59 protein-coding genes (1 of these 59 running past the window's edge) are annotated in these 56,084 nt (G+C 44.2%); 25 read left to right on the top strand and 34 right to left on the bottom strand.

The genetic code is table 11. The features are described from left to right. From B5D40_RS01460 to B5D40_RS01425, 8 genes are all read left to right on the top strand, one after another. Positions 1-1,112, top strand: the 3' portion of a protein-coding gene (locus tag B5D40_RS01460; RefSeq protein ID WP_078775473.1) for a hypothetical protein. The gene continues 127 nt to the left of window position 1, outside the view; the window shows 1,112 of its 1,239 coding nt (coding positions 128-1,239); its start codon lies off the left edge, out of view; it ends in the stop codon at positions 1,110-1,112. 9 nt (positions 1,113-1,121) lie between these two features. Further along, positions 1,122-2,087, top strand: a complete 966-nt coding sequence (locus tag B5D40_RS01455; RefSeq protein ID WP_073301568.1) for a helix-turn-helix transcriptional regulator — start codon at positions 1,122-1,124, stop codon at positions 2,085-2,087. Continuing rightward, positions 2,084-3,133 carry a tRNA preQ1(34) S-adenosylmethionine ribosyltransferase-isomerase QueA gene (gene queA, locus B5D40_RS01450; RefSeq protein ID WP_078775471.1) on the top strand — a complete coding sequence of 350 codons (1,050 nt, stop codon included), beginning with the start codon at positions 2,084-2,086 and terminating at the stop codon, positions 3,131-3,133. Before B5D40_RS01455 ends, queA begins: the two co-directional genes overlap by 4 nt. Before the next feature lie 15 nt (positions 3,134-3,148). Beyond that, a complete protein-coding gene (locus B5D40_RS01445; protein WP_078775470.1) occupies positions 3,149-5,590 on the top strand; it encodes a DUF3536 domain-containing protein in 2,442 nt (813 codons plus the stop codon). A gap of 6 nt (positions 5,591-5,596) precedes the next feature. After that, a complete protein-coding gene (locus B5D40_RS01440; protein ID WP_078775469.1) occupies positions 5,597-6,727 on the top strand; it encodes an N-6 DNA methylase family protein in 1,131 nt (376 codons plus the stop codon). Positions 6,728-6,731: 4 nt separating this feature from the next. Then, positions 6,732-7,505, top strand: coding sequence for a R.Pab1 family restriction endonuclease (locus B5D40_RS01435; RefSeq protein ID WP_078775467.1), 774 nt, complete (start codon positions 6,732-6,734; stop codon positions 7,503-7,505). Positions 7,506-7,573: 68 nt separating this feature from the next. Next, positions 7,574-8,989, top strand: a complete 1,416-nt coding sequence (gene cysS / locus B5D40_RS01430) for a cysteine--tRNA ligase (RefSeq protein ID WP_078775466.1) — start codon at positions 7,574-7,576, stop codon at positions 8,987-8,989. Positions 8,990-9,594: 605 nt separating this feature from the next. Next, positions 9,595-11,103 carry a T9SS type A sorting domain-containing protein gene (locus B5D40_RS01425; RefSeq protein ID WP_078775465.1) on the top strand — a complete coding sequence of 503 codons (1,509 nt, stop codon included), beginning with the start codon at positions 9,595-9,597 and terminating at the stop codon, positions 11,101-11,103. Between the two features lie 279 nt (positions 11,104-11,382). Here B5D40_RS01425 and B5D40_RS01420 read toward each other — a convergent pair whose 3' ends face one another. Next, positions 11,383-11,925 (bottom strand): hypothetical protein, encoded by a 543-nt coding sequence (locus B5D40_RS01420; RefSeq protein WP_078775464.1) that lies wholly within the window; start codon positions 11,923-11,925, stop codon positions 11,383-11,385. 156 nt (positions 11,926-12,081) lie between these two features. Between B5D40_RS01420 and B5D40_RS01410 the strand changes: the two genes are divergently transcribed. After that, positions 12,082-12,693: a penicillin-binding protein activator LpoB gene (locus B5D40_RS01410; RefSeq protein WP_073301584.1), complete on the top strand. Its 612-nt coding sequence runs from the start codon at positions 12,082-12,084 to the stop codon at positions 12,691-12,693. A gap of 104 nt (positions 12,694-12,797) precedes the next feature. Continuing rightward, positions 12,798-14,201: a COG3014 family protein gene (locus tag B5D40_RS01405; protein ID WP_143394466.1), complete on the top strand. Its 1,404-nt coding sequence runs from the start codon at positions 12,798-12,800 to the stop codon at positions 14,199-14,201. Here the strand turns inward: B5D40_RS01405 and B5D40_RS01400 are convergent. Both B5D40_RS01400 and B5D40_RS01395 read right to left on the bottom strand, forming a co-directional pair. After that, positions 14,195-14,893 (bottom strand): HAD family hydrolase, encoded by a 699-nt coding sequence (locus B5D40_RS01400; RefSeq protein WP_078775462.1) that lies wholly within the window; start codon positions 14,891-14,893, stop codon positions 14,195-14,197. The two genes, B5D40_RS01405 and B5D40_RS01400, sit on opposite strands and share 7 nt — an antisense overlap. A 21-nt stretch (positions 14,894-14,914) precedes the next feature. After that, positions 14,915-15,751, bottom strand: coding sequence for a site-specific integrase (locus B5D40_RS01395; protein ID WP_078775461.1), 837 nt, complete (start codon positions 15,749-15,751; stop codon positions 14,915-14,917). 272 nt (positions 15,752-16,023) lie between these two features. Between B5D40_RS01395 and B5D40_RS01390 the strand changes: the two genes are divergently transcribed. After that, entirely contained in the window at positions 16,024-16,476 is a 453-nt protein-coding gene (locus B5D40_RS01390; protein ID WP_078775460.1) for a type IV pilin protein, read from the top strand. Between the two features lie 141 nt (positions 16,477-16,617). On the opposite strand, the gene B5D40_RS01385 is transcribed toward B5D40_RS01390, so the two are convergent. Then, positions 16,618-17,310, bottom strand: a complete 693-nt coding sequence (locus B5D40_RS01385; protein WP_078775459.1) for a DUF3800 domain-containing protein — start codon at positions 17,308-17,310, stop codon at positions 16,618-16,620. Positions 17,311-17,505: 195 nt separating this feature from the next. On the opposite strand from B5D40_RS01385, the gene B5D40_RS01380 reads away from it, so the two are divergent. After that, positions 17,506-17,781 carry a hypothetical protein gene (locus tag B5D40_RS01380; protein WP_143394465.1) on the top strand — a complete coding sequence of 92 codons (276 nt, stop codon included), beginning with the start codon at positions 17,506-17,508 and terminating at the stop codon, positions 17,779-17,781. 80 nt (positions 17,782-17,861) lie between these two features. Here the strand turns inward: B5D40_RS01380 and B5D40_RS01375 are convergent, their stop codons facing one another. The 3 genes from B5D40_RS01375 to B5D40_RS01365 are packed head-to-tail and all read right to left on the bottom strand — an operon-like array spanning position 17,862 to position 18,765. Then, entirely contained in the window at positions 17,862-18,077 is a 216-nt protein-coding gene (locus B5D40_RS01375; protein WP_078775457.1) for a hypothetical protein, read from the bottom strand. Then, entirely contained in the window at positions 18,074-18,550 is a 477-nt protein-coding gene (locus B5D40_RS01370) for a DUF3990 domain-containing protein (protein WP_078775456.1), read from the bottom strand. The genes B5D40_RS01375 and B5D40_RS01370 overlap by 4 nt, the downstream gene beginning before the upstream one ends. Further along, the gene (locus tag B5D40_RS01365) at positions 18,547-18,765 is read right to left on the bottom strand and encodes a DUF3791 domain-containing protein (protein ID WP_073301621.1); all 219 of its coding nucleotides are present in this window, start codon (positions 18,763-18,765) and stop codon (positions 18,547-18,549) included. The genes B5D40_RS01370 and B5D40_RS01365 overlap by 4 nt, the downstream gene beginning before the upstream one ends. 43 nt (positions 18,766-18,808) lie before the next feature. On the opposite strand from B5D40_RS01365, the gene B5D40_RS01360 reads away from it, so the two are divergent. Further along, positions 18,809-19,219, top strand: a complete 411-nt coding sequence (locus B5D40_RS01360) for a hypothetical protein (RefSeq protein ID WP_078775455.1) — start codon at positions 18,809-18,811, stop codon at positions 19,217-19,219. An 84-nt stretch (positions 19,220-19,303) separates the two neighbouring features. Here the strand turns inward: B5D40_RS01360 and B5D40_RS01355 are convergent, their stop codons facing one another. Next, on the bottom strand, positions 19,304-19,669 hold the full coding sequence (locus B5D40_RS01355; protein WP_078775454.1) for a hypothetical protein: 366 nt from the start codon (positions 19,667-19,669) through the stop codon (positions 19,304-19,306). Between the two features lie 111 nt (positions 19,670-19,780). Between B5D40_RS01355 and B5D40_RS01350 the strand changes: the two genes are divergently transcribed. Both B5D40_RS01350 and B5D40_RS01345 read left to right on the top strand, forming a co-directional pair. Then, positions 19,781-21,169: an ATP-binding protein gene (locus B5D40_RS01350; RefSeq protein ID WP_078775453.1), complete on the top strand. Its 1,389-nt coding sequence runs from the start codon at positions 19,781-19,783 to the stop codon at positions 21,167-21,169. Positions 21,170-21,198: 29 nt separating this feature from the next. After that, on the top strand, positions 21,199-21,567 hold the full coding sequence (locus B5D40_RS01345) for a hypothetical protein (protein WP_078775452.1): 369 nt from the start codon (positions 21,199-21,201) through the stop codon (positions 21,565-21,567). 84 nt (positions 21,568-21,651) lie between these two features. Here the strand turns inward: B5D40_RS01345 and B5D40_RS01340 are convergent, their stop codons facing one another. Then, a complete protein-coding gene (locus B5D40_RS01340) occupies positions 21,652-22,023 on the bottom strand; it encodes a hypothetical protein (RefSeq protein ID WP_143394463.1) in 372 nt (123 codons plus the stop codon). A gap of 115 nt (positions 22,024-22,138) precedes the next feature. On the opposite strand from B5D40_RS01340, the gene B5D40_RS01335 reads away from it, so the two are divergent. From B5D40_RS01335 to B5D40_RS01325, 3 genes are all read left to right on the top strand, one after another. Further along, positions 22,139-22,744, top strand: a complete 606-nt coding sequence (locus B5D40_RS01335) for a type IV toxin-antitoxin system AbiEi family antitoxin domain-containing protein (protein WP_078775450.1) — start codon at positions 22,139-22,141, stop codon at positions 22,742-22,744. Next, the gene (locus B5D40_RS01330; RefSeq protein ID WP_078775449.1) at positions 22,731-23,462 is read left to right on the top strand and encodes a nucleotidyl transferase AbiEii/AbiGii toxin family protein; all 732 of its coding nucleotides are present in this window, start codon (positions 22,731-22,733) and stop codon (positions 23,460-23,462) included. Before B5D40_RS01335 ends, B5D40_RS01330 begins: the two co-directional genes overlap by 14 nt. Positions 23,463-23,562: 100 nt before the next feature. After that, on the top strand, positions 23,563-23,925 hold the full coding sequence (locus B5D40_RS01325) for a hypothetical protein (RefSeq protein ID WP_078775448.1): 363 nt from the start codon (positions 23,563-23,565) through the stop codon (positions 23,923-23,925). A 73-nt stretch (positions 23,926-23,998) separates the two neighbouring features. Here B5D40_RS01325 and B5D40_RS01320 read toward each other — a convergent pair whose 3' ends face one another. From B5D40_RS01320 to B5D40_RS01310, 3 genes are read right to left on the bottom strand one after another with little or no spacing between them, the layout of a single operon-like run. Continuing rightward, the gene (locus tag B5D40_RS01320; protein ID WP_144319666.1) at positions 23,999-24,397 is read right to left on the bottom strand and encodes a hypothetical protein; all 399 of its coding nucleotides are present in this window, start codon (positions 24,395-24,397) and stop codon (positions 23,999-24,001) included. Beyond that, positions 24,370-25,596: an alkaline phosphatase family protein gene (locus B5D40_RS01315; protein ID WP_233134301.1), complete on the bottom strand. Its 1,227-nt coding sequence runs from the start codon at positions 25,594-25,596 to the stop codon at positions 24,370-24,372. The genes B5D40_RS01320 and B5D40_RS01315 overlap by 28 nt, the downstream gene beginning before the upstream one ends. Then, the gene (locus tag B5D40_RS01310; RefSeq protein WP_143394461.1) at positions 25,596-27,347 is read right to left on the bottom strand and encodes a hypothetical protein; all 1,752 of its coding nucleotides are present in this window, start codon (positions 27,345-27,347) and stop codon (positions 25,596-25,598) included. The genes B5D40_RS01315 and B5D40_RS01310 overlap by 1 nt, the downstream gene beginning before the upstream one ends. Between B5D40_RS01310 and B5D40_RS01305 the strand changes: the two genes are divergently transcribed. Further along, positions 27,310-28,476 (top strand): glycosyltransferase, encoded by a 1,167-nt coding sequence (locus tag B5D40_RS01305; protein ID WP_144319665.1) that lies wholly within the window; start codon positions 27,310-27,312, stop codon positions 28,474-28,476. The genes B5D40_RS01310 and B5D40_RS01305 overlap by 38 nt on opposite strands. Here the strand turns inward: B5D40_RS01305 and B5D40_RS01300 are convergent. The 13 genes from B5D40_RS01300 to B5D40_RS01240 form a co-directional block, all read right to left on the bottom strand. Beyond that, entirely contained in the window at positions 28,456-29,178 is a 723-nt protein-coding gene (locus B5D40_RS01300) for a glycosyltransferase family 32 protein (protein ID WP_078775443.1), read from the bottom strand. The genes B5D40_RS01305 and B5D40_RS01300 overlap by 21 nt on opposite strands. Positions 29,179-29,181: 3 nt before the next feature. Next, positions 29,182-30,075, bottom strand: a complete 894-nt coding sequence (locus tag B5D40_RS01295) for a glycosyltransferase family A protein (protein ID WP_078775442.1) — start codon at positions 30,073-30,075, stop codon at positions 29,182-29,184. Between the two features lie 2 nt (positions 30,076-30,077). Continuing rightward, complete coding sequence (locus B5D40_RS01290) at positions 30,078-30,995, bottom strand: glycosyltransferase family 2 protein (protein WP_078775441.1); 918 nt, start codon at positions 30,993-30,995, stop codon at positions 30,078-30,080. A gap of 6 nt (positions 30,996-31,001) precedes the next feature. After that, positions 31,002-31,964, bottom strand: a complete 963-nt coding sequence (locus B5D40_RS01285) for a glycosyltransferase family 2 protein (RefSeq protein ID WP_078775440.1) — start codon at positions 31,962-31,964, stop codon at positions 31,002-31,004. Between the two features lies 1 nt (position 31,965). Continuing rightward, complete coding sequence (locus tag B5D40_RS01280; RefSeq protein ID WP_078775439.1) at positions 31,966-33,204, bottom strand: type II toxin-antitoxin system HipA family toxin; 1,239 nt, start codon at positions 33,202-33,204, stop codon at positions 31,966-31,968. Further along, on the bottom strand, positions 33,201-33,422 hold the full coding sequence (locus B5D40_RS01275) for a helix-turn-helix transcriptional regulator (protein ID WP_078775438.1): 222 nt from the start codon (positions 33,420-33,422) through the stop codon (positions 33,201-33,203). The genes B5D40_RS01280 and B5D40_RS01275 overlap by 4 nt, the downstream gene beginning before the upstream one ends. A gap of 92 nt (positions 33,423-33,514) precedes the next feature. Next, a complete protein-coding gene (locus B5D40_RS01270) occupies positions 33,515-34,507 on the bottom strand; it encodes a glycosyltransferase family 2 protein (protein ID WP_078775437.1) in 993 nt (330 codons plus the stop codon). A 21-nt stretch (positions 34,508-34,528) separates the two neighbouring features. After that, positions 34,529-35,557 (bottom strand): glycosyltransferase family 2 protein, encoded by a 1,029-nt coding sequence (locus B5D40_RS01265; RefSeq protein WP_078775436.1) that lies wholly within the window; start codon positions 35,555-35,557, stop codon positions 34,529-34,531. A 1-nt stretch (position 35,558) separates the two neighbouring features. Continuing rightward, entirely contained in the window at positions 35,559-36,335 is a 777-nt protein-coding gene (locus tag B5D40_RS01260; protein WP_078775435.1) for a class I SAM-dependent methyltransferase, read from the bottom strand. 56 nt (positions 36,336-36,391) lie between these two features. After that, entirely contained in the window at positions 36,392-36,712 is a 321-nt protein-coding gene (locus B5D40_RS01255) for a Fic family protein (RefSeq protein ID WP_078775434.1), read from the bottom strand. A gap of 2 nt (positions 36,713-36,714) precedes the next feature. Then, positions 36,715-37,332 carry a hypothetical protein gene (locus tag B5D40_RS01250; protein ID WP_078775433.1) on the bottom strand — a complete coding sequence of 206 codons (618 nt, stop codon included), beginning with the start codon at positions 37,330-37,332 and terminating at the stop codon, positions 36,715-36,717. Positions 37,333-37,346: 14 nt separating this feature from the next. Continuing rightward, positions 37,347-38,087 carry a hypothetical protein gene (locus tag B5D40_RS01245; RefSeq protein WP_078775432.1) on the bottom strand — a complete coding sequence of 247 codons (741 nt, stop codon included), beginning with the start codon at positions 38,085-38,087 and terminating at the stop codon, positions 37,347-37,349. Beyond that, positions 38,087-39,355 carry an ABC transporter ATP-binding protein gene (locus tag B5D40_RS01240; protein ID WP_078775431.1) on the bottom strand — a complete coding sequence of 423 codons (1,269 nt, stop codon included), beginning with the start codon at positions 39,353-39,355 and terminating at the stop codon, positions 38,087-38,089. Before B5D40_RS01240 ends, B5D40_RS01245 begins: the two co-directional genes overlap by 1 nt. Before the next feature lie 247 nt (positions 39,356-39,602). Between B5D40_RS01240 and B5D40_RS16020 the strand changes: the two genes are divergently transcribed. Together B5D40_RS16020 and B5D40_RS16015 are read left to right on the top strand one after the other, a co-directional pair. Then, positions 39,603-39,992: a HigA family addiction module antitoxin gene (locus tag B5D40_RS16020; RefSeq protein ID WP_233126439.1), complete on the top strand. Its 390-nt coding sequence runs from the start codon at positions 39,603-39,605 to the stop codon at positions 39,990-39,992. Beyond that, on the top strand, positions 39,985-40,515 hold the full coding sequence (locus B5D40_RS16015) for an ImmA/IrrE family metallo-endopeptidase (protein ID WP_233134300.1): 531 nt from the start codon (positions 39,985-39,987) through the stop codon (positions 40,513-40,515). The genes B5D40_RS16020 and B5D40_RS16015 overlap by 8 nt, the downstream gene beginning before the upstream one ends. Here B5D40_RS16015 and B5D40_RS01230 read toward each other — a convergent pair. The 7 genes from B5D40_RS01230 to B5D40_RS15505 all read right to left on the bottom strand — a co-directional run bounded on the left by B5D40_RS01230 (position 40,512) and on the right by B5D40_RS15505 (position 47,587). After that, entirely contained in the window at positions 40,512-41,261 is a 750-nt protein-coding gene (locus B5D40_RS01230) for a ribonuclease domain-containing protein (protein WP_078775430.1), read from the bottom strand. The genes B5D40_RS16015 and B5D40_RS01230 overlap by 4 nt on opposite strands. An 8-nt stretch (positions 41,262-41,269) precedes the next feature. After that, positions 41,270-42,127, bottom strand: coding sequence for an ABC transporter permease (locus tag B5D40_RS01225; protein WP_078775429.1), 858 nt, complete (start codon positions 42,125-42,127; stop codon positions 41,270-41,272). Between the two features lies 1 nt (position 42,128). Then, on the bottom strand, positions 42,129-43,067 hold the full coding sequence (locus B5D40_RS01220; RefSeq protein WP_078775428.1) for a glycosyltransferase family 2 protein: 939 nt from the start codon (positions 43,065-43,067) through the stop codon (positions 42,129-42,131). Positions 43,068-43,078: 11 nt separating this feature from the next. Next, positions 43,079-44,212 carry a Gfo/Idh/MocA family protein gene (locus B5D40_RS01215; RefSeq protein WP_095849570.1) on the bottom strand — a complete coding sequence of 378 codons (1,134 nt, stop codon included), beginning with the start codon at positions 44,210-44,212 and terminating at the stop codon, positions 43,079-43,081. 217 nt (positions 44,213-44,429) lie between these two features. Continuing rightward, on the bottom strand, positions 44,430-45,689 hold the full coding sequence (locus tag B5D40_RS01210) for an ATP-grasp domain-containing protein (protein ID WP_078775427.1): 1,260 nt from the start codon (positions 45,687-45,689) through the stop codon (positions 44,430-44,432). A gap of 18 nt (positions 45,690-45,707) precedes the next feature. Beyond that, positions 45,708-46,841 carry a dTDP-4-amino-4,6-dideoxygalactose transaminase gene (rffA, locus tag B5D40_RS01205; RefSeq protein WP_073301674.1) on the bottom strand — a complete coding sequence of 378 codons (1,134 nt, stop codon included), beginning with the start codon at positions 46,839-46,841 and terminating at the stop codon, positions 45,708-45,710. Positions 46,842-47,410: 569 nt separating this feature from the next. Then, on the bottom strand, positions 47,411-47,587 hold the full coding sequence (locus B5D40_RS15505; RefSeq protein WP_158222154.1) for a hypothetical protein: 177 nt from the start codon (positions 47,585-47,587) through the stop codon (positions 47,411-47,413). 43 nt (positions 47,588-47,630) lie between these two features. On the opposite strand from B5D40_RS15505, the gene B5D40_RS01195 reads away from it, so the two are divergent. The 4 genes from B5D40_RS01195 to B5D40_RS01180 all read left to right on the top strand — a co-directional run bounded on the left by B5D40_RS01195 (position 47,631) and on the right by B5D40_RS01180 (position 54,198). Further along, positions 47,631-48,242, top strand: a complete 612-nt coding sequence (locus tag B5D40_RS01195; RefSeq protein WP_143394460.1) for a hypothetical protein — start codon at positions 47,631-47,633, stop codon at positions 48,240-48,242. Positions 48,243-48,272: 30 nt separating this feature from the next. Beyond that, a complete protein-coding gene (locus B5D40_RS01190) occupies positions 48,273-50,192 on the top strand; it encodes a cellulase family glycosylhydrolase (RefSeq protein WP_078775424.1) in 1,920 nt (639 codons plus the stop codon). A gap of 219 nt (positions 50,193-50,411) precedes the next feature. Further along, on the top strand, positions 50,412-52,862 hold the full coding sequence (locus B5D40_RS01185; protein ID WP_143394459.1) for a hypothetical protein: 2,451 nt from the start codon (positions 50,412-50,414) through the stop codon (positions 52,860-52,862). Then, complete coding sequence (locus B5D40_RS01180) at positions 52,846-54,198, top strand: hypothetical protein (protein WP_143394458.1); 1,353 nt, start codon at positions 52,846-52,848, stop codon at positions 54,196-54,198. Before B5D40_RS01185 ends, B5D40_RS01180 begins: the two co-directional genes overlap by 17 nt. Before the next feature lie 6 nt (positions 54,199-54,204). On the opposite strand, the gene B5D40_RS01175 is transcribed toward B5D40_RS01180, so the two are convergent. Together B5D40_RS01175 and B5D40_RS01170 are read right to left on the bottom strand one after the other, a co-directional pair. After that, on the bottom strand, positions 54,205-55,701 hold the full coding sequence (locus tag B5D40_RS01175) for a B12-binding domain-containing radical SAM protein (protein ID WP_078775421.1): 1,497 nt from the start codon (positions 55,699-55,701) through the stop codon (positions 54,205-54,207). 145 nt (positions 55,702-55,846) lie between these two features. Beyond that, positions 55,847-56,084, bottom strand: a 238-nt coding sequence (locus B5D40_RS01170) for an integrase core domain-containing protein (protein ID WP_144319664.1), incomplete at its 5' end; no start/stop codon positions are given.

Below are 56,084 nucleotides of genomic sequence, written 5' to 3'. Positions count from 1 at the left end.
TTCCGTTTGTTTGTCGGTGCAATGCCTGTGGAACTTTTTTCGTGGCGTTTGCGGGTGAAATGTATTTGGGCGGCAATGAATCCAAAGACGAATATGCCAAGCTCCTTTCCCAGAATCGTCTGCTTCCCGGAGATTGGGTGTATATCGACGGAAGGCCTCGTCCGAATCAGATTTCCGGACTGTTCGTCACCAAGCAAGAAGAAACGGTGATGCTAAAATCGGTCGGCGTACAGGAAAAATTTTCTAGGCCGCTGCTGTCTCGATATAACGAACAAGCACCACAGGGATTTAAACTTTTGCCGGCGCAAATCGGTTCGGTTTTGCTCGGCGATCCGGTCTATCACGTTTTGCGAAAAGCGACGGGATTTGTTGTCGGACGGATTTTGGACAAGTCGTCTGAAAAAGTTGTCGTGCGTTTGGAAGGTGGAAAAGTACTTTTTATCACTCTTCCCGAAAAAAAACAGGCTCTTCCGGATGATGTTTTGTTGAAACGATTGACTGCAGAGATGTCTCGAAATTTTCCCGGCCTGTCTTCGGAATTTCGGTTGAACGTGGTGCGTAACATTGCCTACGTTTACGGATCGGTCGCCGATTTGCCAACAAAGGAAAACGCTCTTGCATTTGTAAAGTCCTTTTCAGATTTTCGCGGCGTAGTCGATATGCTTTCGGTGAAATATGCAGGAACTCCGATTTCCGATGCCGATATTTGCCGCGACGCGTTTCGCATCTTGGAAAAAGAAAAATCGCCGCTGTTTTACTACGATCTCCATGCGGAAAATGGTGAATTGACGCTAAATGCTTACTACTTTGCCGGTTCGGATTTGGATGGGGTCACAAAGGAATTGCAGAACATTGCTGGCATTCGCCGGTTAAAATTGGAACTGGAAAAAGTGGAAGAATCGCCGGCTGCGCTTTGGCGCAAAGCGAACGCTTTAGAAAAATTGTTGAAAACGCAATTCATCAAATTCTGCCTGCGGGTCATTCCGCTTTCGGAAGGGCTTCTGGTAGAAGGCCGTGTAAAAAATCACCTGCAAAAAAAAACGCTGGAATTTTTTGCAAACAGGATTACAAACAAAATCAAAATCGTTACCCGTTTGCGGGTGAGCGACTGAGGAGAAATCATGCCTAAATCGACTTATGAAAAATTGAACCAGGTGAAACTGCGATTGAGCTTGCCGAATAAGCCCGCTTCGATTGCAGAACTTGCGGATTATATGGGATGCGACGCGAGAACGATTTATCGTTATCTGGAAACTCTCAAGGCGGAAAATTGCGGGCTTCGGCAAGACAAGTCTTCAAAAAAGTTTTCCATTCAGCCTGTGGCGAGTCGGCGTCCCGAAGCGATTATTCGTGGACTCAAATCGGTGCAGAAAGTGCTGAATGAAATTGGAATCTCCGCTCACAGCAAAAGTGTCAAAAAGGCCATTGATTTTCTTTGCGGGGATGATTCCGCTGAAAATGCGCTGAATCAAGTCATCAATGTGGACTCGGATTTTATTGTCGATTTGGGACCTTTTTCGGAATACAGCGAACATTTGGAATTTAGGGAAACGGAAATTGAAAAATTTTTGGCGGCAATCAAGGAGCGGGCGAAAATTTTGCTGACATATGTGCCGGTAAGGGAAAACGGTAAAGAGGAACAATACGAAGTGTGTCCGTTGAAATTGGTGTTGCGCATCGACACTCTTTATCTGGTCGCCGATCTCCATTCAGAAATCCGTTTGTTTGCTTTGAGCCGAATCCGGAATTTCCGCAGAACGGGAGCTTTCTTCCCCGAAATTCCGTTCGACTATAAAAAATTGTACAGTCATTGCTTTGGCAAATTCACCGGTTCGTCTTACCCTAAAATCAAAGTGCTTATGGAAGTGAAAGCCTTTTGGTTGCAAACGCAATTCCGCGAGGCGCACTTCAATCCGGCGGTTAAAATCCGTAAGCAGCAGCCGTTCACCGTAGAAATGCACATTTGCGACACGCCGGATTTTGAAGGCTGGCTGTTGAGCATCTTGCCGCAGGTGAAAATTTTGGAACCGTCCAGCTTAAAAGAAAATCTTCGGAAACAATTAAAGGAATCGAGCAAGGCTTTATGATCTCTGATCGTTTATCCGATTACGCTTTTGATTTTCCCAAGGAATTGATTGCCAGTCGTTCGCCGGGAAAAGGAAAAACGCAAATTTTGCATTGTCCCAAAGATGGAAAAGGTCCGTTGGAAATTGTTCCCGCGCCTCGGATTGTCGAATTTTTCCGTCCGGGCGATTGCATTGTGGTCAATAATACAAAAGTGATTCCTGCGCGTCTTTTCGGACGGACTCTGCATGGTGGGCAAGTTGAAATTCTGCTGGTGCAAACCCTTTTTCCCGATGAAGCGGGAAATGCTCGATGGGAAGCCTGGGTGCGTCCAGGCAAAGCGTTTCCGGTGGGACGGGAACTGGAAATCGCGGGCATTAAAACGCATGTAGAACAAATTAATCCTGATGGTGCTCGTGTTCTTCGCTTTGAAGCGACCCCTGTGGAACTCGAAAAGGTGATGAATGAGCAGGGGCACGTTCCTTTGCCGCCATACATCGCTCGCCCCGACGACGAAGAAGATAAAAAAGCGTATCAGACGATTTTTGCAAAATACAACGGCGCGGTTGCGGCACCGACGGCGAGTCTGCATTTTAACAGCCAGATGCTGGAAGACTTGAAAGCGAAAGGCGTCAAAATCGCCGAAGTAACCCTTCATGTGGGACCTGGCACGTTCCAGAATATCGCAACTGAAAATTTCCGCGAGCATAAAATGCACGGCGAACATTACGAACTCACGCAGGAAAACGCGGACATCATCAACGGCGCACGTCAAAACGGAGGCCGAATTGTTCCCATCGGAACGACCAGCACTCGGGTTATCGAAACCATTGCGCAAGAAGACGGCACGCTTTCGGCGCAGACGGGCGTGACCCATGCTTTTTTCTATCCCGGCTATCGTTACAAAATCGCTGACGGTCTCCTCACCAATTTTCATTGGCCCAAAAGTTCTTTAATCCTTTTAGTCGCCGCGTTCTATGGACGCGAGAACACGCTTGCTGCATACAAATATGCTGTGGAACATCGGCTGCATTTGTTCAGCTATGGCGACGGAATGTTAATCCTCTAATTCATACGGTAAAAAATGGCAACGCAACCTCTTTACTTTGCAATTCACGGACACTTTTATCAGCCTCCTCGCGAAAATCCGTGGACGGGGGAAATTGAAAACCAGCCGAGTGCGGCTCCTTTCCACGATTGGAACGATCGCATTGCTGCTCAGTGTTACAGCCCGAATGCTGCAAGCCGAATCCTTTCGGGTTCCGGTCGCATTCAGGACATTGTGAACAACTACGAATACATGAGTTTCAATATGGGCCCGACTCTGATGGGCTGGATTCGGACGCATTTGCCGGACACTTACCGCCGCATTCAGGAAGCCGATGCCAAAACGCTGAAACGCTTGGGACATGGAAATGCGATTGCGCAGGTTTACAATCACATCATCATGCCGCTGGCTTCTCCGGAAGATCGCATTACGCAAATCCGCTGGGGCATTCGGGATTTTGAAACGCATTTTGGCAGAAAGCCCGAAGCGATGTGGCTTGCGGAAACCGCCATCAATATGGACGTCGTTGTCGATTTGATTCGTGAAGGAATCCGCTTTACCATCCTTTCCCCAACGCAGGCGGAATGCTTCCGTCCGCTGGACGTCAAAAATGCGGAATGGAAAGGCTGCGAAAATACGGACATCGATACGACTCGCCCTTATCGCATTTACCCTGTGGATGCAGAAGGGAAAAAAATTTGCGACGGTTATTTGGACGTTTTCTTTTATAATCCCTGGCTTTCAAGCGCCGTGGGCTTTGAACATCTTTTGCGAGATGCGAATGTTTTCGGCAAGCGAATTCAAGACGGCTTTGACCCGAACCGGGATGAACCGCAACTGGTGAGCATTGGAACGGACGGCGAATCTTACGGCCATCATGAACCCTTTGGCGATATGTGCGCGGCGTGGCTTTTTCAGCATTATGCGCCCGAGCACAATATGGTGCCGGTGAATTTCGGATGGTTTTTGGAAAAATTCCCGCCGAAGTTCGAAGTGCGCTTGAAAAACTCCCATGCCGAAGGATGCGCTTGGAGTTGCGCTCATGGAGTCGGTCGCTGGTATCGGGATTGCGGCTGCTCGACAGGCGGCGGTGCGGATTGGAACCAAAAATGGCGAACGCCGTTGCGTGACGCGATGAATTTCCTCAAAAAATTTGCCGACGATGTTTTTGTTCGAGAAATGGAAAAAATTTCGGCGGTGTCGCCGTGGGACGCTCGGAATTTATACATAGACGCTCTGGTCAAGCCCGAAGAAAAAGAGCGCAAGGAAAAATTCCTGAATAAAATTTTAAAAGACCCTAAAGATAAAAAGGCGAGAACGACGGCGATTCGTCTGCTGGAAGTGGAAAAATTCAGCATGTTCTCGTTCACCAGTTGCGGCTGGTTCTTCAATGATATTGAGGGCTTGGAACCAGTGCAGAATATGCGCTATGCGGAAAGGGCTTTGGAACTTTTGCGCCCGTTCTTGCCCATCAATCATCCGCTGCGGGATCAGTTCTTGAGCATTTTGGGTCGCGCGACTTCCAATGAACATCGTTGGAGCGGAACAGAGGTTTTTGTCCGCTATGCCATGCCCGATATGCCTGTTGCGTTCAAGCTACTTGCAGAGCGTGCTGTCGTGCTGCATCTGGGACTGGAAAAATTTGAAGAAAAATCCCAGCTGGATTCTCGATTGACAGCTTCTGTTGTATGCTCCCGAAAGTTTGAAACAATTGTCCACGCTTCTTTTGACGACGCCGACATTGGTGAAACGACCGAAGCGACAATTCTGGCTTTGAACGATACCATGGGGCGGGTCACTGCGGTTGTGTTTGGTGGCGTGCGTCCCGAAGAGGTTTCGTTTATTCCGAATTTCAATGCGACAGTGAAGGATTTGCAGATGCAATTCCCGACAGCTTATATTGTCCGGATGCGAAATTTGATGAGCGATTCCTTGCGGCACATTAACCAGCTTCTGACCAATTCCCGGTTGGAAAAGGTGACGCAGGCGTTTGACGGCTTTGCCATTCAGAACGGACTTTCCATCGATTCTTTGGCGGACCGGGATCACACGCTGACGGACACCATGCGCAAAGCTTTATCGTTGGAGATCAATGCCAAAATTCACGAAATGGCGCTGCGCTATTTGAAAGCGCACGATGAAACGCTTTTGAATGAAGTGCACGAACTGGTGGACGAAGCAAAATCCTTGAATACGAATTTTTCGTTCGGCGGAACAGGGCGAATGTTCCACAAAAAACTGTCGGAACTGATTGCCGCCGCTTCAGAGAAAAACGACGAGCTGGTCATCAAGCATATCACGGGACTTATCTCGATGGCCGGCTGGCTAAATTTGTATATCGACAAGACGTCGCTCGAAAATCAGGCGTTTGAAAGTTATAAACGCTATGTCGCCGATTCGGAAAATCCGCAGAGCCGTGCGCTTTTGCCGATGTTCGACTGGCTGAATTTTGAAAGGCGAACGTCGGAAAGGAACTGACGGGAAATGATGGACATTCACACGCAGTCCCACCTCGATGGTGCGGAACGGATCAACTTGGGCAGTTTTTACACGCCGAAAAAATACGTTTCGCTTGTCGGGGAATGGCTTGTTCGATACGGGCTTTCTTCCGGGCGCGCGGTGCTCGACAGCTCCTGCGGATACGGCGCGTTCTTCGAATTGCGGGAATCCCTACCTGGAAACCGTTATTTGGGAAACGATACGGACGAAGTGGCGCTGCGGACCGTCCAACGTTTTTTTCCCGAGGTCGAAACGTTTTGCGAAAACGCGCTGTTCGACGTGTCCCGGAAAAAGTTCGGCGTTCGGAATGGGGAATCCCTTGTCGTCGTCGGCAATCCGCCGTATAACGATGTGACGTCGCAGATCAATCGTGGTGTCAAACGAAGCGAACTTCCCGTCGACGCGGACCTGAAATCCCGCGACCTCGGAATTTCCTTTTTGAAATCATACGACAAGTTGGAAGCGGATTACGCGGCGATTCTGCATCCGCTTTCCTATCTGATCAAAAAGGCGAACTTCAAGGCGGTGGGCGCTTTTTTCGAAAATTATTCACTCTTGGAGCATATCGTGTTCGATAGCCGCGAATTTGCGGGAACGTCCAAGACGAGCGGATTTCCCGTCGTCGTCGCGCTTTACAAGAGAACGCCTGGACGCGGAATCCGGTTCGACGATGTTTGGAAAATCCGGTTTCGAACGGTCGAGGGAAACGCGTTTTCGCTTTCCGACTGGGATTACGTTTCCGATTTCGTGGAAAAATATCCCGGGAAAAAGCGTTATTGTCCGGAGATTCTTTTTTACACGTTGCGGGACATCAACGCGTTGAAGCGCTGCCGGACTTTTATCGCGGACCGCATCGCGAACGCCGTCGACGTGGACCCCGAAAAATTTCCCTATTACTGCTACGTCGATTGCTTTAAGCGTTATGCCGAAGTTCCCTATTGGATGGGAAACTTCGATGTGCCTTTCGACAAGGAAACGTTCGGAAACGTCGCGGACGATGTCGTACGCGTCTCCAAGAGCCTCCATCCGGATATTTTCAATGAACAAATTGAAATTCGTAGTGGGGAAGAAGAAAGGGTCAGGAATTATATTGATCGAATATTAAAAAGGAAGTGAGCAAATGCCTCAAGAAGCAAAAGTAATTTTCTCGGGAAATTTGGAAGTCCCTCTATCAGTGAAAATCCCTTTGACCCAACCAACAGGGAAAATTCGCGTAAAACAGAGAAATTCATTTTTGGAATATGGGAATCCGATAGCTGTTCGCAAGACGAATATTCAAAAGAATATGTATGTAGAATGGCAAATTGGCTATGATCTTTTGGCAACCAAAGAAAATGAGGACAAAACTTCTATATGTCAAACATTTTGCAACAACAAAGGCGAATGTAAATATGCCTATGAGTTGAGCGAGCTTTTGTTTTATTCCGTTAAACTTGGTTTGTGTGACGAGAAAACCATTAAATGTTTATATGATGAAATTCGCGAATTTAGCGAAGAAAGTTTATTTGATTCGGTTTATTCAATAGCTCGTACAAAGCCTTTGTCGAAAAGAATTAATGATTTGGATTTTTCTGAAATGAATGTATCGTATCCGCTTGTTGTGCGGGAGTTTTCTGATGGATGTGCTGTTGAAATTGTAATTCGGGAAAAACAGCGTGCTGTTGGTGTTCAGCCGATGCTTTATGTCTGCATTCCAATAGTCTCTTTAAAGGCTGATCTAATGCCTGTTGTGGGAAGGACATTGAAGTGCAAAGAATTTGGGCTGTGGGAAATTGGGGAAAAAGAATCTCGGCTTGTCGTGGAATTGTTTAAGATTTTTGGAATGCTTTCCAAGAAGCATCAATTTGATGTTTTAGCAATTTTAAAGATGCTTTTCCCGAAGGTTGAGTGTTGATAAGATAGGCGCTGATTGGATACCGCATTCTTTCCCCTTTCCCTTCGATTTTCTACATTTACCGCACTATGTCACTTCAATTCTACAACACCGCATCTCGAAAAAAAGAACCGTTCAGCCTTCTTCCCGACGAAGATACCGTCAAGATGTATTGCTGCGGTCCGACCGTTTACCATTTTGCGCACATCGGCAATCTGCGCACCTATATTTTCGAAGACACGCTCTGTAGAACGCTGGAGTATTACGGCTATAAATTGAACCACATCGTAAACATTACCGATGTCGGGCATTTGACAAGCGACGGCGATACCGGCGACGACAAAATGGAGAAGGGTGCCGCCCGCGAGGGAAAATCCGTCTGGGACATTGCGAAATTTTATACTGACGCTTTTATGGCGGATTGGCACGCCTTGAATATTCAAGAGCCGACCCGTTGGACGCGCGCGACGGATCACATTCAGGAACAAATTGAACTGGTGAAAAACCTAGAAGAAAAAGGATTCACATACAGAACTTCCGACGGCATTTATTTTGACAGCCTCAAGTTTCCGCGTTATGCGGATTTTGCAAAACTGGATGTGGAAAATTTGAAAAAGGGTTCCCGCATCGACATGGGAGAAAAACGCCACGCGACGGATTTCGCCCTGTGGAAGTTCAGCCCCAAAGACAAAAAGCGCCTGATGGAATGGGACAGCCCTTGGGGCGTCGGATTTCCGGGCTGGCATATCGAATGCTCGGCGATGGCGATGAAATACAACGGTCCGACTCTCGACATCCATTGCGGAGGAACGGATCATGTCCGCGTGCACCACACCAATGAAATTGCCCAAAGCGAGTGCGCCACGGGAAAGCCTTTTAGCCGCTTCTGGATGCACGGGGAATTTTTGCGCTTGGACGGTGCAAAAATGAGCAAAAGCTCAGGCGAATTTTTAACGGTCTCCGTCCTCGTCGATAAAGGTTACAACCCGCTGGACTATCGTTTGTTCGCCTTGACAAGCCATTACCGCAATTATTTGAACTTCAGCTTTGAATCGCTGGACAGTGCTCGGGAAGCGTTGAAAAGTCTGCACAAAAAAACGGATCCGCTGATGGGTAAAGCGACGGCTATTGAAAGCGAAGAAGCGAAAAAATGGCAGCAGAAATTTAAAGAAGCGATTGGCGACGACTTGAATATGCCGCGGGCGCTGGGCATTTTGAACAGCGTTCTGAAAACGGATTTGTCCGAAGGCGAAAAGGCGGCTCTGGTTGCGGATTTCGACCGTGTCCTCGGATTGAAATTGGACGAGCCTCGGAAAGACTATCAGAAAAAAGCCGACTCGGCTTCATCGGATGATTCCGAACAAATTAATTTCTTGGTCGCCCAGCGTACCGAAGCTCGCAAAGCTAAAAACTGGGCGGAAAGTGACCGCATTCGCGACCTGCTGAAGGGAATGGGAGTCGAAATCAAGGATGGTCCGCAAGGAACGTCTTGGACAAAAAAATAGCGCGAAATTTATTGGAGAAAGCCATTTGCCGCCCCGATTTTTTTGCCGGCTAAATCGGAATTTTTGATGGGCGTGCCCCGCTTTGGCGGGTCGGTGTGCTGCGGGCTACCTTCCAGTCGGTGCTTCGCACTGGCGCAAAAATTTTCCACGTTAAATTTTGCGCCACCCTCCGCGTACCTCACGCAAAATCCTTTCCTGTTCGCGTACGGTTTTCCCACTTTGAAATGCAAAAACTCAGTCGCCCATACGTCAAGCAATCAGCGATCTTGTAGGGGTAAGGGACGGATTTCTTCAGTTTCGTCATAAGCCCTACTGCATCGATGCCTATTTTCTCGTCCATATTCAAAAAGCACAAAAGTGTTTCCTACTTGTTAATACTAAAAAAATCCTTGATATTGCGGGAATTCCTTTGGGAAAGAGTTGGAGGGTAATAGAGTTGTGCCTGTTATCAAGTCGCCAGATGTTAAAAACCGATTAGCGGTATTTTATTTGTAAACAAAACCTTATGGACTATTTATCCAAGTCTCGTTGAATTTGGCCGTAGAAAAACGGCCATTTTATCAATATTTTTTATTGCGTGTTTTGGATATAAAAAAGGAGTAAAAATGGGTGAAGGATATCGCGCACTATTTACAACAGCTGTCTTTACTGCATTTTGCAGTATGTCGTTCGCTTATACTTTAACAGGGACTGTCAGCGACACAGGCGGAGGTGCCGTTAAAGGGGCAGATGTCGTCTTGTTGAGTAAAGGGAAATCTACCACCACCGATAGCATGGGAAAATTCATTTTTCAAGAAGATGATCCTGCGGGAATACTTCCTTCGCAGTCTTTAGGATCCTTTAGCTTGAAGAATGGAGTTTTGCATTTTTCGCAAAATGGGAGTATTCCTACTCAAGTTAAAATTTTTGATTTGATGGGCAACCAGATTTTTACAACGCTTTTGCAGGGTTCTGGCATAGTCGACCTCAACAGTTTTATTGAAACTCAAGGTGTATATTTGGCTCATATCAAAATGGGCAGCGCGCAGGAATCATTCCGCTTCACCTCCCGTAAAAATCATAGCGGTTCGGTATTTTACAAGAAACAACGAATTCTGTTTAAAACTCAAGGGGAAACTGAAACCCTGCAAATCTCTGCCGAAGGTTTTGACACTTTGAAGGTCTTCTTGTCGAATTTAGACACTGCCTTAAATTTGACCTTGAATAAATCCTCTTCTGTAGAACCCCAATATTCTTTTGGCTGGGGACTCAAGAACACTCCCGTACCTAGCAAGGGCTGTGGAAAGCAAAGTTCCTTACAGGCTATCCAAAAAGTCGAAAACGGTGAGAAATTTCAAATTAACGTGGGAGGAACTAACCGTCAGTTCTTCATCACTTTGCCAAAAAATTACGACAAAACCAAGCCGTACAAACTGTTAGTGGCAAACCACTGCATGGGAAGCAAGGCCGAAGACTTCGTTCACCACAGCCCCGACTACGATCACCCCTCCCCTTACTACGGCCAGCAAAATCTGGATGCCGAGGGAAACTACATTTTTGCAGCTCCTCAAGGAGATGATAGCGGTATGTGGACCAAGGGGCAAGCCGACCACGAATTTTTCGGTCAAATGCTGACAACCATCGAAGATAATTACTGCATTGACACCAGCCGCGTATTTGCTACAGGCTTCAGCTTTGGTGCCATGTTCACGAACTCGCTGGCGCAAAGTTTCCAGCACCGTCTTCGTGCCGTCGCCGTTTACGCTGTGGCAGACTACAACATTTGGCTGCCCGACAACGCCGGTAAACCTATTGCTTGGATGGGAATTCACGGTAAAAACGACCAAATCTGCAACTATGACCGTGCAAAGACCAGTGCCTTGCCGCGAATCCTTAAGAATAATGGCCCCGACGGAACCGATGTTAGCTCCGAAAAACCGGAAGAATTTCAAGGCAGCGCAGGACACCTTTGCTACGACTTTAAAAATGTGGATCCGCGATTCCCCGTAAAATGGTGCAGTTGGAATGGTGGGCATCAGTGGACTGCTCATGACGGAGGCAACACAAGCGTGGGTGCCGGTTGGGAAAACACTTGGGTTCCTGATGTGGTTCACGAATTCTTTGAACAGTTCTAAACTTACACACTCCAATAAAAAACGTCCCCGAGTGTTGTACGCGACACTCGGGGATTTATTTGTGCTCAGGAAATTTACAGGGGAATAACGGACAAAGTTTATATCCACCGGCTGAAAATGCCGAAGTGTTCAAATCTGGTGTAGGCTAACGAAGGCAATAGGAATGCAACTGAGCCATTGAGGTTTTATTCCGTTAGTACGCAAGGGTCTTTTGCTTTTCCATTCCTGAATGTCAAAATAAGAAAGCGCCCTCGCCGGGCGCCTCTTCGTCCAAAAAAATTACTTGCTGACATCGATCGCTTTTAAACCCGGACGGGAATTGGCGAACAAAATTCCTATGGAAACGCCAAAGCCATGATGGATTTCTTTGGCAAAAGTCCATTGGTAAGAGCCTTTCAGACGGAAAGAAACCCAGGATTCCCGGAAAAAGAAAAGACCCGCATTCGCTTCGACGGTAGGGCCGAAACGGTCACCGAATGTATCGGCTGCATCGTCTTCGGGAATCGCCCGAATTCCCGCCATTCCGCCGATGAACGGCGTAATCCCCGTGGGCAAAAGCATCTGCTGCAAACCCAATTTGACGCCGAATCCGTTGCCGGGAAAAGAATAGCCCGCATCGGCTGTAACGCTCGTGTAGGGCAAAAGTTGGAAATTGGCGATAAAGCTCGCTTCGCCAAAGGCTGTGCGGTTGTCTTTCCAAATGTCGTTTACCGGCTTTCCTGCTCCGATTTCCAGACCGTAGCTGGCGAACGGATTGTAAACGGGTCTTTCGGCGGCGGCAACAGCGACCAGCGCTAAGAGTATTGCAAAAATTTTTTTCATCGTCTTCTCCTTTTGCCGACTTGATTTTTCCAAAATTAGAAAAAACGTCCGCTGTAAATTATGAATTTACAATTCGCCCGATAAAATGCAAAATCAGAAATACGAATGGCGAATTTTATTATATTGCAGACATTCAAATTCAACCAGAAGGTAATTATGTCTAAATTCATTCGCCTTTCGATTCTTTGCGCCGCTCTTTTGGCTTTGGTAGCTTGCTCCGGCGGCGGTAAAAAAGTCACTCGGATTGAATCCGATTCCGTAACGGATCTTTCGGGCAAGTGGAACGATACCGATTCTCGCCTTGTCGCCGAAGAGATGATTCAGGATTGCATCGCTCGCCCGTGGTACAACAAGTTGTTGCAAGGCAAGAACGGTGAACTCCCGACGGTTGTCATCGGTGCCGTCCGCAACAAGAGCCATGAACATATCAACGTGGAAACCTTTATCAAGGATATGGAACGCGCCCTCATCAACAGCGGCAAGGTGGATTTTGTGGCGAACGCCGAAGAACGCGGCGAACTTCGCGCCGAACTGGCTAGTCAGGCGGGCAATGCGACCGAAGAAACGCGAAAGGAAGCCGGTCAGGAAATCGGAGCCGACTTGATGCTCACCGGCAGTCTGAATTCCATTGTGGATCAGGAAGGCGGTGAACAGGTCGTATTCTATCAGATTGACTTGCAGCTGGTGGACATCCAGACTCACAAGACCGTCTGGATTGGCGACAAGAAAATCAAAAAATACATGAGCCGTTCTTCGGTAAAGATGTAATCTTCGGGGGCGGGAACCAAACGGCTTCCCGTCCATTTTTCATTGAGGGAATGCTTAAAAATTTTGCCGATTGGGATTCGGCGTGCAGGACGTAGGCGCATTTTATGAACAAAAAATTATTTCCGCTTTTTTTCGTTTTCGTTTTTCTTTGTGGTTGTGCGAATAAATCGATGACCCGCTACGAGGAACTTGCCGCTCCTATGGAAAAAAACGGCATTGCGGCGACTATTGAGTCGGTGCAAAAAAATCAAGATAAATTATACGGGGACAATTCGGTCTTTCTCTATCATTTCGATTTGGGAACCCTCTACCATTACAATGGCGACTACAAAAAAAGTGCGGCGGAGTTTGAAAACGCCAAGCAGGTTTACGAAGATCTTTACACCAAGTCCGTAACAAACGAAGCGGCTTCCGTCATGACGAACGACAATGTGCGCCCTTATCGCGCGCGTCCGTTTGAAATCCTTTCGCTTTACGAAATGAACATTGTCAATTACCTTGCCATGCGGGACATCGACGGGGCTTTGGTCGAGTGCCGCGCCGCAGATATCGCCTTGCAGGCCTTGTATCAGAAAGACAACAAGAAGACGAACGATGCGGGCTATTTGCGCTACTTGATAGGCCTTGTTTACGAAATGGAAGGGGCAAAAGACGATGCGGCTATCGCCTATTACAAGACGGCAAAGGCGTACGAAGAAGAACAGATGAAGCTCCCTGCCGAAGCGCAAGCGTTTATCGAAAACCGTCTGCACAAAGCGGGTCGTGGCGACGAAATGAAGAGCTTGCCGCTGCCCAACAAAAACATCCCGGTGTCGGTACCGGAAGCCGCAGATGAATTGAACGGCGAAATTGTGGTCGTCGGCTATGCGGGGCACAGTGCGATTCTAGGCGAGTGGATGCTTTCCGGAACATACGTCCGGGGCGGCATTCTCAATGTGATGGGAAAAAATCCGCAGAGCGGGCGAGTGGAAAGTTTGACCATTCCTTTCCCGGCGTCGGCGCTGGGATCCCACGGGGGAACGACCGTCTCGGTAACGATTGCCGTTCCGGAACGCAAGGACGTGCCTTATAAGGTGGACCATTTTGAAATTCGCTTGAACGGAAAAGTCGTCATCCCGGAAGTCTATCAGGACAATACAAAGCACCTCGTAAAAAATCTGAATGAGGAGCGGGCGACAACGCTGGGGCGGACCGCTGTTCGCGTCTTGACGCGCACTTTCATCGCTTATCAAGCCAAAAAGCAAATGGAAACGGACAATGTTTTCATCAACCTGCTGACCAATGTCGGAACGGATGTCGCTGCCGCGCAGCTGGAACAGGCGGATTTGCGTGTCGGGCTTTTCTTGCCGCAGAACATTCGGCTGGCCCGGATCCCGGCTTCGGCGGGTTCGCATAAATTAACCGTTCTGGCGGTGAACAAAAATGGCGGAGCCGTCAAACGTTACGAAATGAACGTTTCTGTCAAAGCGGGACAAAAGACAGTCGTCGTCGTGCCTGCTGTTTACTGATGGGCAAAAGAAACGCCGAATTCCGGAGACTCCAGTAAAGTGCGGAGCTCTGCAAAATTCATAGCGCTCGGAACTTCCGGGTGCTTTTCGCCAAATAGAATCGCCCGCATTCCAAAACGCATCGCCCCCAGAATATCCCGCTGGTAATTGTCGCCAATCATCACGGCTTCTTTTGGACTTGCGCCCAGCTTTTGCAAAATATCTTGGAACATCTTGGGGGAAGGTTTTTCCTCGCCGCATTCTTCACTAGTCACGATTTTTTGAAACACTCCCGTAAGCCCCAGCCTTTGCAGTTTGCGCAGTTGGATATGGAGAGTCAGGTCGGAACAGATCCCCAGGGGAATTTGTACGCATTGCAACTGGAGCAGCAGCTCTTTTGCTCCGGGAAATAATTGCATCGCATACAGGTAGGCGTTCCAATAGGCGTCATACAGAGGAATATCGTAAATGTCCGCGGACAAATTCAGCACTTCGCAAAGGTGATGGCAAAAGAGCAGCCGGTTGTGCCCCGCCGCGGTTTTCGGGTGCGCCCTTTTGGTAAATCGGTCGCATTCGGCATACAGCGACTCGAAGCGTTCCCGTGAAATCTCGACCGTGCCCCGCAGCGTTTCAAAGACGGCAGAACGCCCCGCCGAATCGCACGGGGAATAAGGGTAGAGCGTGTTGTCCAAATCAAAAACGATAGCCCGCATGGAGCCAAGTTTAGCAAAAAATCAGCGCAAACGGTTGAATTTTTTCATCTCCTTGTCCAAAAAGGCATCGACGTATTTTGCATAAATTAACGTGGTCGCCAAATTCCTGTGTCCGAGTAATTTTCCCGTAGCGGGAAGCGGAATGCCGATAGTGATGCAGGTCGTCGCAAAAGTGTGCCTTGCCAAATGGCAATGCAAATAACGGTTGCAGCCGAGTTTTTGGGCGGCGCTACGCAATTTCCGGTTGAATTGCGTGTTTTCGGCAATATGAAAAACGGGACCTCGCGTCGGTCGTTTTTCGATTAAAAGCCTGGCTTGCACCGGAATGGGAATATAGACTGCTTCGCCGGTCTTGTGCGTCTGCTTGCGAATCTTCCAGTCGGCAATCTCCATCGCATCCAGTGATTTCAAATCGCTGTACCGCAACCCCGTGAAACAGCTGAACAGAAAAACGCGCATCGCTTCGCTTTCCCGCGAATCCAAAATGTTCTTGCTGTCTGTGTAATTCCAGAACAGATTCCGCAATTCCCGTATCGTTAAAAATCCCCTTCGCGAATAAACCCTGCCAATGCGAAAGCCGGCAAAAGGATTGTCCATTTTGAAACCGTTTGCAATAAGTTTGTTCAAAAAAATGCGGAATACGGAAAGCGCCTTGTTCACCGTGGCCGGCTTATTGCCCTGTTCCTGCAAATGCGCCTTGTAAGAATGAATAAACGCCTTGTCTATTTCTTCGCATTGGAGCCCGGGGTGAAAAGACTCCAGCTTTTTCAGGTTCCAGAAATACGTTTTGATGGTAGTCGGTTCCAACTCGTTGTCGTTATTACGGATGAACGCGTAGGCTGCGGGGAAAAATAGCATAGAAAAGTCCTTTTTTTTTTGAAGTTTAGGTTGCCGAAAAATAAGGAGAATTGCCCAAAATTGAGGTGTGCAAACAAAATTTTAAAGATTTCTATTCTAATTTGGAATATGAAAAAACGCTGAAATTTGCAAAATTCCGCAAAATTTTCCAAATGCATGACTAAAAAATGACAAAAGAATGACAAACCTATTGCTTTTCCTAAACAAAGCATTTATATTATCGGTGTTGAAGAAAACAACAAAACCTTCAAACCTTAACAAAGGAGTTTATCATGAAGAAAGGTTTTACCCTCATTGAATTGATGGTCGTCGTGGTCATCATCGGTATCCTCGCCGCTGTCGCTGTTCCGAAACTGTTCGGTATGATTGCGAAATCCAAAGCTTCCGAAGTCGGCCCTGCTGCTGGAACCTACGTGAAGTTGCAGGATGCGTATGTATCGGAATCCAATATGATTGGTGGTTGGAAAAAAATTGGATATGTCATGAAAGCAACAACCAACTTTACATATGCGGGTGATACTGAGGACGGAACTGTTGCTGTCACCGACGGAAAAACAGATGCATGGAACGCGACATCAAATGTTGCGTTGAATGACTGCGCAATAGGCGCAAAGTGGCAGTTGGATGTTGTAGGTGCTGCCAATGGAAATAGCGTAAATTATACAGCAACTACACCTACTTGTGGGGAAGCTCTCACCCCGACATTCGACAAAATCGGCAACTAAGGTCTAGTACGCATAACATTTCAAAGGGTCTCCATTTGGAGGCCCTTTTATGCATAACTAAAACAACGAACAAATGATTTGTAAAAAATACAAAAACGTCCTGTCAAGTTAATCCTATCAGGCTGTTTTTAATAAAAAGAATCATCGGATATAAAGACCGTACTCTTGTCCTTTATCCTTATCAAAACATCCCTGAATAATGGAACTGTAAGAATCGTCCCCAAATTCATATTTGCGAAAAAGCGCATAAGCCACCAAATCAGCCAATTGAATAAGTCGTGACATTTTGGAATCTAAAAATAACGGAACTTCAGCAAAATTTACAAGAGTGTTGCCCCAATGATTCCCCTCGATTTGGAATGCTTGGGACCATTGCTGGAATTTTTGCTCTGAAGTTGACTTGTCAAAAATGGCAATCCCCCGCTCGGGGACCTGTTTCTTAGCAAACCTACGCTTCAAGAACATATCAAATCTGCTTGTAATTTGCGTAAAAAGCTCTTCATCATGAGCAACATCAATTTGACAAGTCTTGTCTAATACTGCGCCAAATAAAATAAAGTAATTTGGATAATGAGCTGCTATATAGCCTAGAATCTCTTTCAACAACCCTTCTCGAGTTTCTTTCGGAATGGAGCGCCACTCTCCTTTACCTGAACGCATACGCGTTCCATGAAGTTCAAGATTCTTACAATCTGTGTGTTTGGCGAGAATTCTTTCAATGTCCTGTTGAACATAAAAAGTCTTGGTATCCCTTATGGCGAGTCCGGCAAGTACACAATGTTTGCAATTTTTGTCAGTAGCAAGTCCCGAATCATCAACATATAGCAGATACATTCTCTCTCCATAAAAAAAAGTCGGGCGGAACAAAGTCCATCATACCACAAAAAGGCAGTATTACCCAACTCTATGTATTAATATACATAAATAATGATTGATGGAAAAGGCTTTTTTGTAAATTTGCCATAAAGTACTCCCAAAACAGCCGCATTCTACGTGAAGTTGCAGGATGCATATGTATCGGAATCCAATATGATTGGTGGTTGGAAAAAAATTGGATATGTTATGAATGCAACAACCAACTTTACATATGCGGGTGATACCGAGGACGGAACTGTCGCTGTCACAGCTGGAAAGGACGATGCTTGGAACGCGACATCAAATGTTGCTTTAAATGACTGCGTGATACACACTAAGTGGCAGTTGGATGTTTCAGGTGCTGATAATGGAAATAGTGTAACGTATACAGCAACCCCACCTGCTTGTGGGGAAGCTCTTACTCCGACCTTCAGTAAAATCGGCAAGTAAGGTCTGCTGCACATAACATTTCAAAGGGTCTCCATTTGGAGGCCCTTTTTGCACAATTGTAGCAACATAGTGACAAATGATTATTTCTTTAAAAATTCTTCTCTAATGAGTTCGTAAATATAATCGGGGCTTCGCGCCCGTAGGCCAGTTTCAGGATCGTTCAGAGCTTCAAATACTCTAGATTTATAGACAAATCCAAACGCGGATTCCATATCTATGGAAAAATCGTTCATTAACAATTGAACATTTTTTTCTACAATTCTAGAGACCAACGATTCTGATTGAGCTGTCGTCATTTCTTTACTCTCCGCAAAAAGGAAATCGCCCTTTTCGTCAAGAAACAGTACTGGCTATTCAAATTTTTATACTCAAGTTCCTTAGCTAGCTCTTCTAAAGTTCTCAAACCCTCCTCATACAAGTTTAGTAAATAGGCCACGCCGTCATCTGCAATGGGTCCGATAACAATATCGTAATCATGAGTGAAGTTTGTGTACCTGCTACGGTTTTTATAAATAAACTCGGCCCATTCTACACAAACCTTATCAAAGCGCAAAACTCGTAAACCATTTGATTGAAGGACTGTTTCATCGAATTCATATTCTTGGACAACGGGTGCGCCTCCCCAAATGCGGCTCCGAGTTTTGGCGAGTTCACAAGCTTGCTGTCGAATGTCGGTTACATAAAAACCTTTGCCGAAATCTTTGTACAGTTTGGTTTTCTCTAGGTCAATTATTGTGAAATCGCAATTCGTTCCGTGATAAAGAATCATCCGATTGCGCCCCCGTTATTCTTGCAAACGGCAACCAAATCATTTAAGGTATCTTCCACCGGCAGAAGGTGCTCTGTAGAATAAGATTCGTCTAGAAATCGGATACCCTTAAATCGGCACAAGTAATCCGCCGCCCCCTGAAGCGGCAACTGGAATCGCTTAGCAAAAAGGCGAATGCACATGTTTACGTAAGGAATTTTGTACTTGTCCGTCATGTTTAGAATATAGATTATCGTTTTTGAAAAAACAAATATAAGTATGCCGAACAGAGTTCCTTTGCTTCTCTTTTTTTCATCCTACGTGAAGTTGCAACAGGCGTATGTCTCCGAGGCTGTAGCGATTGGAACTTGGTCTGTTATTGGATACAAGGGGCCTGGAGACAATACAAATGCTAGCGGAGCAACAGGCGGTGCATCCTCCAAAACGAATAATTTTGAATACAAAGATGCAACTGGTTACTCAGATAATACAGTTGCTTTGACAGGAAGCTCTTCTGTAGTGGGTTTTACCGCTACAAACATTGCCAAATTAAACGATTGTGAACAATCGTCCTCGTGGACCATTACTGTTGCGCCGGGCACTGCTGCTGGTGAAGCAACATTCACTCCGAACACGCTTGGGCAAGATTGTTTACAGCTGACACCGAACTGGAATCAGATTGGCAAGTAATAGCTAACACATTTGTTAAAGTGAAAAGAACCTTCCCAATAGGGAAGGTTCTTTTGTATTTGCCAGATTTAATATAAATCGACATTAGGATCCGCTAGCAGCAGTATATGTGCCGGTACCAATATTCTTGAAATTCGGCGTTAACGTCAAGCAATTATCTTCATCGCTCATGCCGGTGGCGAACGAAACCTTAGAGTCGTCAGAAACTGTCACTTGAACGCCCCAGGTATCGCCAGCACCGCAGTCGTTCAGATTTGCCTTTGCGGTAGCAGTCCAAACTTCAGTTCCACTGGGATTTGTTGCAATCGTATTACCTGCGTACGTACCACCCTGTGCGTAATCAAAATTTGTTGTAGATCCGCTTGTTGCGGTTCCCGATCCAGGAGCGGTATAGCCAATAATTGTCCAATTTCCAACATGATTGCTTTCAGAGAAGTATGCTTCCTGCATCTTCACGTAGGATGTGTTTTTTTAGAAAAGAGGTCATTTTTCACAAAATGTCTTGACTAGCACAAAATAATTTGCTAATTTTTGATTTAGTAAATTAAGAATGAGTAAAATATGTTTTGTGGTCGTAAAAAAGAATTAGATTCCTTAGCCGGACTTTATGAATCTGGCAAATTTGAATTTGCCGTTGTCTATGGACGCAGGCGTGTCGGCAAGACTATGTTGCTAAACGAGTTCTGCAAGGGGAAGAAAACCATCTTTTTTACAGGGATCGAAGCTTCGGTCTCGGAGAACTTGTCGCAACTATCCAAGGCAGTCCTCGAACATTCAGATGCAAAAGAATCTTCTTTCGATTCTTTTGAAAAAGTTCTTTCGTATCTTGATTCTCTTGCCCAAAACGAAAGAATAGTCCTTGTTATTGATGAATACCCCTACCTCGCCAAATCCGAAGCATCATTCCCTTCTTTGCTTCAAAAGCATATCGACCATGCGTGGAAAAAATCGAAATTGATGCTGATTCTTTGCGGATCTTCCATGAGTTTTATGGAAAATCAGGTCCTTGGCTACAAGAGCCCCCTTTATGGGCGCAAGACTTCGCAACTAAAGATTTTGCCTTTCAGTTTTTTTGAAAGCCGTGAACTTTGCGAGAACTTCGTTGCCGAGGAACAGGCTCTGCTTTACGGCGCACTGTGGGGCGTTCCTGAATACTATTCCCATCTTAGCAACCATGAGGACTTGGACGGCAACATCGTTAAGCTGATGTTCAGACCTGGAGGACGCCTGTTTGAGGAGCCTTTGAACTTGCTGAAACAGGAAATGCGTGCTCCTGCCACCTACAACGCCGTCATAACAGCTATTGCACAAGGGGCAAGCCGTTTAAACGAAATATCTACACACGCGGGGCTTGAAACGGGCGCGGCAAGCAATGTTTTGTCAGCTCTCATGGAACTTGGCATAATCCGAAGGGAAATTCCAGCCACAGAAAAGAACAGCCGCAAGTCCATATACATAATCAACGACTTGATGTACCGTTTCTGGTTTTCGTTTGTTTGGGAAAACCAGACAAACATAAATAGGGGAATCGGAGACGCCGTCTACAAAAATTTCGTAAAAGGGAAACTCAACGAGTATATGGGGCACGTATTCGAAGAAATATGCTTGCAATACCTGTATACAGAAAAAGGCTTGACGCAACTCCCGTTCTTGCCCCATACCATGGGCCGCTGGTGGGGGACTAACGCAAAAGAGCGGAGAGAAGAAGAAATAGATATCTTGGGCTTGGGTGAAAAAGACTTGCTATTTTGCGAATGCAAGTGGACAAATAAACTGACAGATGTTGACGTTCTTAACGCCCTGATTGAAAAGTCAAAACTCCTAAACGCAAAGAACAAACACTACATTTTCTTCAGCAAATCTGGATATACAAAAAAATTCATTCAAATCGCAAAGAATCGAGATGATGTTGCTTTAGTGACGTTCGATGAAATGATTCGCGAAGGGTGATTTTCGCCATCTTACGAACGCATTCTTACGTGAAGTTGCAGCAGGCTTATGTTTCGGAATCAGTAGCGATTGGAACTTGGTCTGTTATTGGATACAAGGGGCCTGGACACAATACAAATGCTAGCGAAGCAACAGGCGGTGCATCCTCCAAAACGAATTATTTTGAATACAAAGATGCAACTGGTTATTCAGGTAATACAGTTGCTTTGACAGGAAGCTCTTCTGTAGTGGGTTTTACCGCTACAAACATTGCCAAATTAAACGATTGTGAACAATCGTCCTCGTGGACCATTACTGTTGCGCCGGGCACTGCTGCTGGTGAAGCAACATTCACTCCGAACACGCTTGGGCAAGATTGTTTACAGCTGACACCGAACTGGAATCAGATTGGCAAGTAATAGCTAACACATTTGTTAAAGTGAAAAGAACCTTCCCAATAGGGAAGGTTCTTTTGTATTTGCCAGATTTAATATAAATCGACATTAGGATCCGCTAGCAGTATATGTGCCGGTACCAATATTCTTGAAATTCGGCGTTAACGTCAAGCAATTAGTTTCATCGCTCATACCGGTGGCGAACGAAACCTTAGAGCCGTCAGAAACTGTCACTTGAACGCCCCAGGATTTGCCAGCGGCGCAGTCGTTCAGATTTGCCTTTGCGGTAGCAGTCCAAACTTCAGTTCCAGAGGGATTTGTTGCAATCGTATTACCTGCGTCATACGTACCACCCTGTGCGTAATCAAAATTTGTTGTAGATCCGCTTGTTGCGGTTCCCGATCCAGGAGCGGTATAGCCAATAATTGCCCAATTTCCAACATAATTGCTTTCAGAGAAGTATGCTTCCTGCATCTTCACGTAGGATGTGTTCAAAATCCATAGCGACTTTCGTTGTTTTCGGTAAGATTTTTAATTTTTGTCCAACATTTTCATATTTCTAGATAATCTAATTTTTAGTATATTTTCTAGAAACATGAAAAAGATGCTAGGACATGCTCAAAAATTATTGGAATTCGCCCCGAAAATTGGCGGTGTATTTTCGCTATCGGAGTTGAGCTCGCTATTCGATATATCAAGTCAGCAGATGCTTTGGATTAAAATCAAGCAATTTGAAGAAGCCGGTTTATTAAAGCGCTATTCTCGAGGAATCTATATAACGCAAAATTTTGATCCAATGATTCTTTCGGCTAAGGTTCGTACGGATTCGTACATTTCATTCGGTTCGGCTTTAGCGTACTATAAATTGATTGGAACGGAAAGTCCATTTTTGGTCAGTTGTATTGTCACTTCAAAGGCTAGCGAATATAAAGGCGAAGTAAATCTTTCATACGCCAGGATATCAAAGAACTTGTTTTTCGGAACAGCGATTCTCAACAATGGGGTGCGAATGGCAAATGCAGAAAAAGCGGTCCTTGATACACTCTATTTTTATCAACACAAAAAAATATTTTACTTTAATATTTTCCAAGACATTAATTTTTCTGCTTTGTCAAAAGAGACGATGGATTCATATTTGGAACGTTATGCTAATCCGAAATTTAAAGCATTTGTAAGGAATACTGTTTATGGAAACATTTAAAAGTACCGAAGCTCTTTTGTCGTGGATTATAGATTTTTTTGCACAAAAATTTGGTAATTCCGCAATTTTGAAAGGCGGAATGTCTCTCCGTTTAATGCACAGTCCCCGATACACAAATGATGTTGATTACGTTTTCATACCTTTCGATTCCAAAAAAGATGTGAAGACTCTTGTTGAGGAGGCGCTTTCGCTAGTCGACGGATTGATGTTCAGAATATCAATGAATTCAAAAGCGCTACGCATAATCGTGGATTATGCAGGACAACAAGCTCAAATTGAAATCAATGTTGAAATGGAATGCCCGTCTATAGCAATGTCATCATCGCTGTTAAGTATTCCGTATGGTTATCCTGCCCGTATAATCCGGGTGATGGAGCCTGGGGTTGCGTTTGCACACAAAATTGCAGCTTGGAATGAACGTGAATTGATGAGAGATTTTTACGATGTTTATCAATATGAATCTCTATTCAAGACTGAGCCACAAATGGAAATTTTGCATAGACGATTAAAAAACTCCCGATCTTATAAAAACATCGTGGCGGCCAAAGATATAAAGGGGCTAATCGAAAAAATGCGGAAATGTGCTGAAAGTTTGACGGAAAATTCATTTGCAGAATTAGTTCCACTGTTGGAAACGGTTGAACTTGCCGGACTGTCATTTAGAATGAGACCTTCGATTTTGGCTCTTTGCGATAAGATGGAAAAAACGCATCTCTAATAGAAATCTTTGCCGCAGACTATAGAAAAGAATCCCACAACAACAGCTGACTGGAAAGTCTCGGTCACGAATATGTAAATTCTTTTGGCTCTACACAACAATGTGTGGAGCCGTTTTTCTTAAAACAAACCTGAAATGGCATAAAATCAAGGGTTGGATACAAAAAACTTCGTTTTTCACCCAAACGTTTTTTTTTGAAAAAAGCGGATCAGTAACGTCTTCTACGAATAATTTTTCCTATACTGATGCAAGCGGTTGGACAAACAATACTATAGCAATTGCTACAGGGGCAACCGGTTTTTCTGCGTCTAACAAGGCCAAGCTGAATGATTGCAACGCTGCTGCCAATTGGACGATAACTGTTTCAGAAGGTTCTGCTGCCGGTGAAGCAACCTTTACACCCTCCACTCTCTCTGCTGATTGCATTCAGCTGACTCCGAACTGGAATCAGATTGGCAAGTAATCGCCAAGCAAAACACAAATACAAAAAGAGCCCCCTTGGAGGGCTCTTTTTGATTATTAGGACTGCAAGTTGATTACTTGCCGATTTTCGTGAACGACGGAGTCAAAGCGTCGCAACCCTCATCAGGAACGACTGCTGTGAACGAAGCCTCTCCAGCATTTGTACTAGATGCTTTAACGGAAACCGACCAAATCTTGCCGCTAGAACAGTCATTCAGCTTTACACGAGACGCTGCCTTCCATGCGTTCGAAATATCTGTGGTAGTCAGAGCAACAGTGTTATTGTCCCACGACCGAGTTTCTTCGGTGTAATCAAAGTTGGTTGTCTTATTTCCCTCTCCCGGAGTAGAGTAACCGATAATCTTGTAGTTTCCCAAAACCGTGCCCGCTTCAGAAATATACGCCTGCTGCATCTTCACGTAGGTTGTGGTAAATTTATGCTGTTTTAGTTCAAAATTGCGAAGGGGACCCATCTTCTATAGAATTTTTCTTGGAATTCTATTGGTGATATAATCGGGTTGTGATCCCCTTGAATGATGAAACGCGTCTTTGGATATTTTTGCGCTAATCTGGCTATTTGGCGGAGCGATTCGTTAAGGAGTAGCGTATAAACCGAGTCTACATCGGCTGCTTTACTGTGATACATGTCGGAAAATGCGTCTAGAGGAAATTTGGTATCTGAAGTTGTCCATGCTATAAAATTCTTCTGTGTTGAGTCTGCAAGAATACTGTCAATTTTTGAGGCGATGTCGGCATCACTAAATCCTTTTAGGTAAAGAACATTATCAAATCCCATTTTGGAAAGGTACTTGTTGCGCAGGTGTTTTAAGCTGTCGTTTCCAACTAGGAAAGATGTTCTGAAACCGCGCCTAGAGAAAAACTGTGGTAGGAATGTTGAGTCTTTTTTCTTCGTTGAATCGCTGTGAATCTCATCGAGCAAATCTTCTCTTTCGGCTGTTCTAGTGCGACTATACATGCGATTATGAATGCCTGCGATATAGTGAACGCCTTCAAAAATTTTCAATTGCTTTTCAAACCGTTTTATATCTAGGGGGGCGCCCCAGCTTTCGACAAGAATGATTACGTTATTACGGGTTGTATCAATGTAATTACGGGTAATGGTCACGGAGTCTGTGATAACATATTTATTGCGGTATTCATTGGATATTTCTTTCCGTTGAATGGATTTGGGGGCTATGCGGTCTAAATAATCAATGGTAGGGAATTGAGCTAGGGGCTGATTAGCGTATTGATTATAACTGGCTAGATGAAGAATCAGCGCTACAAATAATACAAAGCATATACCATTAAAACTAAAAGGTCTTGTCTTCCAGGTCATGGCGATGGCTAGACTGCAAGTGATAAAGGGCAAAACGCCATGCCAACCGGTTTTCCAACCCTTGATAGCGAGAAGATTTTGTACGTCCATCCATGCGATGGAAATGAGGGCGATGAATAATAGAGCGAGGCAAATTGTGCACAGAAATTGTTTCCGCCATGCCACGCTCAAGGCGAACCTCAGTTTACTCTTGACAAAGATAATGAGTAATAATATGGCAAAATATTCGTACCCGAATAGTCCGCGAACGATATCTTGCCCCTTTTCGAAAGTCAAAAGAAAGGGGACGATGGTTATCAGAGCACTTGCCATCAGGGGGTAGAGAATTCTCATTATTCCTTATCCTCCTGCTTTGTGACTAACCTGTATTTAAAAAAAGTCATTTCGCCAATTGATTTTAACGTGTCAACGGCAACGCTGTCGTAATAATGCCTTTGTAAAAAATCCGCTAAATGTGGCTCGTTCAAGACGATGACATTGTCGTGAACCACATCTTTGATAGGATTGGTTATTCCGTAATCCGCCAAGGCTTCTGTGACTTCTGGCAGGTAGGGGGTCCAATACCCGAAGGAAACCGTGTTGCGATAAATACCTATTGGTTCTGCCAAGTAGGGCGGATTGCGGTGATGGCTAAAACGCATAAAGGCGTTCATACTTAGCAAGAATATCTTGTTTGGCTGACTATCGATGTAATTGAAAACTTGCTTATAATTCGTGGAGTCTTCAATAGCAAGGGTTCGTTCTTGTCCGCTGTTTGGATCTCGAACCATTTTTCCAGATGTTGCGTAAGAATATAGATTTATAGCCGCAATTGCAAATAGTGTAATATAAACTAACTGATGAGGGATTTCTCGTTTAAATTTCCCAAACAGGGGAACGGCGAGGACAGCTGCGTACAACCAAAATCCGCTTTCTACGCGATAAACGAGACGACCCATGTCAAGCAAATAGGCCATTAACCCTAGAATTAGGACTAAGGATGCCCAAAGGTATAGGAACTTTTTTGGCCGGGTCGCGTAAACAAGTAGGCATAAGATGAACCAAGTCCAAAAAACGGGTGTGTTTAGGGAGTGGCCGAGGGAATTGAGCAGATTTCGTGGAATTTGTTCCGGAATATTCTTGTCGCGATAAGCTGAAACAATGTCGGAATATCGCTTTAGGCTATCTGCGGAGAATATTTTGGTATCATAAAATGTCCACTGAGTGAGTATATGGTAGTCTTTTCCAGATAGTCCCAATTCTTCGGCATCCTCATACACTGCGTTTTGGTTGTAGTTTCCGCCATCGCCAAACGTGACTCGCGGTCCTTGGAACTTGATAAAATCTGCGAATTCTGGAGCCTTGTATAGATTTCGATCCCAATGGTGCATGGCAAACGCCGCGCTGAATAGAACGGCTAATCCCACGATGACTTGACACTTGCGCCTCCAACATTCTTTAAGGATGAAGAACATGCCGAGACAAAAGAAAGGCATTCCCATCAAGAAGGCTTGCCAGCGCATTACCGAACCCCACAGCATTAGAAAAACGCCGAGAATAAAGGGGAGGTAAGGCCTCATTTTTGACAACGTTAGGAAGAATTGCTTTAATGTGTCATTGCAGGCCCGCCTTTGGCTAGCGCAACAATCTTCTGCTTTGTTTTTCGACACCACTCCGTATGCAAAAAGCAGCATTCCGGCGGCGCTCAAAATAGAAGCGCATTGCGTAAATTGTACAACCAAGTAAAAATCGCTGGCGAACATGGCTGTGAAAAGGGTCGCAAGGATGCTTCCCCAACGTTCGCCACACCGCTGCAATAGTACATAACCGATAACGGTAAAGGAGAGGAATACGGAAAATATCTCGCCGATGTAATACCACCCGATAGAGGGGAACAGGTGGTAAAGTGGTAACAGCGCGTAACCGTAAATAGCGTTCACAAAAATCAAGTGCGGGCTGTATTCTGTGCCCAACGCTCCCGTAAGCTTTGCCGCCATAAAGTAATCATCGATAGCTCCGAATTTAAGATCGCCGAAAACAAGGCAAAGGGCCAGGAAAAAGAGGTTGATGGCGGCAGAAAAAGCCAAGGCTTTTTTTATAGGCATGGGAGAAATATATATTTTTAACTCGATGACTATTCGTGTTTGTCAAGTCTTGCATGGGATCGTGGGAGGCGGTTCGGAACAGGTCGTTTTGAATTATTGTTCCCGTATGCCGGATATTCATTTTGACTTGTTGTATCAATACGAACCTAATTCTCAAATTCTCGAACGTTTTCAAGAAGCAAATATTAACTGCATCCAAATTCCTGACAAGGTCCATCATCCGCTAAAACATCTTTGGGCGATGTTTAAAATTTTTCGGCATGGCCGTTATGATATTGTTCACAGCCATTTAGACTGGTATATGAATAGCTATGTGTGTTTCTTAGCAATGCTAGCCGGCATAAAAAAACGCATTGCCCACCATCATCAGGCTTACTCCACGGAAGTGTCGTTTCGGGCTGCGCCTAGAAATTTTCTTTGCGCTGTAATGCGCATCCCTTGCAAATTATTTGCTACTCATTGGCTTGCTTGCGGCGAAGCTGCGGCGATTAACGGCTGGGGCAAAAGTGCGGTAAAGAAAGGCAAGGTGACAATCTTGCCCAATGCAATTGATCCGGAACGGTTTAAGTTTAATGAAAAGCAACGCAATGAAGTCAGAGCCCGCTATGGTATTTCAGATGACGATTTTGTGGTGGGGCATGTGGGGCGATTTTTCCCTGAAAAGAACCACAAATTTATAATCGCTTTATTTGAAAAATTCTGTCGCGAGCATCCGAATAGCAGGTTGCTTTTGGTCGGAAATGGTCCGCTACGGCAAGACATTCAGGAATCGGTAAAAAAATTAGGATTTGATAAAAACGTTATTTTTGCGAGGCTTCAAAAAGATGTAGTTCCGTTTTATTGTGCTATGGATGTTTTACTGTTGCCATCCACTCGAGAGGCTTTCCCGATGACTCTTGTTGAGGCTCAGTATAACGGCCTTTCTTGCATTGTAAGCGATGCTGTGCCGAGAGAAACTGCGATTACTGATAATGTTTATCCGTTGACAATTAATGATGTTGAGCCATGGTGTGAAAAAATTGGCTTGATGAAACTTGCTGTTAATCGCGAGCAACCGCTGATAAAGAACGATAGATTCGATGTCAATCGATGCTATAAAATGTTGGAATTATTTTACCAGGTTCCATAATTTCATAATCAGCTTTTTCCCGAAAATTCGAATCATCAAATTGGCGAATCTTTGTTTTTGCCCAATCCACGTGGCCGCGTATTGATGAATTGTGCGGGTGTTTTCAGTTAGATTAATTTTCCCGAATTCCGAGGGCTTAGGACAAAAGTATTCAGGTGGGTAAAAAGAAGCGTTTTCAAATTCAGTGATTTCTAAATTTGAAATGAAACCCTTTTGCAAAAGCTGTTCTGAGAAATATTCAACAATAGTTTTTTGATTGATTTTTCCGGAGGCTGTCTCGAAATTTAAAGATTGGTAGAAATCTATCATCTCTTTTAATAAACCGAAATGTGGTGGGCATGCGAATCCCAGCCCCGGATTGCATTCAAGATGATTTTCTTGACATGAACTCTCAAGTCCGAAGAATGCCCCTTTTGCAAGAATATCGTTCATCGGTTTTATTACTTCGACGTCAGTGTCAAAATAAATTCCGCCGTGTTCATAGAGAATTTTGAATCGAGCGTAATCACTCACGAATGCATATTTTTTATGCCTATATGCTTGTGCAGTATAAGGAATTTGATTTACATCAAAGTTGTCTTCGTTCCATTCCTTGATTTCATAGTCTGGGAAAAACTTTCGCCAAGACGCAATGCATTTTTTTGCAAGCGGAGGAAGTTCGTTATGACCAAACCAGCAGTAATGTATAACTTTGGGAATCATAAGTTATTTTTTTTTTTGAATTAAATGATAAAAAAGAAAAAATATGTTACAGATGCTCTTTGCTACGATGACATAGAAAAATGATACGCCTAAATCTTTTGCAATTACGCTAATTGGTTTGTTTTTATGGACTGCATTGTAATAGATGGCGATTGCGCTAAATCTTTTTCGCCAATCGTCTGGAAAAGATTCCAATTGTCCTCTAGCCCATAATAGTCTGCCTTGCGGGTTTCGCTCGTCTTTGGAGCTGTCTTTTGTTAATCCTCCATCTAGATAAGAACAGATATAAATGATTTCGTTAAACCAACGCAAATAGTACCCTTCTCGCGCAATTGCATTCCAAACTATTTCTTCTGAAATAAATTTTTCACCCGAGATTTCTGGAAATGGATATTTTCTTAACACATCTGTAAAATAGATTTCGGCTTTGTCGCCTTCTAGATGAAATTTGCGACGTTCAGTGTTTTTTGCATCTACGAAACTGGTTGAGGGGTGTTGTCCGACATTTTTTTGTTCAGAATACCCTTTTAGTCCAGAAACACCGGCCCATTTGTGAGAATTATCTAGCATTACAATCCATTGATTGATTTTTTCAATGGCTTTGTCGATTAAATAATCGTCAGAATCAACGATAAAAAAAAGTTCTCCGTTCGCTTTTTTTACACCTCGATTTATCGCCCGATGTTTACCACCGTTTTCTTGTTTTATGTATTGAATAGGAAATGGTTGTGGTTTGGAAAGTAATCCCGAAAAATATTGCTCTGTATCATCGGAACTGCCATCATCAACAACCAACCATTCAAAGTTTTTTTCAGATTGTTGTAAAAGGGATTGATAGAGGTTGTCTATCAAGTGTCGCCGATTGTAAGTGGGTGTGAAGATAGTGATAAATGACATAACTACAGATGTAAAAGTCTTCCTATAAAAGCGGATATTTTCGCTCTATACCAACAATAATAAAAAATAATGTTAGATTCACTAATGTTTGTAAGGAAGAAGTCTCTTAATTGTTTAATACCGTCTTTCGTTGTTCCTGAATTAATATAGGCGACCATACCCATTCGCGTTAAAATTCTATCAGAATGTTCTATATCTTTTTTTGAATATTCTGGCGATTTTGCTAATATCTCGTGAAGAGCCGTCGCTGCCTTTATTTGTTGAATGGCATGCTCGTGTGTATGCAAGACATTACAGACGCTCGCATTATGTTGCCGATAAAAATATACAACATCATTTGTAAATGCAATTCTTTTGCAGTATAAGTAATATTCGAATAGAAATACTCGATCTTCAGAGAGCTTTAGGCCTTCTTGAAAACGAATGTGCTTGTTTTTTATAATATCTTTCTTAAAGATGAATCCCCATACGGCGACATTTGGAATTCGTTTTAGGAGAACATCTTCTTCATGATCATAAAATTTGAATAGAATCTGTTTTTTTTCGTTATCCCAAATTTTTTGAGTATTTGCAATTCCTATTTCTGCTAGGCTAGTTTCCATCAAATTGTAAAGCTTTTGTAGTGCATCTTCTGAAAACCAATCATCGCAATCAAGAAAAATTATATATTTCCCTTGGGCGTATTCTAGCCCAACATTTCTTGCCGTAGAAACATCGGCGATATCTATTTTAAATAACTTGAATCTAGGGTCTTTATCGCAAAAATTTTGGGAAATAGTTTGCTCTTTGCTTGTTGCATCGTTTAATACAAGAATTGCTTCAAAATCTTTGAAAGTTTGCAAACATAAAGAACTTAAACATTGATCTAAGAATGAGCCGCTTACATGATGAATTGGAACGATGACGGTTATTTTAGACATTGGAAATCAAAACTCTTTTCTTATATGTAGGGGAGATATTTTTCGGTATAAAAAATAAAGGCTTGGAATGTGGGAAAAAATGCTTAATGGAATAAAGTGAAGTAATGGTTTTTTGATGTGTTGAAAATCTTTTATGTAAAAACGTAGTTTGTTTAAATATGAGTGGCTGGATAGATCTTTGCGTATGTATAAATCCCAATATGCACATAGAAGTTGCCAACAAAGAGAGGGTAGTATAAGTGGAAGAAACGTTGTTTCGCTTCGTTCTTTGAAAAAGATATATCGTTGTTCGAGGCATTCTAATACATCCCAAGGATGCCTTGTTGAAACAATGCTGTCACTACGTTGGTAGTAGTAATAGAGGATTTCTGAAGTATAGCTGATTTTTTTTGAGTTGTAAAATAGAATGTAAGTGGTAAATTCATCTTCGTGATATTTTCCTATAGGAAAACGAAATGACGCAAAAAGAGAATTTTTGTAAAGTTTCCCCCAACTCACCACATACGTTATGTTATTCTTTGCAAAAAGCCGTAACAGAGCTTCTTTAGATGAATAATTTTTTTTGTCTACAAAGAACTCTTTTTTTGTTTTTTCCTCAGCAGTTTTTAAATGTTCACAAATTGCAATGTCTGAATCGTTTTCAGCTATCAACCTAATAAGCGCCTTGATATATGTTTCGCTCACCCAGTCATCGCTATCCACAAACGATATATATTCTCCTTGGCAAATATCTAAACCGACATTTCTCGCATTAGAGAGTCCGCCGTTTTTTTTATGGACGACAACAATTCGTTTGTCTTTCTCCGCATATTTATCGCAAATCTGCGGACAGTTGTCTGGGGACCCGTCGTCTACCAAAATAATTTCAAGATTAGTATATGTTTGATTGACGATACTGTCTAAACACCGCCGAAGATAGGGTTCGACCTTATATATCGGAACAATTATGGAAACAAGCGGCTCAGGCATTTTAGATTAATTTCCTTTTCAAAATATTCTGCTCAATGCATTCAATTATATCTCTATGGATATTCAGTGAGGAATCTGCTTTGACAATTTCAAAAGCGTTTATGATTTTTCCGAAAACCTCTAAATAAGCATCGATGATTATTTTTGTTTTTAGCCCGAGTTGTTCTGCAAGAATCGCAAAATCTTCCTTGTTGACCTTTCTGATTTCCGAGTGCTTTCCAATTTTCATAGAAAGCTTGTTGGCCAAATTGGGATAAGCTAATGTGCAGACTGTGTCGTATACCGGGGTAAGTTTTATAGAATTATTCTTGTACATTATGGAATAATTTTTCCCGTGCGCATCGCAATTCCCGATGATGAAATTGAAAAGAACGTATTGCAAGAAGGCTCGCATCTCCAAAAGAGGGATGCTTGTTTTCTCTTTAAGTAAGTTGTATATGTCAGCGATGCTTGGTCCGCCGTCGTTCTGGTATTTATAATCGCTTAATATGCCAAGTGCCTGGCATACATCTTCTTGATGAATTCGGGACAATTTGCCGTCTTTGAAAATTCGGTCGTACCGTTCGATCAAGAGAAAGTCCGAACCGTCGACGTGTTTAAGTTCTGTATTTGGGACCGGCAATCCGGAATGCTCGGCCAGCTTGATGCATATATACTCGTTGGCGGAAAGAGTTGATAACTCTGCGTGACCGGTGGGCTTGATGATGTGTGTAGATGGGGCGCCGTTGCGTGGCAGATAATATTCGCCGTCTTTGTATAAAAGGGGGAGCTTTTCCTGTGCGCCGGCAAGCGAAAGGCGGAGTTCTTCTTTGACTTTGAGTAGCGGTCGGGAGTTGATGTTCTTTATGTACTCGGATATTTTTTGAATTGGAACGGGTTCGTAGTTGTCGGGTGAAAAATCGTAGACGTCTTTTGCTTTATTTGGCTCATCTTCTGGCAGGATCGAAATCATTCCTGCGCATTCGCCACCAAGTTCTTTGAGTAGCTTGAGCGTACTTGTTTCGGACACATGGAGAAAGTCGGAAATTTTTCTTTTTACATCACCTTCGGGGAGCAATCCTTCAAAAAAGGGCAAACACTGCTTTTGAGAAAACTCGCCTGCGTTTAAAGGGAGCGAAAGTGATATGGGGGGGAGCTCCGCTTCAAGGTAAGAGGCTTCGTAAGAAAAGACGATTCCGTTCTCGGCCGTGGAGGACAGATGTCCTGCTAGGGATTCGCCAAAATAAACCGAAAGTTTCATTTGACGGCCTCATTTTCGGTGATGAAAATCTTTAGACCGAGCGTTTGCAAAACCTGTAGAACCTTACCAAGGTGAAGGGACTGTTTGCCGTTTTCCAGTTCGGAAAAAAAACGATTCCCGACGCCGCAGAATGCTGCGCACTCGGCTTGGGTCAAATTAAGGCTTTTGCGCCTTTTTTTTATCAAAGACGATATATCTTCCGTTTTGAGGATTTCCATGCCCTAAATATAATATTCCCGAACGGGAAAAATAACAGGTAGGTTGGGGAAAATGGCAAAATTATTCCCGAACGGGATAATGCAAGAAACAACTAGCGTCTTCTGAACAGCTTTCCGCGGATGTTCGTATCTGGCAAATGAAAAAATTTCCAAATTTTGGCGTGAAAAGGAAGGTTGCTATATTCATTAATTTGTTTTGCGAAAAAAATTAAAAGTGAAGATATTAAGTTTCCAATTCTTTTTTCGTTTTCCCATAAAGACTTGCATTGCGAGTAAACGTTATTTTTTATTAGAACATCTTTATTTAATTCAATCTGTTTTAATTCATAGTTAACAATACGATAATGGGCGAAATTCGAAACATAGCCTTTACTTTTAAAGTAATTGTAAATGCGATGATTTTCAAAAAAAGATCGCCCTGTAGCAATGCATTTGCTTGTTGTCGCGGACTCGTGCCGTCTAAAATGATTCAACCGTTTTGTTGTATAGAAGATATTTCCAAGTTCGCATAAATAGCTCCACAAGATGTAATCTCCTGAACCTTGGAAGTCTTGGTAATCGGTTGGAATATTTGACAGAAATTTTTTTCGAAATAAAACGGAACTTGCATTAACAATGCAATTGCCGTAAATTTGTCTTTTTTGGATAAACTCAAGCCCGTTAAAGAATGAATCTCTTAATGATGTTTGACCAAAGACTGTTTTTTCGGAGAATTCCCAAAATGATTCACAGAAAGCTAATGTTAACGATTCGTGTTTATCCAATATTCTAATCATTTCTTCTAAAAAGTTCAACTCAGCCCAATCATCGCTTTCCGCAATCCAGATGTATTCGCCTTGGGCTAGTTCAAATCCTTTTGCCCATTGCTTAAATGGTGAACCGCTATTAATGGCGTTGTATATTATATGGCTTGTCTGCGGACGATTGCGATATTCCTCGATAATTTCTTTGCTGTTGTCCGTACTACAATCATCAAGGATGATTACTTCAAAATCTTGGAATGTTTGATTGAATACAGAGTCAAGACGCTGCTTAAGATAAGGAGCGTGGTTGTAATTAGGAACTATGACGGAAACGAAAGGCATAGAAAGAAGTTGAAAGAAAAGTTAGCGATTAGTTAAGTATTTCCATTTGAACGCATGTAGCCAAATATGGAATGTGATTCTATGTTTGATAAGAAAGGCTTCTAGCTTGACAGGGAAAGTCCATTGGGAAGAGTCAAATCTTTCTATCAATTGCTGAAAATTCGCTGATTTGGCTATCTTTTTAATTGTGTTTACGCTTTCAAGTATGGAAAAGGCAGAGCCCTTAATAAAGTAATTTGTTGACCAAGAATCAAGAAATGTTTCCATTGCGCATCTTCCGATGGTTGTAGAAAATTTATTTGATATTTTCTTGATTTCTGTTAGATAAGCTAGTATAATGTTTGCGTTACTGTCGTTTTGCGTCCATGTTATAGAGGTCTCAACTTTGTTATAGTTGTAAAAGGTCTTGTTAAGATAGGAAACTTTTTTTGCGAAATAAAATATTGAAAAAGAGACCGGTCTGTCTACACACCTCTTTAGGTTCGTTGGGAAATGTATATGGTTTAAATCAACAAGATTTTTCTTTATGAGTTTACACCATGTAGATACCGCTGCCACATATTTTTCGCTAGTGAGGTAAATTGATTCCTGTTGTATTTTTTCAATTGTGCTATTGGGTAGTTCTTGGATTGAATCGGAAGAAAAAAACATTTGTTTATATTGGTTGCTTACTGGGGTGTAATCGAATAATACTACCTCAGAATTATTTTCTTTTGCAAAATTGTATGTTTCTAAGCAGCAATCTTTTTCAATTGAGTCATCTGCATCGACAAATGTGATGTATTCACCAATTGCCTGGCTAATGCCAAAATTTCTAGTTGCAGAAACACCAAAGTGTGGCTGAATGTATATTTTAAATCGCTCGTCCTTTTTTTTGTAATCTTCGCAAAAATCGCACAGTAGATTATCTTCTCCGTCAAATACAACGATAAATTCTGCATTGGGCATTGTTTGATTATGAAGAGAGTCCAAACACTCCTTGAAATAATTCAAGGGCGTTTTGTAAACGGGAGTGATGACGGAAACTGCAATTGCCTTGGATTCGCTCATTCTATTTTCTTCCGATGAACAAAACTTCTTCTGGATTAAACCCGAATTTTGGGTGTTTTTGTTGCAGTTTCAGCGTGTTTACTACAAAACCGCATGATTCTAATTTTGACGGATAATCTCTTCCGAATAGGCGTACATGGTCCTTTTGCCCAAATTTTTCTTCGAGAATTCTTGGGTCTGTTATGGAAGGATCTGAAATTGTTTTTTCTAAAATAGGGGAGATTGGAACCTGGAGTATTGCTGCCCCCCCTCTGCACAATACACGATAAATTTCTTTCATTGCCTTTTCATCATCGTGAACATGCTCTAATACATGGTTGCATATGACGAGGTTAAAAGAGTTGTCATCAAAAGGCAAGTTTTGAACATCCATATGTTTCACTAGCTCAGAAGAATAATCTGCATGTTGACCTTCTGCAAAGAAATCTCCGCAATGATAATTTGTAAATCCATGATTAAGGAATTTACGCATAATTATTATTTCTGGGGCGATGTGCAAAATTTTTGTATGTGGCTGATTAAATATTTTTAGTTCGTTATTTAAATATGTGTATAAAAGACGTTCGCGATCAGTAGAACCGCATTTAGGACACCCTACATTACGTTTGCCAGCTCCAATGATTTGATATTTTCGGATAGCAGCGTTATCAATGCCAATAGGGTTTAAGTCTTTAGAATGGAAACCGCAAATAGGACACTTGTATTTAATTCCCCAAAGAGATAATAGGTGTATATAGGCCTGCCGCTGATTCCAAATATTTCTTAATTTTGAAAACATATTATTCTATTTCCTTTATTATTTCCCAATGATCACCTTTGTCGGAAGGAACGGTTTTACTTCATGAAAGTTTCGCCTTTCTTTGTTTGCCTGTATTTTTGCTTGGATTTTTGGGGCGATGCTGGGCCTGTCATTTCTACAAGATTAAGTGCTATAGCGGGCTTTATGTACGAACCAAGCATTGTCGGACGGTTTAGATTTAAGGCTTTCAAAATGTCTTTTATTAACATTGGGGCGGCAAGAATATTCAATTGATTCTGTACTTGTTCGGTTGCTTGTCGCCAGATCGTAACTTTAAAGTCGCCATCCTGCTCAAATGGGGGCTTTTTTAGGCCATGTTGTTGGCATTGCTTATGAAAAAATCTTTTTCTGGGCATATTTATCTCTCTACGGCCTCCCAATGTCCGCCGTTATCAGGGCCAATGCGCTTGATGAGCCCCGCTGTGGCTAGGTATTTGAGATAGGTTTTTAGGCTTGAGGTCTTTGTGCCTGTTGCTTCTTGCATTTTTTGCCTTGTGATTGTCGAATCTGCCGTAATAGCCTTAAAAAGGGATGCACAAACACGCTTGGTCTTTTGGTAAGATGCTTGCTGCTTGAAAAGGGGCTTAATCATCTGGTCAAAAGTCTGGTCAAAAGTCTGGTCGAAAGTCTGGACCTGTCTAGGCTTTTCCCCCGCTTTAGCGGTTTTCTTTTTCTTTTGAGCCTTGTCCAGACGTATAACTTCTTGCAAACTCAAATCTGTATCGCTGGCCAATTTCCTAGCGTAGTTCATATCGAGAATCTTGCCGAGAATGGTCAATGTCACCGAACGCCTTGTCAGGTCAAAATCCGGAAGCGGAAAATACCGTTCTTTTTGAATGTCAAACAGGCGCTTGATGCCGCTTCCAACGGAATCAACCATGTTCAGGTTCACCATTGCAGCGACCAAAAAAGCTTCCTGTCTTGCCAGGTGCTTTCGTCCTTGTGGGATGCCTGTGTCTGTAAATTTATCAGTCATATTTTTCTCGAGAATTATAAGCTAGCCAAGAATTTCAAATCTTCCGAGCAAATCACAACATAATCCGATAATCCATAATATTTATTAATTGCGTATTTTACGCCATTGTTTTTTAGTACTTTTTCCACTTCTGCAACGGTTTCTTGTTCACCAATGCGGTTGCAGTCATCAATGATGATGCAGAATGTTTCGGCAAGATTGCTTTCTGCAAGTTGAATGATTTGCGAACGGGAATAGTGTTCCGAACCAAAAGGCGCGTCAACAAGGATAAAATCAAATTTCTGATTTTCGAAAGCAGTTTTGATTCCTTGGTAGGATCTTGTGGTAAACCCTTTGAAGTCAAGCATTTCCAAAGGAAGAATTTTTACGTTTATGGGGTATGCGTTGTGAATGTCTTTTTGTGTAAACGCAACCCAGTCGTTGTCGTGTTCTACGGTTATGGCAGGAACCTTATAAAAATTTGCATATTGGTGAACCATTCGGGATGTTTGACCAAGTCCGAATTCTAGGAGATTTGAAAATTTGTGGTGCTCAAAAATGCGAAACAATGTAAGCAAGAAGGTGTATTCGACTGCCCACCTTCCCGGAAAGAAACTTTTATATTTTAGCCATTCTGAATTTTGTATAGCATTTGAAAAGGTTATCGCCGCAAGGGATTCTTGTGCCATACGGCTTTGTCTGTCTTGCGCTTCCAAAAGAGCCTTTTGTCCGCTTTTATCCAAAAGATAATCTTTAAATTTATGCCATAATCCCATTATACAACCTCAAAATTAAGGACAGAACTTCCCTGTGAATCGGGAATGTGTACGCCAGTCTTGAAGAAATCATCAAAAACGATTTCAAAATGCCCGACATTTCGCAACCAGTCGGATACGCCAAAATTTGTAGCGCAATGCAGATTGATGTCATAACTACCCTGATTAAGCATCATTTGCGGTATTCGAATGACGAGTTCTTTTTTGTCGTAGTTTAGAGTCTTTTTAAAAATCTTGGAGCTAAGCCAGGCGACTCTGTGGCTGTTTTCGTTGTTAATTCCGATATCTATATAAGATTCGTTGACGCCGTCGAGGGACTTGTTGATGTCAAATGCGATTTTGACGAAGACTTCTTGGCCGACTCGGAATGTGCTTGTGACGTTCCCCGAAGAATCTGTATATTGCAATTTTTTGATTTTTAAAAGTCCATTGCCATATCGTTGACTGCTTTGGTTGAAATCTGTTTGACCGATATTTTGGTTTTGCGTAAGGTATTCATCTACAATTTCGTTAACTTTCCCGGTATTGCGAATCATCCCGTTTTCAAGCAACACGCCTCTCTTACACAAATTTTTCACCGCGCCCATATTGTGGCTCACGAACAGTACCGTCCTACCTTCGCCCTTGCTCACGTCCTGCATTTTGCCGATGGCTTTCTTTTGGAATTCGGCGTCGCCGACGGCAAGCACTTCGTCCACGACTAAAATTTCGGGTTCCAGGTGGGCGGCAATTGCAAATCCGAGGCGAACGGTCATGCCGCTGCTATAACGCTTCACGGGAGTGTCCAGGTAACGTTCGCAGCCGCTGAAGTCCACGATTTCGTCGAGCTTGCGGGTGATTTCGGCGCGGGTCATGCCCATGATGGCGCCGTTCATGTAGATGTTCTCGCGGCCGGTCATTTCGGGGTGGAATCCGGTGCCCACTTCGAGGAGGCTCGCGATGCGGCCTCGGGCGCGGATCGTGCCGGTGGTCGGTGCGGTCACTCGGCTTAAAAGTTTAAGGAGTGTACTTTTCCCTGCGCCGTTTCTGCCGATGATGCCAACAACATCGCCTTCTTCGACCTTGAAGTTGATATCCTTGAGTGCCCAAACATAATCGCTTTTACCCTTGCTTGTGCGGTCGTTTACTTCGCCCACTTTCAGGTAAGGGTCTTCCTTGTGCAAAATCTTGGTTTGCCAAAAACGGTTCAGGTCGTGGCTCAGCGTTCCTGTGCTCACGAGCCCCAAACGATATTGCTTGCTAATGTTTTCAAATTCTATGGCGGTCATGTATTGGTAATATAACTAGAAAAATGGGCGTATTTCGCAAATTAACACAAAAATCCTCATGTTAAAGGCTTTGAAAAATGAGTTGCCTCTCGCTTTGGTTAAAATTTTGCATTAAATTATAGGTGTATTAAAATTCTAGGAATGCCGTGCAGATTTTATTTTCAGATAAAGATTCGGAGATGTGCGCTGGGCAAATGAAAAGGTTGCGAATATCTTAGAAGTGGTGAATTACCACGGGTAGGTTTTTATGGGTGACGGGAAAAAGGTTCTTTGGCAGGTTTCCCCTCCAGGAAGCGACTTGGCGGAAAAGCTGAAAGAAATGGGGTTGGACGCAAATGATCTTGCGGCGCGCATGGGCTATACGCCTAAGGCTGTGAACGACATTTTGCAAGGCAATTGTCGAATTACGCCAGAAGTCGCGATTGCGCTCGAAATGATTACTGAAATTTCGGCGAATTACTGGTTGCGTCGCCAAATTTCTTACGATGAATTTCTTTCTCGCCAAAAGTTGGAGGCTTCGCTGAATGATCAGCGCCTTTGGGAGAAGTCTTTCCCGAGCGAGATGACGGATCGCTGCTGGGTAGGTGGCAATAAAAGATGTATGCTTAAAAGTTGCGTTCCGTATTTCTTTGGCTGAAGTTGAGGATCCTTATGCCGCTTCGGCTTGGATTCGCCGTGGAGAAATTCTTGCGGACCGTGATCCTATGGAAAGACAGGAACAGATTCCTGTGCGCAAAAGACTCAAGGCTGCTTTGCCAGAAATCATCGCTTTTGCGGCGGCGAATAAGGAGCTTCCGAAACGCGCGAAAAAAATCACTTATACGACTCCCGAAGCGGATGTTGTGGATGATTGCATGATGGATTTGCAGGAACTATGCCGTAAAATTGGCATTCGTGTGTTGTTCGTGCAAAACTTCAAGAGCGCACCGATTCATGGCATGTATCGTTGGTACAAGGATGTTCCTGTCGTTCAACTGCACGATCGTTTTGAAAAACGTTTCGCGATGTGGTTTACATTCTTTCATGAATTGGCACATGTGCTGTATCACGGCAAAAAAGGCATTTGTTTGCAGAACATTGGCGTCACGCACAACTACCCAGAAAAAGAAGACGAAGCAAATTGCTTCGCCCAAAAGTGCATGACAGATGCGGGTTTTTAAAAAGAAAGTCGGGTGAATGATTTGTAATGATCGCTTGTGTAGTAGATGTTGCAGTTGCTGCTATAAACAAGTCTTTTTGTCCCTCGATTTTCTCCAAAATAATCGACATCAGCTTCTTGGTAATAATCTTGGGGGAGTAATCCTTCGCGATTGCTAAAAGAGTCTCCTCCAATCATAACGCCGAGAGTTGTCAATGGATTGAAATTCCATTTCCTAAAGCTTTTACCAGTTTTGGATTCGTAAAGTTGTTTGCCTTCTTCTTTGCTTACGTAGTTGGGGGGCAAGTATCCATGATCGCAGATGAATTTGGCGACTTCATCTTTAGAGGTGTATTGCTGTGCTTTGGATGTGTTTGCCGTATATTTGGAAAACCCGCTGCTAAATGAAACGCCTATGTTGTCGATGATGTTCTTGATCCCGAAGATTACGGCGAGAATCATGCACAGGGTGAACATGAAATTTCGAAACGACTTTTTGGGGCGATAGCTGTGGATATTGACTGACTTCTGTGATTGTAAATTCTTTTTTTGTGGAATCAAAGGGACGCCTTCAAGAAGGCCTTTCTCTACGCGAAAGCCTTTTTCTGTTTTCTTTACTGAATAAATAATAACGGAATCGCCTGTATGAGGTGAACGAGAAATGGGCCCTAATGCAGAAACGTGAAGAAAGTATCTGATACCATCTGCCGAAACAAAGCCATAGGCTTTTTCGGAATTCCATTGGATTATTGAGGCTTTTGTGGTCATTATGGCTTTTACACCGTGTCCATAAATGTTCTTTGGATCTTGTTGAATACGATGATTCCGAGCACCAAGATGAATGTAGCAAAACCTGCGCTGTAGCCGAGTGCGGCCCAGCTGAATTCGCCGACGCCAAGCATGCCGAACTTAAATGTTTCCATAATGCTTGTGAGCGGATTCGCCTGCATCAGCAATTTGAGCTTTGGATTTTCGATGGTGCTGAGCGGGTAAATTACCGGCGTTGCGTACATCCAAAGTTGCACAATAAAAGTCAGCAAAAAAGTAAGGTCGCGGTATTTGGTCGTGAGGCTGCTGAACAGCACGCCAAATCCGAGTGCAAGCCCGGCAAGGATCAAAATTAGCACCGGTGTCAAAAGCAAATACAGGTTCGGGTGCACGGGCGCGTCCGTAAAAATCATGTAATACGCGAACACCAAAAAGAAGAGCCCCATCTGAATTGCAAGGCGCACCAGGTTGCTTGTCACGGTCGCCATGGGAACGACCAAACGCGGAAAATAAACCTTTCCAAAAACATTCGCGTTATCGATGAACGTTTTGCTGGTCTGGTTCAGGCTTTCGGCAAAATACTGCCAAAGGCAAATTCCCGCCAAATAGAACAGCGGTTGCGGAAGTCCGTCGGTACTGATCTTTGCAATTCCGCCAAAAACGACCATAAACATAATCGTCGTCATAATCGGCTGGATAAAGAACCAAAGCGGTCCAAGGATTGTCTGCTTGTACCACGTCACAATGTCGCGCTTGACGAACATGCGGTACAAATCGCGGTACTGCCAGAGTTCGTGAAAGTCGACGCTCAGCAGACTTGTCTTCGGCTTGATGACGGTTGTCCAGTTGTTCTGCCCTTCTGTCATGTTAAACCTTTTCCCGGATCACGTACTGCGGAGCCTGATTGATGCAGATGTAAACGCGGCCCACATATTCGCCGATGAGCCCGAGCAGGAACATGATCATGCCGCCGACAAACAAAAGCGTCGAGAGAAGGCTTGCGTAACCGATCGGCGCCGATGCAACGGTCAGCTTTTCATAAATCACAAAAAGACCTGCAGCGAATCCGACGAATGCGCAAAGGATGCCGATGAACGTGGCTGCGCGCAAAGGCTTTACGGAGAAGGCGGTAAAACCGTTTACCCAAAGTCCTATCAGCCTTGCGATTGTGTAACCCGATTCGCCTTGCAAACGGTGGCGATGGCTTACGGCGACGTTTCCCAAATTTTTGGTCGATCTAAAAATCAAGCCGCTGATGTATGGAAACGGATTCGGATATTGCACAATTTCTTTTGCGATGAACTGCTTCATGATAAAGAAGCTCGTCGTTTTTAAGGTTGTCGGCTGACCGATGATCGCTTCCGCCATCTTTTTGTTGACCCAGCTTCCGAATCGGCGGAACAGGTGCTGAGCGGAATGTTCGTAATAGCCGTAGACGACATCAAATCCTTCTTCAAGTTTATCGACCAATTTAAAGCTTTCGCTTGCCGGGGTCTGTCCGTCATCGTCAAGGCTTATCACGTAATCGCCAGAGGATTCTGCATAGCCAGCCATTAGTGCGTTATGCTGCCCGAAATTCTTAGCGAGGCAAATGCCTTTGATTTTTTCGTCTGCGCTTGCAAGCTTTTTGATTTTTTCCCAAACTCCGTCCGGACTGCAATCGTTTACCAAGACGATTTCGTAATCGAAAATGCGGCCATCTTTGGATTTTGCGTTTTGATTTTGCACGGTGGCGCAAATTTCATTTACCACGGTTTCGATGGTCTTTTCGCTGCGGTAGCAGGGAATTACGAAAGAAATTTTCATTTAGGATTTCCTTATTGTACCAGTTCCCATTTGCTGCTCTGGGCGGACTTGGCGGCGGCCTGCATCATGGAGAGTCCCTCGAGCGAGGTGCGGATGCCGCAGACATACTGGCTTGTAAAGCTACCGGTGGCGAAATATTGTCCTAGGCAATCGGCGATGTCCTTGTAGTAATTGGCGAATGCCTCGATAAAGCCTGCGGGGTGGCCCGCCTTGAAACGATTGTAACGCTGCTGGTTGGCGATTTTCACGTCGCCTGTGCGGTCCCGCAGACATACGTTGCCCCGGATATCGCAGGTTTTTAGGGTTTCCGGTTCTAGCTGAAACCATTCGGCACTGCCTTCGCTGCCATACACCCGAATGCGAAGGCCGTTGCGGTTGCCGAGAGCCGTTTTGCTGAACCACATCTGAGCCCGAACGCCGTTGGTGTATTGGGCCAGAACTCCTACGTTATCCACAATCTGGCGGAACAAGCCGAAGGTGGTCTGGTCGGCCACGATGCGCTCCGGCTTTTCTCCGGTTAAGAAATAAATCATGTTATGGAGGTGACTCCCCAAATCCAGGGAAATTTTTGGAATCACGGTGTCTTTTAGACGCCAGCTCTGGGGCTTAGGCGGTTCGTTGTTGGATCCTAGCCGCATAAAGCCTTCTTGGGGCATTTCCACCTGCACCTGCTGGATTTTGCCCAATTTGCCGTCGGCTATGAACTGTTTCAGTTCCCGAATCATGGGATAACCGGTGTAGTTGTAGGTAGTGCAGAAGAACCCTTTGGTTTCGGCCACGACTTTTGCGATGGCTTCGCCTTCAGCCACGCTGGTGGCTAGGGACTTTTCGCAAATTACGGGAAACCCGGCACGGAGCGCACCGATGACGATGTCTTTATGCAGGTCGGTAGGGGCTAATACCACGACGGCGTCCAACTTGCCTTTTTCGGATAGGAACAGATCGTAATAGCTGCCGTAAGTGCGTTCCGGGGAGACTCCCCAGACGGTTGCCGTTTCGATATTGGTTTTAACGTGGGTGCTGAATGCCCCTGCCACCAATTCAAAATGGCCATCCATCTGGCTTGCTGCTTTGTGAACTTCTCCGATGGCCGAGTTGATACCGCCCCCGATAAACGCAATCTGGTATGGTTCCTTGTTCATCATTTGGAATTATTGGTGTCCGGAAAAACTATTTGAATCTGTTTGAAATCTAACAAAAAAGGTGGCCGACGATTTGGGGAAATATCGCTTTTGACTATCGTTACGTTTGCAATTCAAAATAAGCTCCAAAGTTCCAAGGAAAGTAGAGGTTTTGTCGGATAGCCGCGACTATGTTTCCAAGATGAAGAAAAATGGACTGGCGAAGTGGCGCAGACGGTGTTTATTCCACTATGACCTTGGCGAGTTCTGTCATGCGGGCGGTTTTGTCCTGCATTTCTCCCAAGGTCTCGAACTTGAAGAAGACGATTCCCGCCTTGTAGATGAGTTTGTCTGCAACTATTTCGCCGGGTTTGTACCAAAGGAATTTTTCTACGATGTTTTGTTTAATTTCCGGAGCGAAAAGTACGCTTTGAACAATTCCCTTGCATCCGTTTTCTCCGGCCTGCCTGTCCGCCATAAGGCAATGCCGCAGCCAAAATCCGTTGCTAGGCACGTCGGCAATGCTGGAAATGTCCATGCCGGTTTCGGCCATAATGATGAATTTCGGGTAATCTACGCCGGTGGCGTATTTCACGAACTTTATGTACAAATCTCCAGGAGGGCGTCGGCAAATTTCAATAATGATGGGAGTGCCGTCGGCTTTCTCGATGTACTGGATGTGCAGAATGCCATCGACTAGATGAAGTTCTTTGGCAATGTGTTCGCTATAGTCCCGGAGTTTCGCGAGGCCCGCGACAGATGTGGTGCTAGGCGAGTTCGCTCCCGAGACCATATACTTGTTGATATAATATTGCTCGTTGTCGGCGAAGGCAAAGGCTACCTTGCCTTTGACCAGAAAGGCGGAAAACCCGTGGTTGGTCCCTTGTACGAATTCTTCTACAACAATGAGGTCTTGCCGGGTACGGCTGGCGGCATCTTTGTAGGCAATCCGGGCTTCTTCGATGGTCGCGACTCGGTGAATGCCTTTGCCGCCGGTGAGGTCTACGGGCTTGATTATAAGAGGGAACGTAAGGGTTGTTCCGTTGAATGCTGTGTTGCCTCCCGCGACGGCAGCTTCAAAATCGGCAAAGTTATTGTCAGCGTCGGTTGTGGTAACTGTAATGGCCCGAGGCGTAGGAATGTCGAGACGTGTGGCCAAGGCTCGGTACTTATCTTTGTGGTGGAGTTTTAGCGATGTTGCGTAAGAATCGTGGCCGGGAAGTCCCAATTTTTCGCAAACGTAAACCGTAGAAAGCAGGGCAAAATCGTTACAGCCGGAGCACACCGCTTGTACGTTTTCTCGGCGGGCCAGTTCCAGCATCTTTTCCTTGTCGCTAAAGTCGGCGAAAACGTTCTTGTCGGCGTAGGGGTGGCCCAGGCCCTCTCTGGCGTTCCCGGTGGTAATCACGTACCATCCCAGAGCCTTTGCAGCCTGAATCAGCGGGATTTCGGCATGCCCGCCACCGAGAAGAAGCATTTTCTTTTGAGTTTTACTGTTCATTTTCAAATGGTACAATCCCTATTTCCAGAAAAATTCCTTTACCTTGTCGCACACGAATTCCAGGTCGCTTTGCTTGAGCCCGTAGAACATGGGCAATCTGAGCAATCTATCGCTTTCTTGAGTAGTGTAGCGGTCTTCGCCTGAGAATCGTCCGAATCGCTTGCCCGCAGGCGCGGAATGCAACGGCACGTAGTGGAACACCGCCAAGATTCCATTTTTCATCAAATGAGCGATGAGGGCTGTACGGGTCTTTAAATCCGCAACCTTCAGGTAGAACATATGAGCGTTGTGCTGGCATTCCTCAGGAATGTAGGGTAGCTGCAGATCCCCTGCGTTGGCTAGACATTGCAGGCGTTCTCGGTAGCTATTCCAGCTGGCCATGCGATTGTCGAAAATCCTCTGGGCATTTTCCAGTTCGGCGTAAAGATAGGCTGCGTTCAATTCGCTGGGCAGGTAGCTGGAACCCAGTTCCACCCAAGTATATTTGTCAACTTCGCCTCGGTGGAACTGCACCCGGTTGGTTCCCTTCTCCCGGATGATTTCTGCATGGTCGGCGTATTTTTTGTCGGATATAAGGATCGCGCCGCCTTCTCCCATGCTGTAGTTTTTAGTCTCGTGAAAACTGTAACAGCCGAAATCACCGAGGGTCCCCAGGCTTTTGTTCTTGTAAGAGGCCATCATTCCTTGGGCTGCGTCCTCTATAACAAATAGGTTGTGTTTTTTTGCAATGGCGTTGATTGTATCCATTTCGCAAGCCACACCCGCGTAATGTACTGGAACAATTGCCTTTGTCTTATCAGTGATAGCCTCTTCCAGTAACTTTTCGTCTAGGTTCATGGTGTCGGGGCGTATGTCCACAAATACGCATTTGGCGCCCCGCATGGCGAATGCGTCGGCGGTGCTTACGAAGGTGAAAGATGGCATAACGACTTCGTCGCCGGGCTGGATATTGCACAGCAGGGCGGACATTTCCAATGCGTGTGTGCAACTAGTAGTGAGAAGAACCCTGGCTGCTCCGGTCTTTGCTTCTAGCCAAGCATGGCATTTTTGGTTGAAAAGCCCGTCTCCGCATATACGGCCACTTTCTACAGCTTGTTTTACGTAATCGATCTCGGGTCCCACAAAGGGGGGCTGGTTAAAGGGAACATTCATAGCCACTATATAGGTTTAAAATTTTCAATGTGCAAATTTTCATCTCCTTCCCGACCTTGAATTGCGTATAATCCTTCCTGGTGTTTAGGGGCTGCGCAGTGGCCAATGGATAGGGTGGTTTTAAGGGACGCTTCTTTTGCGGGTGTCGGCATAATAGGTCAATATAGATTAAAGACAAACTTAAAATAGCATAGAACGCCCTCATTTCGGTTTTTCGTACCGTTTTTCCCATCATTTTGCCTGCGCTTCCCCGATAGTCCGTAAGGAAATACCCTCGCTGTCGAACCTGTTCCTGTTTATGATCGCGTTAATTTTGTCTAAAGGGGCTACCTCTTGGAAAACCGGGCATAATTGTTCGAAAGGTCGAGGAACCGGAGCGGATTGTACATATCAGTATACTCTTGATGATTCCTTCAAGACAACATGTTAGTTTATTTGCAGATTGGTATGTTTGAAAAATTTTAGGCTAATCTAGCCTCTAGCACACGTCTTTACATGAAGTTGCAGTAAAACTTTCCAGTGAGAACAAAACTTGCCAAAACTTAAGGAAAAGATAGAACGTTGAATTTTTAAAATTGCAGAATAAAAATGGAAATCCGCTCTTGCAAATTCCCTAAAGTAAAGAGGATGAACAAAATGATGCCCAGGGTTATTAACAGGATGATGCCGGACAGCTTTTGTCCGCCTTGTTCAAAGGCTTTTTTGAAAAATATCCGGTCAAGGCTGTTGGCGAAGACGGGAATCACGAAGAATAGTAAAATTCCACACCAGTAAATTTGGCGATGCCGAATGAAGCGTTTAGCGTCATGGAGAATGCTGCGTCGAAGAATACTCCCCAGCCCGCTACAAAAATTGCCAAAAGAGATAGGAAAAAATACCTGTTCTAATGAGGTGTTTCCGGATGATGTAAAAAAATCCAAATCCAGCAAAAGTAAATTTTCGCGTCGGCAAACGCTTCTAAAAAATTGGATAGATAGGCGTATAAAAACAGAGGACGAAAAAAAGGATTACCCTCAGAATTTTTTTGTGCGTTCGAATAGAAACGCTAAAATTAAGACATTGCACAAAATGATACCCTATAGAAGAGGGGCGTTAAAAAAAATCGAAACGAGAAAAGGAAAAGACGGTGATGAACAAGATTCTTGGCAAAGAGGAAGTCATGGCTGTAAAATAGAAATCTTCGTTTTTAGTATTCAGACGGTTTTGGGGAAGGATGAGAGTCTTTTGAAACGGAATTTCTTTTGCAATAATTTTTGCAAAACCGGATGGAAAATACCTTTTTTTTGCTTTATTTCCGGACTGTTTACTTTTGCATCCAAAAAAGAATCGCTACAGTTGCTAGGGCTTCTTTATTTTTATTTATTTCAGAACAGACGTGTTTCTTTTTTTTCGTTATTTTAAAAAGAGACAAAATCCCACTACGGAGGCTTTATGCGTTTTCGTCAATTGGCAATCCTTCCTGCGGCGGCAGCTTTGGTCTTTTGGGCCAGCGCCTGTTCTGATGACAGTTCCAGTTCTTCGGAACCGGAAATCGAATCCTCTTCTTCGGAAGAACTTCCCGAACTCAGCTCTTCGTCGGATTCTACTGGGGAACAGCCCTCTTCCTCTTCGGCGGCGGCTTCTTCTGCTTCGGTTGAAGCTCCTAAAGACGGGCTTCTTCTGGATGACATGGAAGACGGCAACGGAGAAACAGCAATAGGTACGTTCTGGTACACTTACGACGACGCGGGAAATGGCGGTGCTTCGACGATTACGACGGCAGTTGATGCGGAGGGGGTTATTGCGGCTTCGCCGACAGACAACGGTTCCAAGTATGCTTTCAAGGCGGAATTTTCGCTCGTCAAAGCGGATTATGAATACGATCCTTTTGTCGGCTGGGGTTTTAAAATCCCTTCTTCAGTAGATGCCAGCAAATATGCGGGTATCCGCTATTCTTACAAGGGTGCTGCCCACTATCTTCATATGGAAACCACCGATGTTACGGATTATGATGTCCATCTCTCTTCTCAGAAAAAATCGACGACTTGGACGACGGTAACGGTCGCATTTAGCGATTTGATGCAGGGCGGTTGGGGAATTCCCGTGGAGTTTGATCCGAAGCATCTTGATGCGGTCAGTTTTCAGGTAAAAGGTAACGGTAAAACGGACTCGCTGATCGTGGACGATATTTACTTTGTCAAGGAGGGCGATTTGCCGCCGAAAGTGGCTGATATGACTATCCGGGATCCGATAGTGTACAATTTGACCATTGGGGATGTTGCTGTCACGACTCCGCTTCAGGAAAAAGTCATGAAATATTTGGACAAGGGCGTGAATTTTACCAATTGGCTCGAAGAGGCGAAGGGCAAATTCGACGGCACTTTTAAGCATGACGAATCCGATGTGAAACTCCTTTCCGAAAGCGGATTTAAGGCGTTGCGCTTGCCGATAGACTTGGATCTTTATGTGACGAATCGTTCGGAATTTTTGAATGATACCACTGGAACGGTGGGACTTGTCATGAGTGACAGCATCTTTATCGTTCTCGATTCCTTTGTGGAATGGACAAAGCGTTATAATATGTCTTTGGCGATTGATTATCACGAATACGACAACAGCTACAATAAGGAATCTTCTGTAGATGCACAGTATATTAAGATGATGTCCGAAGTTTGGAAAGCTGTTGCCGCGCATTATGCGGACAACGAACGCGAAGACCTGTTCTTTGAATTGCTGAACGAACCGGATATGACGAACGGCAAGGTGACGGCGGCGAATTGGACCATTGCCGCCCAGAGCATGATTGACTCCATCCGTTCCGTGGATGTCAAGCACACGATTATTTTTGGCGACGCCCAATGGTATTCTATTGATCTTCTGGTAAAGCGCGAACCGTTCGCCGATGACAATATTGTTTATGCAATCCACTCCTATGATCCGTTCCTCTTTACCCACCAAGGAGCTTCTTGGACGGATTATTCTTCGATTCGCGGAGTGAAGTTCCCCTACAATCCAGAGGAATGGTCGGAATATACGGCGGATTTTGGTGTTACCGCTTCGACGCCTAGTTCGGCAAAATCGGCTCTGAAAAATTACTATAAGACTGGCAGCAAGGGCTATATTTTGAGCCGTGCGTTGAAGGCAAAAGAATGGGCGGTGAAAAATCAGGTTCCGCTGGTGTGGAATGAATTTGGTGCTTACAGTCTTAAATCGGATCCGCAAAGTGTGCTGAATTATCTGACTGCCGTTCGTGAAATCTGCGATACGCTTCAGATTGCCTGGCAGCATTGGGGCTATACGGGAGGATTCGCTGTCGTAGAAAATGGCGCTTTGATTGAAGGTATCGACAAGGCGTTGAATCTAAAAAAATAGCAGGCTTGTTTTTGTCGAAGCGCTTTCAAGTTTTTGAAGGCGCTTTTTTTGTAGAATTTCGAGAATGGTGAAACTTGGGAAAGCGAGAAAGGAATCGAATACGCTATTTGGCATGAAACAGAAAATTTAGTTTGATTGATTGTAAAAAAAAATAATTTTTACATTTTGCCGGTTATTAAAAATGACTTATATTTAAAGTGTTTTGCAAGGAGATGTGCTTTGAAAAAAATGATTTTTATCCTGTTGACGCTTTTAAGTTGGGCGGAGTTGGCTTTTGCTTCATCTGTTTATTTTTTAGACGAACAAGTGGGCAACGATACAATACTTGGAATGCAAATTCGTATCGAGAATGATGCGGGACGACTATTGCGAAATGTAAAAATCCGCTATATTTTCCAAAAGGATAGAGAAGAAGAAATGGTTGTTGAATCGAGCCATTTGGAAACTTCTAAATACCATCTTTCGTTGTTAAACGACACGCTTGGTTATATAGAAATCTCGATGGATTCAATTCCGGAAGGCTTTTATCCGAAGGATTCTGGAATCGGGGTTAAAATTCATTATCAAAGCCTGCGTCTTTTAAACAAGACCAAAGATCCGAGTTATTTAAAATCATCCGAATTTGTGAAAAATCCCAAAATCCTTTTCTATGAAGATATGTATCAGGCGACGGACCAAATTTCAGTAAATATGCAAAAAAATATTTCGGCCAATACGAATTCCTTGAATTCGGATCCTTACCCTTGGAAAACCAGAAATTATCAATCTGATGAGGTTGGCTTCATTTATGAGGAAAAGGATGGAGTTTTGCAAATAGATCCTACGGCAACGATACTTGCCTTTCAAGGAATTAATGTGGATCTTTGGAAAGAACGTCCTGTTGAAAGGATCAGAGCCAGGAAAGATACAAGGTTGCTGAATTTAAGCTACATGCATAATTTAAAGGAGAGTGGGTGGGATGTTTCGCATGTAGATTCTTTGAAAATGGATTCGAAGGAAAGTTTAAGGTGCTGGGCGATTTCGGCGGAGATCATTAACCATTTTTATGGAGGTAATATAACGCAGGATGAAATAGTCTTTGCCGTTCAGTTTAAAAAATCAGAACCGTTATGGTCACCTTTAGCCAACTATGGAGCTGACAGTGTCAAGATTGATAAATCCTTAAAGTTTGTTTTGAATTCGGATAACGTTCTTCGTTATGAAGGGACGCCATCCTATCAAATTGTAAAACGGGAAATAGATGCGGGGAGATTGATTCTTGTCGGAATTTATCAGCATGTGATGGTTATTCATGGATACGTTGGCGATGAATCAAACTACGCTTTTTTGTACGCTTTTGGCGATAATGAGGGTACCGAATCAAATTCAGTCATAAAAGACTCGCCAATAGAGTTTTATTATCTGATGGAAAATGCTCCAACTTCTGTTAGAATGACGGACTACAGAATCCATTATGATTCAGATAGTGATGGCCTTGTCAATTTTGATGAAGAAGAGCGTTTTGGGACGGATCCTTTCAATGCGGATTCCGATGGAGATGGAATTGATGATAAAAGGGGGGTCTATTCTTATGCGTATAACGCAAATTCTCCTTGCTCGAATTGCGATGCTGCGTATGATCTTCAGTATATGTCGGATAAAGACAAGGACGGTGTTCGGGCTGAAATGGATGCCGATGATAATGGGGACGGGATTATAGATGGGTTGCAGAGATTTTCTGATGACACGTTGAAATTGATGGCGGTGCCAGTTGATTACACTCTTTTTGCAAGGGATCATCTAACTTTGAATGATGGCGTACAGTGCTTTAACTCCGTGTTGGAAAATGAGAGTTTTTGCAAGATTGCTTCTGCTGGGGGGAATGCTTTTCAATATATAGAAGATCCCGAAGTTGTTTCTTTAGGAGTGGATAGTCATGTGGGAAATGTAGATGCATATTTTCGATCGTATTCGAATGGAATTGTAAAGATGCGAAATCGCTCTGTAATTCATGGTGATGTCGGCTTGTTCGCCAAAAGTTCTTTACCTGAAGTAGGAGATGTTGTGGACACAGTAACGGCGGGAAAATTTATGTCTCGTCAACAGGCTTCTGAAATTCAAGGCCGGGTAGAATTAAAATATGTCCGAGATTGGAAGTTGAATTATCTTTTCACTCTTCCGAACATCTCGAAAGTTGTCTATTCTTCCAAAAAAGAAGTTTCTGCAGGTGAAACGTTTTATTTCTCGAATGGAATGGCTTATGATACGTTGAAAATCGATAATGGAGCCACTCTTGTTTTTGAACCAGGAGAAATGTTTGTCCGAGGACTTTTACAGTTGGAACCGGGCGCGGTAATTGAATTTTCAAATCCTGGGGTGAAAACGATATTAAATGTCGATGGAAAGTTAAATTGGAAAACTTCTTCAAATAGGCCGCTTGAAGATATGAATTATTGGAATTCCGTGGCTAGCGGCTTCATGCTTGTTCTGCATAAATCGGGGACAATATATATTGAAGGGGACTTGTGTGGAACGTTGTACGCGCCTTTGGCAAAAATTATCATCGGACAGACAAAAAAGATTTATTACGGAAGGATTCTTGCAAAAGATATCGTTGTTCATCAACGTACTAAAATTTTCCGGGTAGATTTTAATCCTAAAGAAAATTTTATTTATGCTTGGAGGAACTAGGGGCATGGTCATCAAAAGTTTATGGGGAGTTTTGATTGCGGCGGTCGCTGTTTTTTCCGCCGATAGAACGCTTTTTTTTCTTTCTCCTTACACAAAAAACTGGTTCCATTCGACGCCGGTCATTGTGGAAAATTTGAATAGGAGTTCGGCACGGTCGATGACCGCAGACACGCTTGGCTGGTACCGCTACTCGTGGGATGAAAATTCCTTGCCCGATTCCATTCTCGTTTACAGCGGACGGGACTCGTTATTTTCGGAGCCAGTAGGCTTTGGCGGATTTCCGGCTTCGTCCACCATGCAGATTCCGATTAAAATGTTGTTTGAAGTCTCATTCCGTGGACAGGGTTCGATTTTTTACGTTCCAGAAGAAAGTAAGTGGCCAGATGAGAATGCCGAATTCGGATTTTATGTATGGGATGTTCGCTCGGAGACCGGCTATCTTGCGAGTTCAAAAGCTTTTACTCTATATTTTCTGGTGCCCGATTACAAGGACTGGATTGAAGAAATTCCGATCGTCGTTGATGCGAAGGATGCGTCCGCTCGCTGGAAGATGACTGCAGACGGCGAAAACCCCGGATGGTTTCGCTTTCAATGGAATGCCGGAGAATATCAGCCCAAGGGTTTTTACATCTATCGGGAAAGCGATAGCCTGTTGACATCGCCTATTGGAAGGAACGGCTATGCGCTGGGCAGAACTGCGCTGATTGCGTTCGAACAGAACGGAGCAGATTCGCTTTTTCTTGTGACGGATTTGAATTATAATTGTAGCGAGCGCAATGAAGAGGGAATCGTCTATCAAACGGATATTCGGAAAAATTGTCCGCTGAAAAAACATTGCCTTGAAGAAGATTTTGAACCTCGATGCTATATGTTCAACGCTGAGATTTCTCCGACATACTATTCTTTTTATTCAACGGATTCCGTTCTTGTTCGGGAGGAGCAACTTCTAGAAATGACGGGATCGTGCGTTCTGGGCGAGATAAACTGGGGTTGTAAACCGCAGATCGTTGTGCATGGGAAGTCTTGCGATTTACCGTCGGGCGATTACTTCATCTACTTCCGCGACTCCGTGAGCGATAGCGCATTCTACTTGCCATATGCGCTGGAAGCTTCGGCGATAGCGAAAAAGATTTTGCAAAATGGCGTTGGCGTCCACGCGGAAAATTCCTTTGTGTGGATTCATTCGGATGTGCGGAAAAATTTCGCCGTAGTCAATTCTCTAGGTCAGATTGTTCAGCGTGGAAGCGTTTGGGGTGACTTAAAAATAAAGCTTCCTTCGTCGGGAAGCTTCTGGGTGAAAGTCGAATCGGAATTGTTCCGCGTGCAAATCAAGTGATCGTGTTCAGCGCTTGTTGGTCGGCGCTTGCCGAGCAGCAATTTCGCCGTGCTTGCGGAACAGGTGCTTCACTAGAGTCCTGAATCCGCGAAATACGCGGTAGCGTTCTTTGGGATTCTTGATGGCCATAATGCCCTGACGGAAAATATAGCTCGGTCGCAGGTAGAATTCCCGGCGCGCCTTGTCACAGAAATCGACCAGATCCTGGCTGGAAAGGTTGCCACGGTGAATGGTAGTGCGGTGAAAACCGTCCTTATCGAGCCACTGACTGTAATCGCGACATTCCAAAGCACCGCTTTGCAGCGCTTCTTTATAGGCTTCTGTTCCCGGATAAGCCATGATAGGATAAAATTGGGCGGTATTCGGATTCAACTTTTTGGCGTAGTCCAGCGTCATCCGGAGCGTTTCTGGCGTGTCGCCGGGGTTTCCGACCATAAAGCAGCCGTGCACCAGAAATCCGGCTTTGCGGGAATCCTTCATAAATTGAACGGCCTTGTCGGTGTTCTTGATGCCCTTGTGAATATTCTGCAAAACTTCGGGACTTGCGCTTTCAAAGCCCACGCACATTTCGCGTCCGCCTGCTTTGTGCATCAGTTTCAAAAGTTCCAGAGGCACGTCGGCTCGGGCATTGCAGCTCCAAGTGATTTTCAGTTTCCTTCGCAGAATTTCTTCGCAGATTTCCTTGACGTGGTTATGGTTGGCCGTAAAAGTGTCGTCTTCAAAAAAGACTTCGCCCAAATCTTCAAAATGCGATTTGATGTATTCCAGTTCGTCCACAACGTCTTTTGGCGAGCGCATCCGGAATACGTGACCATTCAGCGTTTGCGGAATCACGCAATAGCTGCAACGGTTTGGGCAACCGCGCCCCGAAAGAATCACGATTATCGGGTTGAGGTTCGCTCCATAAAAATAACGCTTGTAGCAGGAAAAAAGATACTTGTAATAAGTCTTGCTCACCCACGGGATTTCGTCGAGGTTGGCGATTTTCGGACCTTCGGGTTGAAAGTCGATGCCTCCGTCCGGCGTGCGATAAGCAAGTCCGGCAATGTCCGAGGGCTTGGCGATTTCACCGCGGAGAAGCCGAACCAGATTCCGTGCGGTATAATCCGCTTCGCCGATAATCACATAGTCGAGATTCGGTTCCATTTGCAGGCTTTCGAGCGGTTCTGCTGTCGCGTGCGTTCCCATAATGGCGGTGGGGACGTGGAACATAACTTTTAACGTTTTGATGACAGACAAATCATTGATGATGCTCGGCGTGCTTGTCGTGGCGATAATCAGTTCCGGTTGAAAATCCCGGATTTTGGCGACCGTTTTTTCCAAATCGAGATCCATCGCTGGACTATCTACGAGCTGAATCTGGTTGCCATCGGCTTCGACGGTTCCTGCGGCGTAGCTCAAAAACATGGGCCAATAGAGAGTGCTGGATTTGGTGACGCACGGGCTGCGCGATTCCCGGCTGAACATAGGGAAATAAGGCGGATTTAAAAAGGTGACTCGCATAAGCCCCCACAAAATACATTCTATTTTATAAAAAAGACGAGGAGATGCTCATGAAATGGCAAAAGTTCTGCGTAATCCTATTACTTCCGGTTGTCCCGCCCAAGTTGAACTTGGAAAATTTTGGCAAAGCTAATAAGGGAGTCTGTCAGATCTGTTGGTTAGCCCAATAATCCTCACGTTCTCTTGTCGCATTATACAATTTTGTTCTTCGTTCTGCAAGTCGTTCCTCCATCTTTCCTGCGAAAACCTCGTCAGGAGTCAGGAATCCGATTGCGGAATGTAGCCGTTCCGAGTTGTAGTAATTGATCCAGTCCGACATTTTCCTCTTTGCATCGGAATAGTCCTGGTAAGCGTCACGACGGACTTCCTCCGCCTTGAGGGTC

This window comes from Fibrobacter intestinalis (genome assembly GCF_900167415.1).
Classification (GTDB): Bacteria; Fibrobacterota; Fibrobacteria; order Fibrobacterales; family Fibrobacteraceae; genus Hallerella; species Hallerella intestinalis.
The sequence above is the reverse complement of the archived record's forward strand: the minus strand, read 5'-3'. Positions and strand labels throughout refer to the sequence as shown.

What these genes read in the sequence shown, in the direction of transcription:
- B5D40_RS01455 (WP_073301568.1), top strand. Translation starts at nt 1,122, where the DNA reads ATGCCTAAATCGACTTATGAAAAATTGAACCAGGTGAAACTGCGATTG.
- queA (WP_078775471.1), top strand. Translation starts at nt 2,084, where the DNA reads ATGATCTCTGATCGTTTATCCGATTACGCTTTTGATTTTCCCAAGGAA.
- B5D40_RS01445 (WP_078775470.1), top strand. Translation starts at nt 3,149, where the DNA reads ATGGCAACGCAACCTCTTTACTTTGCAATTCACGGACACTTTTATCAG.
- B5D40_RS01440 (WP_078775469.1), top strand. Translation starts at nt 5,597, where the DNA reads ATGATGGACATTCACACGCAGTCCCACCTCGATGGTGCGGAACGGATC.
- B5D40_RS01435 (WP_078775467.1), top strand. Translation starts at nt 6,732, where the DNA reads ATGCCTCAAGAAGCAAAAGTAATTTTCTCGGGAAATTTGGAAGTCCCT.
- cysS (WP_078775466.1), top strand. Translation starts at nt 7,574, where the DNA reads ATGTCACTTCAATTCTACAACACCGCATCTCGAAAAAAAGAACCGTTC.
- B5D40_RS01425 (WP_078775465.1), top strand. Translation starts at nt 9,595, where the DNA reads ATGGGTGAAGGATATCGCGCACTATTTACAACAGCTGTCTTTACTGCA.
- B5D40_RS01420 (WP_078775464.1), bottom strand. Translation starts at nt 11,925, where the DNA reads ATGAAAAAAATTTTTGCAATACTCTTAGCGCTGGTCGCTGTTGCCGCC.
- B5D40_RS01410 (WP_073301584.1), top strand. Translation starts at nt 12,082, where the DNA reads ATGTCTAAATTCATTCGCCTTTCGATTCTTTGCGCCGCTCTTTTGGCT.
- B5D40_RS01405 (WP_143394466.1), top strand. Translation starts at nt 12,798, where the DNA reads ATGAACAAAAAATTATTTCCGCTTTTTTTCGTTTTCGTTTTTCTTTGT.
- B5D40_RS01400 (WP_078775462.1), bottom strand. Translation starts at nt 14,893, where the DNA reads ATGCGGGCTATCGTTTTTGATTTGGACAACACGCTCTACCCTTATTCC.
- B5D40_RS01395 (WP_078775461.1), bottom strand. Translation starts at nt 15,751, where the DNA reads ATGCTATTTTTCCCCGCAGCCTACGCGTTCATCCGTAATAACGACAAC.
- B5D40_RS01390 (WP_078775460.1), top strand. Translation starts at nt 16,024, where the DNA reads ATGAAGAAAGGTTTTACCCTCATTGAATTGATGGTCGTCGTGGTCATC.
- B5D40_RS01385 (WP_078775459.1), bottom strand. Translation starts at nt 17,310, where the DNA reads ATGTATCTGCTATATGTTGATGATTCGGGACTTGCTACTGACAAAAAT.
- B5D40_RS01380 (WP_143394465.1), top strand. Translation starts at nt 17,506, where the DNA reads ATGATTGGTGGTTGGAAAAAAATTGGATATGTTATGAATGCAACAACC.
- B5D40_RS01375 (WP_078775457.1), bottom strand. Translation starts at nt 18,077, where the DNA reads ATGACGACAGCTCAATCAGAATCGTTGGTCTCTAGAATTGTAGAAAAA.
- B5D40_RS01370 (WP_078775456.1), bottom strand. Translation starts at nt 18,550, where the DNA reads ATGATTCTTTATCACGGAACGAATTGCGATTTCACAATAATTGACCTA.
- B5D40_RS01365 (WP_073301621.1), bottom strand. Translation starts at nt 18,765, where the DNA reads ATGACGGACAAGTACAAAATTCCTTACGTAAACATGTGCATTCGCCTT.
- B5D40_RS01360 (WP_078775455.1), top strand. Translation starts at nt 18,809, where the DNA reads ATGCCGAACAGAGTTCCTTTGCTTCTCTTTTTTTCATCCTACGTGAAG.
- B5D40_RS01355 (WP_078775454.1), bottom strand. Translation starts at nt 19,669, where the DNA reads ATGCAGGAAGCATACTTCTCTGAAAGCAATCATGTTGGAAATTGGACA.
- B5D40_RS01350 (WP_078775453.1), top strand. Translation starts at nt 19,781, where the DNA reads ATGTTTTGTGGTCGTAAAAAAGAATTAGATTCCTTAGCCGGACTTTAT.
- B5D40_RS01335 (WP_078775450.1), top strand. Translation starts at nt 22,139, where the DNA reads ATGAAAAAGATGCTAGGACATGCTCAAAAATTATTGGAATTCGCCCCG.
- B5D40_RS01330 (WP_078775449.1), top strand. Translation starts at nt 22,731, where the DNA reads ATGGAAACATTTAAAAGTACCGAAGCTCTTTTGTCGTGGATTATAGAT.
- B5D40_RS01325 (WP_078775448.1), top strand. Translation starts at nt 23,563, where the DNA reads ATGTGTGGAGCCGTTTTTCTTAAAACAAACCTGAAATGGCATAAAATC.
- B5D40_RS01320 (WP_144319666.1), bottom strand. Translation starts at nt 24,397, where the DNA reads ATGGGTCCCCTTCGCAATTTTGAACTAAAACAGCATAAATTTACCACA.
- B5D40_RS01315 (WP_233134301.1), bottom strand. Translation starts at nt 25,596, where the DNA reads ATGAGAATTCTCTACCCCCTGATGGCAAGTGCTCTGATAACCATCGTC.
- B5D40_RS01305 (WP_144319665.1), top strand. Translation starts at nt 27,310, where the DNA reads ATGGCGGCAGAAAAAGCCAAGGCTTTTTTTATAGGCATGGGAGAAATA.
- B5D40_RS01310 (WP_143394461.1), bottom strand. Translation starts at nt 27,347, where the DNA reads ATGCCTATAAAAAAAGCCTTGGCTTTTTCTGCCGCCATCAACCTCTTT.
- B5D40_RS01300 (WP_078775443.1), bottom strand. Translation starts at nt 29,178, where the DNA reads ATGATTCCCAAAGTTATACATTACTGCTGGTTTGGTCATAACGAACTT.
- B5D40_RS01295 (WP_078775442.1), bottom strand. Translation starts at nt 30,075, where the DNA reads ATGTCATTTATCACTATCTTCACACCCACTTACAATCGGCGACACTTG.
- B5D40_RS01290 (WP_078775441.1), bottom strand. Translation starts at nt 30,995, where the DNA reads ATGTCTAAAATAACCGTCATCGTTCCAATTCATCATGTAAGCGGCTCA.
- B5D40_RS01285 (WP_078775440.1), bottom strand. Translation starts at nt 31,964, where the DNA reads ATGCCTGAGCCGCTTGTTTCCATAATTGTTCCGATATATAAGGTCGAA.
- B5D40_RS01280 (WP_078775439.1), bottom strand. Translation starts at nt 33,204, where the DNA reads ATGAAACTTTCGGTTTATTTTGGCGAATCCCTAGCAGGACATCTGTCC.
- B5D40_RS01275 (WP_078775438.1), bottom strand. Translation starts at nt 33,422, where the DNA reads ATGGAAATCCTCAAAACGGAAGATATATCGTCTTTGATAAAAAAAAGG.
- B5D40_RS01270 (WP_078775437.1), bottom strand. Translation starts at nt 34,507, where the DNA reads ATGCCTTTCGTTTCCGTCATAGTTCCTAATTACAACCACGCTCCTTAT.
- B5D40_RS01265 (WP_078775436.1), bottom strand. Translation starts at nt 35,557, where the DNA reads ATGAGCGAATCCAAGGCAATTGCAGTTTCCGTCATCACTCCCGTTTAC.
- B5D40_RS01260 (WP_078775435.1), bottom strand. Translation starts at nt 36,335, where the DNA reads ATGTTTTCAAAATTAAGAAATATTTGGAATCAGCGGCAGGCCTATATA.
- B5D40_RS01255 (WP_078775434.1), bottom strand. Translation starts at nt 36,712, where the DNA reads ATGCCCAGAAAAAGATTTTTTCATAAGCAATGCCAACAACATGGCCTA.
- B5D40_RS01250 (WP_078775433.1), bottom strand. Translation starts at nt 37,332, where the DNA reads ATGACTGATAAATTTACAGACACAGGCATCCCACAAGGACGAAAGCAC.
- B5D40_RS01245 (WP_078775432.1), bottom strand. Translation starts at nt 38,087, where the DNA reads ATGGGATTATGGCATAAATTTAAAGATTATCTTTTGGATAAAAGCGGA.
- B5D40_RS01240 (WP_078775431.1), bottom strand. Translation starts at nt 39,355, where the DNA reads ATGACCGCCATAGAATTTGAAAACATTAGCAAGCAATATCGTTTGGGG.
- B5D40_RS16020 (WP_233126439.1), top strand. Translation starts at nt 39,603, where the DNA reads ATGGGTGACGGGAAAAAGGTTCTTTGGCAGGTTTCCCCTCCAGGAAGC.
- B5D40_RS01230 (WP_078775430.1), bottom strand. Translation starts at nt 41,261, where the DNA reads ATGACCACAAAAGCCTCAATAATCCAATGGAATTCCGAAAAAGCCTAT.
- B5D40_RS01225 (WP_078775429.1), bottom strand. Translation starts at nt 42,127, where the DNA reads ATGACAGAAGGGCAGAACAACTGGACAACCGTCATCAAGCCGAAGACA.
- B5D40_RS01220 (WP_078775428.1), bottom strand. Translation starts at nt 43,067, where the DNA reads ATGAAAATTTCTTTCGTAATTCCCTGCTACCGCAGCGAAAAGACCATC.
- B5D40_RS01215 (WP_095849570.1), bottom strand. Translation starts at nt 44,212, where the DNA reads ATGATGAACAAGGAACCATACCAGATTGCGTTTATCGGGGGCGGTATC.
- B5D40_RS01210 (WP_078775427.1), bottom strand. Translation starts at nt 45,689, where the DNA reads ATGAACAGTAAAACTCAAAAGAAAATGCTTCTTCTCGGTGGCGGGCAT.
- rffA (WP_073301674.1), bottom strand. Translation starts at nt 46,841, where the DNA reads ATGAATGTTCCCTTTAACCAGCCCCCCTTTGTGGGACCCGAGATCGAT.
- B5D40_RS01195 (WP_143394460.1), top strand. Translation starts at nt 47,631, where the DNA reads ATGAAGCGTTTAGCGTCATGGAGAATGCTGCGTCGAAGAATACTCCCC.
- B5D40_RS01190 (WP_078775424.1), top strand. Translation starts at nt 48,273, where the DNA reads ATGCGTTTTCGTCAATTGGCAATCCTTCCTGCGGCGGCAGCTTTGGTC.
- B5D40_RS01180 (WP_143394458.1), top strand. Translation starts at nt 52,846, where the DNA reads ATGCTTGGAGGAACTAGGGGCATGGTCATCAAAAGTTTATGGGGAGTT.
- B5D40_RS01175 (WP_078775421.1), bottom strand. Translation starts at nt 55,701, where the DNA reads ATGCGAGTCACCTTTTTAAATCCGCCTTATTTCCCTATGTTCAGCCGG.